This is a genomic window from Mucilaginibacter flavus, assembly GCF_030409315.1.
Classification (GTDB): domain Bacteria; phylum Bacteroidota; class Bacteroidia; order Sphingobacteriales; family Sphingobacteriaceae; genus Mucilaginibacter; species Mucilaginibacter flavus.
Genome location: NZ_JAUFPS010000023.1, coordinates 1 through 57,671, shown reverse-complemented (window position 1 = coordinate 57,671; position 57,671 = coordinate 1). Strand labels below are relative to the sequence as shown.

The 57,671-nt window shown below is 42.8% G+C and carries 46 protein-coding genes; 15 read left to right on the top strand and 31 right to left on the bottom strand.

Annotated features, from left to right (window positions below; all coding sequences use genetic code 11):
* Positions 1 to 120: 120 nt before the first annotated feature.
* Positions 121 to 1,005 carry a PhzF family phenazine biosynthesis protein gene (locus QWZ17_RS07975; RefSeq protein ID WP_290304587.1) on the top strand — a complete coding sequence of 295 codons (885 nt, stop codon included), beginning with the start codon at positions 121 to 123 and terminating at the stop codon, positions 1,003 to 1,005.
* A 500-nt stretch (positions 1,006 to 1,505) separates the two neighbouring features.
* Here QWZ17_RS07975 and QWZ17_RS07970 read toward each other — a convergent pair whose 3' ends face one another.
* Positions 1,506 to 3,140 carry an ABC-F family ATP-binding cassette domain-containing protein gene (locus QWZ17_RS07970; protein WP_290304586.1) on the bottom strand — a complete coding sequence of 545 codons (1,635 nt, stop codon included), beginning with the start codon at positions 3,138 to 3,140 and terminating at the stop codon, positions 1,506 to 1,508.
* Positions 3,141 to 3,649: 509 nt separating this feature from the next.
* Complete coding sequence (yiaA, locus tag QWZ17_RS07965) at positions 3,650 to 4,117, bottom strand: inner membrane protein YiaA (protein ID WP_290304585.1); 468 nt, start codon at positions 4,115 to 4,117, stop codon at positions 3,650 to 3,652.
* Between the two features lie 132 nt (positions 4,118 to 4,249).
* Between yiaA and QWZ17_RS07960 the strand changes: the two genes are divergently transcribed.
* Positions 4,250 to 5,737, top strand: a complete 1,488-nt coding sequence (locus QWZ17_RS07960; protein ID WP_290304584.1) for a hypothetical protein — start codon at positions 4,250 to 4,252, stop codon at positions 5,735 to 5,737.
* A 46-nt stretch (positions 5,738 to 5,783) separates the two neighbouring features.
* Here QWZ17_RS07960 and QWZ17_RS07955 read toward each other — a convergent pair whose 3' ends face one another.
* Positions 5,784 to 6,032, bottom strand: a complete 249-nt coding sequence (locus QWZ17_RS07955; protein ID WP_290304583.1) for a hypothetical protein — start codon at positions 6,030 to 6,032, stop codon at positions 5,784 to 5,786.
* A gap of 152 nt (positions 6,033 to 6,184) precedes the next feature.
* Positions 6,185 to 7,411 carry a hypothetical protein gene (locus QWZ17_RS07950; RefSeq protein ID WP_290304582.1) on the bottom strand — a complete coding sequence of 409 codons (1,227 nt, stop codon included), beginning with the start codon at positions 7,409 to 7,411 and terminating at the stop codon, positions 6,185 to 6,187.
* A 600-nt stretch (positions 7,412 to 8,011) separates the two neighbouring features.
* Between QWZ17_RS07950 and QWZ17_RS07945 the strand changes: the two genes are divergently transcribed.
* Genes QWZ17_RS07945 through QWZ17_RS07915 form a run of 7 tightly spaced genes read left to right on the top strand, consistent with a single transcriptional unit; the run spans position 8,012 to position 13,324 of the window.
* Positions 8,012 to 8,971: a fibronectin type III domain-containing protein gene (locus QWZ17_RS07945; protein ID WP_290304581.1), complete on the top strand. Its 960-nt coding sequence runs from the start codon at positions 8,012 to 8,014 to the stop codon at positions 8,969 to 8,971.
* Positions 8,972 to 8,981: 10 nt separating this feature from the next.
* Positions 8,982 to 9,485 (top strand): hypothetical protein, encoded by a 504-nt coding sequence (locus tag QWZ17_RS07940; protein ID WP_290304580.1) that lies wholly within the window; start codon positions 8,982 to 8,984, stop codon positions 9,483 to 9,485.
* Positions 9,486 to 10,082: a toxin-antitoxin system YwqK family antitoxin gene (locus QWZ17_RS07935; protein WP_290304579.1), complete on the top strand. Its 597-nt coding sequence runs from the start codon at positions 9,486 to 9,488 to the stop codon at positions 10,080 to 10,082.
* The gene (locus tag QWZ17_RS07930) at positions 10,075 to 11,340 is read left to right on the top strand and encodes a hypothetical protein (RefSeq protein ID WP_290304578.1); all 1,266 of its coding nucleotides are present in this window, start codon (positions 10,075 to 10,077) and stop codon (positions 11,338 to 11,340) included. The genes QWZ17_RS07935 and QWZ17_RS07930 overlap by 8 nt, the downstream gene beginning before the upstream one ends.
* On the top strand, positions 11,322 to 11,699 hold the full coding sequence (locus tag QWZ17_RS07925) for a hypothetical protein (protein ID WP_290304577.1): 378 nt from the start codon (positions 11,322 to 11,324) through the stop codon (positions 11,697 to 11,699). The genes QWZ17_RS07930 and QWZ17_RS07925 overlap by 19 nt, the downstream gene beginning before the upstream one ends.
* Positions 11,683 to 12,186 (top strand): PulJ/GspJ family protein, encoded by a 504-nt coding sequence (locus QWZ17_RS07920; RefSeq protein ID WP_290304576.1) that lies wholly within the window; start codon positions 11,683 to 11,685, stop codon positions 12,184 to 12,186. Before QWZ17_RS07925 ends, QWZ17_RS07920 begins: the two co-directional genes overlap by 17 nt.
* Complete coding sequence (locus QWZ17_RS07915) at positions 12,173 to 13,324, top strand: type II secretion system F family protein (protein ID WP_290304575.1); 1,152 nt, start codon at positions 12,173 to 12,175, stop codon at positions 13,322 to 13,324. The genes QWZ17_RS07920 and QWZ17_RS07915 overlap by 14 nt, the downstream gene beginning before the upstream one ends.
* Before the next feature lie 1,213 nt (positions 13,325 to 14,537).
* Here QWZ17_RS07915 and QWZ17_RS07910 read toward each other — a convergent pair.
* The 12 genes from QWZ17_RS07910 to QWZ17_RS07855 all read right to left on the bottom strand — a co-directional run bounded on the left by QWZ17_RS07910 (position 14,538) and on the right by QWZ17_RS07855 (position 32,256).
* The gene (locus QWZ17_RS07910; RefSeq protein ID WP_290304574.1) at positions 14,538 to 18,044 is read right to left on the bottom strand and encodes a DUF6443 domain-containing protein; all 3,507 of its coding nucleotides are present in this window, start codon (positions 18,042 to 18,044) and stop codon (positions 14,538 to 14,540) included.
* Between the two features lie 31 nt (positions 18,045 to 18,075).
* The gene (locus tag QWZ17_RS07905) at positions 18,076 to 21,516 is read right to left on the bottom strand and encodes an RHS repeat domain-containing protein (RefSeq protein ID WP_290304573.1); all 3,441 of its coding nucleotides are present in this window, start codon (positions 21,514 to 21,516) and stop codon (positions 18,076 to 18,078) included.
* Positions 21,517 to 21,537: 21 nt separating this feature from the next.
* A complete protein-coding gene (locus QWZ17_RS07900) occupies positions 21,538 to 22,452 on the bottom strand; it encodes a hypothetical protein (protein ID WP_290304572.1) in 915 nt (304 codons plus the stop codon).
* Entirely contained in the window at positions 22,453 to 23,499 is a 1,047-nt protein-coding gene (locus QWZ17_RS07895) for a hypothetical protein (RefSeq protein WP_290304570.1), read from the bottom strand.
* Between the two features lie 4 nt (positions 23,500 to 23,503).
* A complete protein-coding gene (locus QWZ17_RS07890; RefSeq protein ID WP_290304569.1) occupies positions 23,504 to 24,415 on the bottom strand; it encodes a hypothetical protein in 912 nt (303 codons plus the stop codon).
* A gap of 489 nt (positions 24,416 to 24,904) precedes the next feature.
* Positions 24,905 to 25,423: a hypothetical protein gene (locus tag QWZ17_RS07885; protein ID WP_290304568.1), complete on the bottom strand. Its 519-nt coding sequence runs from the start codon at positions 25,421 to 25,423 to the stop codon at positions 24,905 to 24,907.
* Between the two features lies 1 nt (position 25,424).
* Entirely contained in the window at positions 25,425 to 26,639 is a 1,215-nt protein-coding gene (locus QWZ17_RS07880; RefSeq protein WP_290304566.1) for a hypothetical protein, read from the bottom strand.
* Between the two features lie 2 nt (positions 26,640 to 26,641).
* A complete protein-coding gene (locus tag QWZ17_RS07875; protein WP_290304565.1) occupies positions 26,642 to 28,579 on the bottom strand; it encodes a type II secretion system protein GspD in 1,938 nt (645 codons plus the stop codon).
* An 8-nt stretch (positions 28,580 to 28,587) separates the two neighbouring features.
* Positions 28,588 to 30,021, bottom strand: coding sequence for a GspE/PulE family protein (locus QWZ17_RS07870; protein WP_290304564.1), 1,434 nt, complete (start codon positions 30,019 to 30,021; stop codon positions 28,588 to 28,590).
* On the bottom strand, positions 30,006 to 30,545 hold the full coding sequence (locus QWZ17_RS07865) for a hypothetical protein (protein WP_290304563.1): 540 nt from the start codon (positions 30,543 to 30,545) through the stop codon (positions 30,006 to 30,008). Before QWZ17_RS07865 ends, QWZ17_RS07870 begins: the two co-directional genes overlap by 16 nt.
* Before the next feature lies 1 nt (position 30,546).
* The gene (locus QWZ17_RS07860; protein WP_290304561.1) at positions 30,547 to 30,984 is read right to left on the bottom strand and encodes a type IV pilin protein; all 438 of its coding nucleotides are present in this window, start codon (positions 30,982 to 30,984) and stop codon (positions 30,547 to 30,549) included.
* Positions 30,985 to 31,737: 753 nt separating this feature from the next.
* Positions 31,738 to 32,256 carry a hypothetical protein gene (locus QWZ17_RS07855; RefSeq protein WP_290304560.1) on the bottom strand — a complete coding sequence of 173 codons (519 nt, stop codon included), beginning with the start codon at positions 32,254 to 32,256 and terminating at the stop codon, positions 31,738 to 31,740.
* Between the two features lie 356 nt (positions 32,257 to 32,612).
* Here QWZ17_RS07855 and QWZ17_RS07850 point away from each other — a divergent pair, with 356 nt between their 5' ends.
* From QWZ17_RS07850 to QWZ17_RS07830, 5 genes are read left to right on the top strand one after another with little or no spacing between them, the layout of a single operon-like run.
* Positions 32,613 to 32,954: a hypothetical protein gene (locus tag QWZ17_RS07850; protein ID WP_290304559.1), complete on the top strand. Its 342-nt coding sequence runs from the start codon at positions 32,613 to 32,615 to the stop codon at positions 32,952 to 32,954.
* Positions 32,955 to 32,976: 22 nt separating this feature from the next.
* Positions 32,977 to 33,249 carry a hypothetical protein gene (locus QWZ17_RS07845; RefSeq protein ID WP_290304557.1) on the top strand — a complete coding sequence of 91 codons (273 nt, stop codon included), beginning with the start codon at positions 32,977 to 32,979 and terminating at the stop codon, positions 33,247 to 33,249.
* Positions 33,246 to 34,019: a non-homologous end joining protein Ku gene (gene ku, locus QWZ17_RS07840; protein ID WP_290304555.1), complete on the top strand. Its 774-nt coding sequence runs from the start codon at positions 33,246 to 33,248 to the stop codon at positions 34,017 to 34,019. The genes QWZ17_RS07845 and ku overlap by 4 nt, the downstream gene beginning before the upstream one ends.
* Positions 34,019 to 34,504, top strand: a complete 486-nt coding sequence (locus tag QWZ17_RS07835; protein WP_290304554.1) for a hypothetical protein — start codon at positions 34,019 to 34,021, stop codon at positions 34,502 to 34,504. The genes ku and QWZ17_RS07835 overlap by 1 nt, the downstream gene beginning before the upstream one ends.
* A 10-nt stretch (positions 34,505 to 34,514) precedes the next feature.
* Positions 34,515 to 35,051, top strand: a complete 537-nt coding sequence (locus QWZ17_RS07830) for a lipocalin family protein (protein WP_290304553.1) — start codon at positions 34,515 to 34,517, stop codon at positions 35,049 to 35,051.
* Positions 35,052 to 35,103: 52 nt separating this feature from the next.
* Here the strand turns inward: QWZ17_RS07830 and ligD are convergent, their stop codons facing one another.
* The 9 genes from ligD to QWZ17_RS07785 all read right to left on the bottom strand — a co-directional run bounded on the left by ligD (position 35,104) and on the right by QWZ17_RS07785 (position 47,097).
* Positions 35,104 to 37,812, bottom strand: a complete 2,709-nt coding sequence (ligD, locus tag QWZ17_RS07825) for a DNA ligase D (RefSeq protein ID WP_290304552.1) — start codon at positions 37,810 to 37,812, stop codon at positions 35,104 to 35,106.
* A gap of 178 nt (positions 37,813 to 37,990) precedes the next feature.
* Positions 37,991 to 38,707 carry a sugar transferase gene (locus QWZ17_RS07820; RefSeq protein ID WP_290304551.1) on the bottom strand — a complete coding sequence of 239 codons (717 nt, stop codon included), beginning with the start codon at positions 38,705 to 38,707 and terminating at the stop codon, positions 37,991 to 37,993.
* A 331-nt stretch (positions 38,708 to 39,038) separates the two neighbouring features.
* A complete protein-coding gene (locus QWZ17_RS07815) occupies positions 39,039 to 40,100 on the bottom strand; it encodes a winged helix DNA-binding domain-containing protein (protein ID WP_290304550.1) in 1,062 nt (353 codons plus the stop codon).
* Positions 40,101 to 40,150: 50 nt separating this feature from the next.
* Positions 40,151 to 41,293, bottom strand: coding sequence for an epoxide hydrolase family protein (locus QWZ17_RS07810; protein WP_290304549.1), 1,143 nt, complete (start codon positions 41,291 to 41,293; stop codon positions 40,151 to 40,153).
* A 246-nt stretch (positions 41,294 to 41,539) separates the two neighbouring features.
* Positions 41,540 to 42,490 (bottom strand): helix-turn-helix transcriptional regulator, encoded by a 951-nt coding sequence (locus tag QWZ17_RS07805; protein ID WP_290304548.1) that lies wholly within the window; start codon positions 42,488 to 42,490, stop codon positions 41,540 to 41,542.
* Between the two features lie 490 nt (positions 42,491 to 42,980).
* Positions 42,981 to 43,700 (bottom strand): TMEM175 family protein, encoded by a 720-nt coding sequence (locus QWZ17_RS07800; RefSeq protein WP_290304547.1) that lies wholly within the window; start codon positions 43,698 to 43,700, stop codon positions 42,981 to 42,983.
* A gap of 87 nt (positions 43,701 to 43,787) precedes the next feature.
* Positions 43,788 to 44,795, bottom strand: coding sequence for a zinc-dependent alcohol dehydrogenase family protein (locus tag QWZ17_RS07795; RefSeq protein ID WP_290304546.1), 1,008 nt, complete (start codon positions 44,793 to 44,795; stop codon positions 43,788 to 43,790).
* A 75-nt stretch (positions 44,796 to 44,870) separates the two neighbouring features.
* On the bottom strand, positions 44,871 to 45,791 hold the full coding sequence (locus QWZ17_RS07790; protein ID WP_290304544.1) for an MFS transporter: 921 nt from the start codon (positions 45,789 to 45,791) through the stop codon (positions 44,871 to 44,873).
* 340 nt (positions 45,792 to 46,131) lie between these two features.
* Positions 46,132 to 47,097, bottom strand: coding sequence for a DUF2268 domain-containing putative Zn-dependent protease (locus tag QWZ17_RS07785; protein ID WP_290304543.1), 966 nt, complete (start codon positions 47,095 to 47,097; stop codon positions 46,132 to 46,134).
* 450 nt (positions 47,098 to 47,547) lie between these two features.
* Between QWZ17_RS07785 and QWZ17_RS07780 the strand changes: the two genes are divergently transcribed.
* Entirely contained in the window at positions 47,548 to 48,387 is an 840-nt protein-coding gene (locus QWZ17_RS07780) for an ester cyclase (protein WP_290304542.1), read from the top strand.
* Here the strand turns inward: QWZ17_RS07780 and QWZ17_RS07775 are convergent, their stop codons facing one another.
* The 6 genes from QWZ17_RS07775 to QWZ17_RS07750 form a co-directional block, all read right to left on the bottom strand.
* A complete protein-coding gene (locus QWZ17_RS07775; RefSeq protein WP_290304541.1) occupies positions 48,388 to 49,140 on the bottom strand; it encodes a helix-turn-helix domain-containing protein in 753 nt (250 codons plus the stop codon).
* Positions 49,141 to 49,757: 617 nt separating this feature from the next.
* Positions 49,758 to 51,086, bottom strand: a complete 1,329-nt coding sequence (locus QWZ17_RS07770) for a PAS domain-containing protein (RefSeq protein WP_290304540.1) — start codon at positions 51,084 to 51,086, stop codon at positions 49,758 to 49,760.
* Between the two features lie 207 nt (positions 51,087 to 51,293).
* Complete coding sequence (locus tag QWZ17_RS07765; RefSeq protein ID WP_290304539.1) at positions 51,294 to 53,351, bottom strand: hypothetical protein; 2,058 nt, start codon at positions 53,349 to 53,351, stop codon at positions 51,294 to 51,296.
* 20 nt (positions 53,352 to 53,371) lie between these two features.
* Positions 53,372 to 54,838: a glucosidase family protein gene (locus tag QWZ17_RS07760; protein ID WP_290304538.1), complete on the bottom strand. Its 1,467-nt coding sequence runs from the start codon at positions 54,836 to 54,838 to the stop codon at positions 53,372 to 53,374.
* A 104-nt stretch (positions 54,839 to 54,942) separates the two neighbouring features.
* A complete protein-coding gene (locus QWZ17_RS07755; protein WP_290304537.1) occupies positions 54,943 to 56,541 on the bottom strand; it encodes a solute:sodium symporter family transporter in 1,599 nt (532 codons plus the stop codon).
* Positions 56,542 to 56,552: 11 nt separating this feature from the next.
* Positions 56,553 to 57,563: a GntR family transcriptional regulator gene (locus tag QWZ17_RS07750; protein ID WP_290304536.1), complete on the bottom strand. Its 1,011-nt coding sequence runs from the start codon at positions 57,561 to 57,563 to the stop codon at positions 56,553 to 56,555.
* Between the last annotated feature and the right edge of the window lie 108 nt (positions 57,564 to 57,671).

Sequence of the window (57,671 nt, the reverse complement as noted above, 5' to 3'; positions counted from 1 at the left end):
TCCTTTACCACTACACGTAGCCAGGCATAGTTACACCATACTTTTGTAAAAATAAAAGCGTGTACAGTGCGGCGGAGCACCAGTCGCGCCAGCTATCAATGGCTATTGAAATTAAAAAAAATGAAAAAACTAAAATATTACATTCTTGATGTATTCACCAACCAGCGTTACAAGGGCAACCCATTGGCGGTTGTGTGGAGCGATGAAGAATTAGCCTTATCTCAATACTATGACATTGCCCGCGAGTTTGGCTATTCAGAAACATCCTTTGTATTTTATTCCGCTGCAGAAAAGGCATTCAAGGTACGATCATTCACACCTGGTTTTTACGAGGTGACCGGCGCAGGGCATAATTTGTTGGGCGCAGTATGCCTGGCTTTGATAAAAGGTTGGGATATTTTTAAAGAACAAGGCGATAATAAATGGGTAGTTATTCAGGATCATAAAATTCCGCTGGTAACATCCACAGAAAATGGGGTTCATTTTGTGGCCATGAAACAGCAATCATCCAAGATACTCGATGCCGTACCCGCCGCTTTAGTTGCCGAAGCCCTGGGCCTGGATACCGAAGATTTGAAACTTTGCAACTGGTTGCCAACCGTTGTGCAAACCGAAGTTGCCCACTTAATGGTGCCAATCAAAAATAACGACTCCCTTAAACAGGCCTTACCTAACAATGATCTTTTGAAGAAGATATCTGCCCAATATGGCTTTGAGGGCTTTTACCTGTTCACCACAGATAGCAGCGAAAAAGACTATGTTGCCGAAACACGGTTTTTCAACCCTGCTTTCGGCATCAATGAAGACCCCGCGACCGGAACCGCCGCCGGACCATTGGCCGGATACCTTAACGCCGTAAGCCATATTAGCCAAAGACAAGCCTACCAGATATTACAGGGCGTATTGGTAAACCATGCATCATCCATACAGGTTAAAGTAACACCCGAAGGTATATGGGTAAGCGGATCATCTGTAATAGTAATGGAGGGCGAGTTGGTTATTTAACGCGTTGGGCGCGCTAAAAAATATCAGGAGTTTTATTCAGATTCAAGTTCACATTTTTTGCGAACTTGAATCTTTTTGTTCCAATAAAGGCCGTTAAAAAGAGATAAAATTATCATTGCGCATTGTAAAATATGGAGACTGTGAAAGTGAAAATAGCGTATATAGCACGGCGTAGACGACTCACCCCGACGAGGCTCCGCCCGTCTTCCCCTCTCTCCGACTGCGTCGCATAGAGGGGTGGGGAAATAAAAAAATGGGGTTCACCCTCTATGCGGCTTTAGCCGGAGAGAGGGTCGGCCAGCGAAGCGTTGCCGGGGTGAGTCGTTGCCAGCGTTAAAACCCAACGCATTCATCTAAAACGAATACGTCGTAAATAGCCTGTCGAAACACGCGGGCGAAGGCCTCTGCGCGCGCCCTTCGACAGGCTCAGGATGACCGCCCCCTCTATTTAGATAACTTTTCATCGAAAGTACGAAGCAATGACCGCTCCTTCGCTCCGCTTAGCTTTGTTCAATCTCTTTTAAGCTATCCATTTTTTTGTAGGCCAAAAACCCTTTAATGTCCTCAAAGTGTTCGCGAACGCGTTTGTTGCCAAACTCAAATACTTTTTTCACCAGTCCGTCCAGGAAATCTCGGTCGTGCGATACTAAGATCAGGGTTCCATCAAAATCCCGCAGGGCATCTTTGATAATATCCTTGGTTTTCATATCCAAATGGTTGGTGGGCTCATCCAGTATCAATACGTTTACCGGCTCTAACAATAGTTTGATCATGGCCAGGCGGGTTTTCTCGCCACCAGAAAGTACTTTTACCTTTTTTGTGGTATCATCGCCACTAAACATAAACGCGCCTAAAAGGTCTTTGATCTTCACCGTGCCATCACTTAAAGGAATCTGATCGATGGTTTCAAATACCGTTAAATTCTCATCGAGCAAAGAAGCCTGGTTTTGAGCAAAATACCCAATCTTGGCATTGTGACCTACTTTTAAGCTTCCTTCAAAATCAATCTCACCCATAATGGCTTTAATCATGGTCGACTTACCTTCGCCGTTTTTGCCAACAAAAGCCACTTTTTCGCCCCGCTCAATTACCATAGCTGCATTTTTAAACACCACATGATCGCCATAGGTTTTGGTAAGTTCCTCTACCATTACCGGGTATTGACCGGAACGTGGGGATGGCGGAAACTTCAACCTTAAGGCCGAAGTATCAACTTCATCAATCTCGATAATCTCCAGTTTTTCGAGCATCTTCACGCGCGATTGCACCTGCAACGTTTTGGAGTACGTACCTCTAAAACGGTCTATAAATTCCTGATTATCGGCAATAAAACGCTGTTGCTCCTCGTAGGCCTTTAATTGATGTACACGGCGGTCGGCACGCAATTGCAAGTAGTGACTGTATTTGGCTTTATAATCATATATCCGGCCCATGGTTACCTCGATGGTACGGTTGGCAATATTATCAACAAAAGCACGATCATGGGAGATTACCATTACGGCCTTTGCCGAATTGATCAGAAAATCTTCCAGCCATTGTATACTTTCAATATCCATGTGGTTGGTAGGCTCATCCAGCAGAATCAAATCTGGCTTTTTTAACAGGATTTTAGCGAGCTCAATACGCATACGCCACCCGCCCGAAAATTCAGAAGTTTGGCGCGTGAAATCCTTACGTTCAAAACCCAAACCTTTCAGCACTTTCTCTACCTCAGCATCATAATTGACTTCCTCCTGCGAATAAAATTTTTCGCTCAGCTCAGATACCCGCTCAATCAGCTTCATGTAAGCATCACTTTCGTAGTCGGTACGGATATTGAGCTGCTCATTCACCTCATCGAGCTCTTTTTGCATTTGGTTAGCCTCGTCAAAAGCTTTCATCGTTTCTTCAAAAACGGTAACGTTATCGTGGGTAAGCAAATGCTGTGGCAAATATGCTATTACAGCGTCCTTAGGGCCAGTTACGTTACCCGTGGTAGGTTTGCTGACATTGGCAATAATTTTGAGGATGGTTGACTTGCCCGCACCATTCTTACCCATCAGGGCTATTTTATCGTTCTCGTTTATAGAGAATGTTATGTCGCTAAACAAGGTGGTTCCGCCAAATGAAACGGAAATGTTATTAACATTAATCACTGTATGTAAGTATTGAGTTTGCGCAAAGATAAAGAAACACACAGGATTATGGCAGGATAAATAAAAGGGCCAGGGAAATAGCTTTTAGAGATTTGTGTATCAAAAGACAACTCCTTGGAGCAAAAAAGTAAATTTCCCTACAAACGGGTATAAGCAATGTCATTAAGTTAATAGATAGGGTGCTCCATCGGAGCAAAAGCTTTGTAGCGCACGAAAATTAAGACTTTTTGCGTGCCGTAGGTACGCTACACAGGTTCCGTACCTACGGCACGGAGCGTTATCTCTTGTTTTGCCTACAAAGCTTTACCCCCTATGGGGGAGAAAAACTTTAACTTAATGACAGTGTGCTATAAGGCATCAAATATTCAATACCGTATAGCGGCTACTCATTGGGCTCGTTGAATATGTTACCTTATGCTGAAATACAAAACGCACACCTTAATAGCGCATTATCTAAATAAACCCCACAGGCCTGCCATGCAAAGCGCTGCGGGGTGGTAACCGCTACGTTACAGTTCTTTGTCCTCAAACATCTTAGCGTCGCGGGTATTTTTTTGTACGGCAATCGCCGAAAACATGCTGAGGCAAAATGCCATACCGTAAAAGCCTTTCTCGCTCAACGTCATATCCGCGTTCCACAGGCCAATTGTTAATAAAATCATGGCGGCAATAGTGGCAAACCAGCTAATGCCGTAGTAAAGATCTGTAACGGCAAGTCCCTCGGCCCTGTCCCTAACACTTTTTTGTACGGAGATTACGGCGAATAAACCGAATAATAGAATGGTGAAATAGTAGCCTTTTTCGTTCAGCTTCATGCCTGCATTCCATAAGCCCACGCAATAGCCCACCGCGCCTACCAACAAGGCAAACCAGGAGGCACCTATAAACGCGCCGGTAGGCTTAAACGGGTTTCTAACCTTTTCGCCATATTTTACGGCCGATGAATTTTCTTCTGTTCTTTGTTGTAGCGGTTCCATGTTTGTTTTGTTTTAATGATTAATATGGAAGCAAACGTATCACGTAAAACAGCGTTATAAAAATCATATTTTGAAAATTACTGACGATATAATTTTCAATTTCTATACCTTTATATAGAATAACACATCTATATGGACTCATTATCGGAGTTGGTTAAGCTACTCAACAGTAGCGAAAAAAAGCTTTTCAGGCAGTTTTTACAGCGGAAAAATAAAAGAAGCGATGTAAAAAACCTTGCTTTACTTGATTCGATAGAAACTGACGATATCAGTAATTTAAACAAACTCTACAATCCGGAGAAAAACAACGATGCATACCATGCTTTGCGGAAAAGGTTGCAGGATAATTTGCTGCTATTTTTATCGCAGAGAGCTTTTGAGAGTAGTCATTCCGACACTTATGACGCATTGCGTTTGGTTGTGGTTGCGCGTTTTTTGTTAGAAAACGACGTGATCAAAATAGCCTTCAAATGTTTGGATAAAGCCGAACGACTGGCCGAACATTTGGAACAGTTTAATTTATTGAACGAGCTTTTGCTGTTGAAACTACAATACGCCCACCTGCCGGGAGCAGAAAACCTTGAAGCGTTAACAGCGCGTTTCCTACGGAACCAGGCTGATATGCAACGCGAAGCCAAGCTCAATATGGCTTATGCCTTTTTGAGGCAGCAACTACAGCAAATACACCTGGAAGGTAAGGTAGTTAACCTAACAGCCTTGATACTGGCAACAATAAGGAAATATAAAATCTCCACCCAGGATTTGATGACCTATAAGGCTATTTACCAAATCCTTTTCATCGCTAATGAATATGCAGCCATACAGCAAAATTACGAATTGATAGAGCGCTACATCGCCCGAACTAATCAATTCATGCAAGGCCAGCAGCTTATTAAACAATCGTATCTTTTTTACCATATATCCATCTTGTATTTTCTGGCTAACTTCCACCTGCGGCGAATGGATTTTGCCGGGAGTGTGGGCTACCTTAAGCAAATGATGGATTTAATGCTGAGGGATAGCCGTTACCACACGGTGTTTTACCTGCGCCATCAGCTGCTATCTGCACTCAACCTGTTTTTCACAGGCTTTGCTGATGATGCGATTGCTTTATTGCATAAATCGCTCTCTAATTCAAAACAGGCACACAAACCAGAGGATATAGAGGATTTACGGATATGCCTTACCATGTTTTTAGCCCTTTGTAACGACAGGGGGAGTTTGAAACAGCTTGGTTTACTAACACGCACTGATGCCTGGTACGAGAAAAAAATGGGCATGTTATGGACCATCCGAAAAAACCTGATGGAGATTTTGGTGCAAGCACAGTTCTCAAACATTGAGCTTGCCACATCCCGGTTAAACAGCTTCCGGCGGCGATATAAAAAGTACCTGCTAAAAACTTCGGAAGAACGCGTACTATCCTACCTGAGTTTGGTTGAAAAATACCTGCTAAAACCGGATGTAGCTTCGGAACCGGCATACAGAAAGGCGGTTTTAAACCAGCTGGACAGGATAGAAAATAAAGACATATTCACTTTGAGCTTTATAGCATGGCTGATAGCGAGATGGGACAAAAAAACAGCTTATAAAGTGGTGCTATCGCTTGTACAAGAATGATAGCTGTAAGCAATAAGTTTTTGGGACAATGTGCTTAGAGGGCCTTTTACTTTCCTCCGGATAGGTGCTCATTTTTAACTGCTTTATTTGCTTTACGAACATTGATGAACAAATACACAGCTACAAACAAACTTAAGCAGGCGTTTATAAAAGTACCTACCCCCTCAGCTTTATATGCTTTATCAACAGAAATGGCACCTTCAATCCCCTTGTAAATCTCATAAAAAGCGTATAAGAACATGTAAATACTTGCTGCAAAGAGAATCTTCCGATACTTGATAAAAAACAACGGCATGATAAATGGTTTGGTGCTAAATATAAAAAGCAAGTTATAAATAACTTGCTTTTTATATTTTATTGTGATCCCATTTGGATTCTGATTTTTTTTTGCTAAATATCTAATAAACAATAATAATAAAACAACTAAAATCGAGTTTTTTTTTAATTTTAATTTGCTTTTAAATTTTTCAGGGTTTGCTCAAGTGTTGATAAACGGGCGTTTAATTCAATAATGGCTTGTTGCTGCTTTATATCTTTTTTTAACATATCTTCCTTTTCGTTGTGCTCTGCAATTAAATACAAGGTTAACTCTTCCACCTTCTTCAGCAGCAACTTATTCATATCACCTAAATTAACCCCTTCTTTAGCAACCTCCTGTTGCGATGGAATTTCAGGCAAGTGATGGTTTTGATCTATATAAGCCTTGACATCGGTTAGTGATGGTAGAGTATAATCTCTTTTGAAAACATAATCGGGCCAATTGGCAGCAAGTTTTACAGTTACCGCGGTTGCAATCACACTACCTCCTATTGCTAATTTATAAGTTGAGCCAGCAAGATTCCAATTTGAATTGTCTGTTACACCTACACCCACATTTCCAGTACCACTAACCCGGAAGGCAACTTTGCTTTTAATATCTGCATCAGCAAGCGTCTGTGTACTTGTTCCGTTTGAAGCAATAGGAACTATGGATACCGTACCAGAAATATCGCTATAAATCACACCTCCACCATTATGATAGCCATCACCTTCAACCGTCCAAGTTGCGGTCGACCAGGCTCCAACACTTCTTGCCGCATTAAAGCCCATATATGTTGTTCCATAATTTAAGTTTGGACCGTCAGCCTTTCCAACAGAAAACTTATATTGGACGCTGCCAAGCTGGAAAGCGGAAATGAGGTTAGAAGTACCAATGCCAACACTGCCGTTCGAGCTAATCCGCATACGCTCTGCGACAACCCCATCGGAACCAGCGGTACTAAATACGAATGCCCCGGGTACAATACCGCTTGACGGAGCGCCATCAACCTTAAAGACCAACTGCCCGGACCGCTGCACCGCGGTCCCATCATGGCCATAAAAGTCAAGCCAGCCAATGAAATCCCCGTTCTGTACTGCAAGTGGAGTAGTCACATTACCGCGGGCGCGCCCGAAATACAGGCGTGAGCCCTGCCATGAGGTATTATTATAGGAGTCTAATCCGAAATCAGCATAAGCGCCATTATTCGTGCTACGCCCTGTAGCATTGTACAACTGAAACTGGTATGAGGGAGTAGTTGTACCTATACCGATATTGTTGGAGGTATAGGTAGCATTACCGTTCGTAGTCCACTGGGCGTGTAAAAATTGTGAAACCGATAAAAGGATAAACAAAGTCAAAGCTATTTTTTTCATGATGAATATAAATTGTAATTAAGGATTTAAAAAAGTATACATAACCAGTAGACATCGCTATATTTTGCCAACATCGAGCGGGTATCAGCTGCTAAAATATTCTGGAACAAAACTTTAAGAACTAAAGAAGAAGACATTTTTCATGATATGTGATATGGATTAAGTAGCTGATACCTTATATTTACTAAAATAAAGATTTTGCTATATCTGCTTAGGAGTAAAAATACAGTTTTTAAGGTATCCTCAATATAAAATATTAGCTAAATATTGCCAGAAAACAAAACTGCATCCAAGAATATTACACTCCTAACTGATTCGCCTTTTTGTAACAATGCAACGTTACCAGCAACATAATCCAACGTCAATAATAAATGATACTATTAAAAGGAATCATCGGTAAAACGAATGACCGGAAGGAACTTTATTCATAGATTTGATACGCTTTTCAAGCGTTGTTCTTTCTATTTGTAAAAAATGGCACAATTTTATATTAGCATTATGCCAGTATTAAGGTCGAATAAAAGCAGTGTTTAAAGCAATTTTAAAATACATAAAAATTCACAATATTTTCTATCGACTTATTCTTAAATTAGGCCGATAATGAAACTTAAACACTTATTATATATTTTAACTTTTTTTTTAACGGCCAATACGCTTTTGTCTTCCTGCAAGGAGTTCATTGAGCCCTCCATTGCCAAGAGACAGGTTAATATTGAAGCGCCTGCAGATAACTATCAAAGCACGAAATATACCGTCAACTTTTGGTGGGATGAAGTAGAAGATGCGCTCAGCTACCGTTTACAGGTGGTCGCTCCAGGCTTCGACTCCATCGGTGGACTTATTCTGGACACGCTCGTTAAAGGAAACAAATTTTCAGCAACACTTGAGCCGGGGAACTATCAATGGAGAGTAAGGGCGGAAAACGGAAGTTCACAAACCGCCTATTCAACCGCCCGCAGTTTTGTTGTTGAAGAATCTTCATTAACTAATCAAACCATGACGCTGTCATCTCCCGCCAATAATTTCGTTACCACTCAGAATACTGTGCTTTTTAAATGGAATAGTTTATTTGGCGCTACTAAATACCAGCTGGAGATAGATACCAATAATTTTGCCAACGAAAATGCTTTGACATATAATAATGTTGTGCCAGGGCAGCAAATAAACTTTACATTTCCTAAAGATCAGACCTACGCATGGCGGGTGAGAGCTGAAAACGAAACAGAGCAATCCAAATGGTCTGCGGTAAATTACGTGACTTACCAGTTGCCTCCCCCCGGACAGGTTACTCTTGCATCACCAGCGAATGGAAGTGCGGTAACCTTGCCGCTACAGCTTAGCTGGAATGCGGTGGACGGCGCTGCCAGTTACAAGTTATACGTCTTTAAGAGCGACTCTACTACGCTTTACAGTAATGCTTTCCCATTGAAGGTGACTACAACATCCTACAACTTCAATCTGGGAAATCCCGGCAACCAGCTTTACTGGAAAGTAAGCGCGGTTAACGCTTCGGGCAAGGAAGGAAAACCAAGCGGTTTGCGAAATTTTGTATTACTTTAAATAAGCCGCAATGCTCAAAAAAAATAAAATATTGACATATGTGCTGATAGTTGTGATGCTAATGGTGTGGGGAATGATTATATACCGAATCGTAATTGCTTACAGCAGTGGTGGAGACGAGGCATACATTGCGCCGCCTCCCATTAAGGAAGTATTCAATGACTACGCCATACCGCGGGATACTTCGCGGCTTTTATTAAATTATCGGGACCCCTTTGGCCTGGCAGCCAAAAAGGACACGATAAAGCCTTCACTAAGGGTTCAGCCAAGGGCGGTGACCAAGATGGCAAACCCGGTGATCTCCTTCAATTGGGGTGTTGTCCGCTATTCAGGTTATATTAAAAATCCCGGATCAAAAAAATTAGTCGCTTTTATGCATATCAATGGCAAGGCTGCAGAAATGGATGAAGGAGAGACGGTGGACCAAATCAAACTGCTGAAAAACCTGAAGGACTCTGTCCTGGTAAAACATGAGGGCAAAACCAAGTATATCCACATTCAACCGGCTATTTAAATGAAATTCATTTATACTATAATTCTGATTTGTGTATACCATTGCTCATTCGGTCAAAAAATACCAGATTACGGGCTGCATAAAATACGGATAACGGATACCGACCGTACTATACTTGCAGAGATCATTCCTGTCAGTTCAATACCAGAGGCAAATTATACCCTTACCTATTACTGGTACGCAGCCAACAAAATACATAACTTGCAGGGTGGCTTTAGCGGCCAGCTGCTAAACGGTAATTACTCGGAATCATACCTGGACAATAACCTGAGAACGCAGGGAGCCTTTACAGCCGGATTGAAGGAGGGCACCTGGAAAGACTGGAATAAGCGTGGCACACTGGTGCAGGTTGTTAACTGGCACAAAGGAAAACGTTCCGGTCCTTTCAGATTTTATAATATAGACGGCAGTCTCAAACAAACGGGGACATATCATGACGATCGGTTAGATGGACCGGTCATTCTTTACATCGGTCCTGATTCTACCCAAACGCTGTATTACGATCACGGAAAAGCGTTGGAAGGAAAACCTCGTTCTATTTTGAACAAGATTAATATTTTTAAAAAGAAAACCAAGGCCGCAAAAGCACATGCTTAAAGGATCGGCATTATATATTGTCATCATCATCGCGCTGGTTATCGCATTGGTTTGCTCATCCCTGATTCTGGCTGCATATTTCTTCCGCGGTCAGTATCTTCTAAAAGCCAGGTTCGATCGTTTGCAAAACAACCTGTCTTCAGGATTGCATATCCTGTTACAGACCCGGGATACCAGCTATCTTCAAGGTAAAACGGTCTGCTTATTCCATAACGATCAAGATTCAGTTAGCCTTAAAACGACGCACTGGGGCATTTATGATATCGGCGTTGCTGAAGCATTTCAAACAAAGGATACTGTATATAAAGTATTTTCCATTGCTCATGGTATCGATTCATCCAAATGGGCTGCTATTTACCTGATCGATGAAGATCGCTCCCTTTCCCTCAGCGGCAAAACCTCGATACGGGGAGACGCATTTCTTCCCAAAGCCGGTGCCAAAGCGGCTTATGTAGATAACAAGGCCTATGAAGGGGACAAAAGACTTATTGTAGGAAAGATTCGTGATAGTCAACGCAAGTTGCCCGCGCTTAACCAGGAACGGCTGAGCATTTTGGAACGGCTATTTAATGGGCATCGGTCTTCGGTCAATATCAACCGAAAAATAGATTCATTAACGCGCTCATTCCGGGCTCCTGTTTATATTTTAAATCTTGGTAAAAACACCGATGCATTCAAAGGCGGTCATTTTTCGGGTAATATTATTATTTACGCGGATACACTGCTAACTATCGACAGCACAGCAAAACTCAATAATATACTGGTGTTTGCCAAAGCTATCCTGGTTAAGACCGGCTTCCGGGGCACCTGCCAATTATTCGCGGCAGATTCAATTAGCCTGGAAAAAAACTGCCGGCTGGACTATCCCTCGTGTTTAGGAATCCTGAGATATAAATCCCCTTTGGTGGGCTTCCCTCCACAGATCAACATCGGCCAGAATGCAAACGTAAGCGGCACCGTTTTTACATATGAAAAAGAGGCGTCTGCGTTACCCGCTACCATAAACCTGGCTAAAGGCGCAAAAATAAACGGGCAACTGTATGCACAACACTATATAGCTACCAAAGATAGCGTTACCATTTCGGGCAGCGTTTTTACGTCGCGGTTCATGTACCAGACCGAATATACGAGGTATGAAAATTATTTGATCAATCTTAAAATTGATGCCGGGGCCCTTTCCCATTATTACCTGGCCACCGACCTGGTGCCAGTCGCCTCCGGCGAAAAAAAGATATTACAATGGCTGGAAGTAAAATGAAGCACCCTGGGATGCTAAAAGGTGCCACTATTATGGAGGTTGTAGTTGCCATGGTCATTATCGTTGTTGTGTTCGGTATGGCTATGATGATATTTGCTAACGTCACCAACCAGGGGCTATCCGATAAAAAGATCCGCGCGCAGGCTACACTACAAGGCATCCTGCTTCAGGCAGAGCAATCTCGCCAGTTACCGGAAGAGGCTTTTAACCAGGACGGCTTTAGAATTATCCCGACAACTACAGAAGTGGAAAACGAGCCGGGGCTAACAGAATTACATTTGACCGCCTTTGACGATAACCAGCAGGAGATTGCTACAGTTGCTGAAATAATGATCAATAAAAATGAAACCAAACCATAAGCTTCCTGCCTTTACCATTATGGAAGTTACCATTGCTATGCTGGTTTCGGCCATACTGATTGCTATTGTTTATACGGCATTTACTATTGTGAGCCGTTCCTATAACGGATTTGTTTATAAAAACGAAGAGGCGGCAAGGCTTGCGCAACTGGACTTGCTATTGAAACGGGATTTTCGCCGCGCCGACCTGGTTACCAGGACTGATTCGGGTATCGTTATAAAAAATGATAAGGATATCACGCGTTACCTGCTTGAAAAGAATGAAATTGTGCGAATTAACGGGATTACCGATACCTTTAAAGTTAAAACGGAACATACATTAGTGTTATTTGAACAGCAAGCGGTGGATTTCACGAGTGATCAACCGGCCAGAGTGGATGAACTGGATCTTGATCTGTTTTTTCAAAACGAGAAAATAACGCTCCGTTATTATAAACCCTATAGTGCTGTTAACCTTTTTGAACAAGATACCGATGCCAACGATTGACCTGAGCCAGTACAAAAAAAAGAAAGCGCCTAAAAGCAGCGAACCTAAAAAGGAGGGCGGCCTGCTGGCATTTTTAAACCAGGACATCAGCTTTGGTAACGGTCAATTGAACGATAAGAAAAAAGAGTACCTGTATCTTGAGCTCAGTTCGCTCCTACTGGCCGGCATTAACCTGAAAACCAGCCTGGAACTGGTAACCGCGGAGCAGGAAAACGAAAATGACCGCAAATTATTCACGGTAATTCAAAAAAACGTATTAACCAACGGGATCGCCCTATCTAAAGCATTAGAAAAATCGGGCAAATTTTCGCTGTACGAAGTATACAGTATACAAATTGGTGAAGAAACCGGGCAGCTGGCTGTAGTTTTACAAGATCTGGCAAAATACTACCAGGGCAGGATTAAACAACGGCGAAAAATCATTTCAACCTTATCCTATCCCTGCATGGTACTGCTATCATCTTTTGGGGCAGTATACTTCATGCTCAAAGTGGTGGTGCCCATGTTCGCAGATGTTTTAAAACGTTTCGGCGGCGAACTTCCATGGATCACCGAATTAGTGATCAGCATCTCCAAGGGGATGGAAAAATATTTTTTCCCGATTTTTATCTTGATCACCGCCATTGTTGTGGTCTTATTTCGTGTTCGCAAAACGGAGACCTACCGCAAGGTATCATCTGGGTTGGTATTAAAACTACCTGTGGCAGGCAACCTGGTGAAGAAAATTTACCTGGGCCGTTTTTGTAACTCCATGCGGCTCCTTACCGGCGCGCATGTACCCTTATTGAGGGCAATTTCGCTTAGTAAGCAGATGGTGGGCTGGTATCCAATTGAATCGTCTCTGCAAAAAGTGGAAGATGATATCCTCAATGGTAAATCGCTTAACCAGAGCCTGCAACAATTCAAAATCTATCCATCCAAAATGATTCAACTGGTACGAATTGGGGAGGAATCCAATAAACTGGATTATTTTTTTGCTAAAATCGCCGAACAGTACGGCGAAGAGGTAGAATACCAGACGGCTTCCTTGAGCAGCATTATGGAACCGCTTTTTATTATCGTAGTGGGCTTTTTGGTTGGGGTTATTATGATTGCCATGTACCTGCCTATGTTTCAGATGGGTAATACTTTTCAATAGAAACCAGGGGGAACACCCAGCATGCTAACACAGAAAGCGGCTTTACGCTAAGGCAGGAGTTATAACCTCGCGGCAGCGGGAGTATTCTGAATGCCGGCTTAGAAGCATGCCTGCAACTCGAAATTGGGTTAACATAACTTAACATAATTCAAAAAACACATTTTACAGTCATCTTATTATCAATAAATTACAAAAAACATGGTTTGCATTTTAGCTAAATTGCGATCTCACCAGTTACAAACTATTGGCAACGATGGTAGAAGCTGCAGTCAGGCTATTCACTCATACCACACAAGGCCTTGGTCACAGGCCGGTAGCCGTTTCTCTTCTTTAAGCTAATCTGTAGGTAAGCAAAACACCCGGATTCATTTAAACATCCTGGTGTTTTTGCCTATTCATTGAACGAAACACACGTGCGTGCCAGCCGAGGTCATATAATATTCCAACAACCTTTATCGCTGTAGTTATAAACTACAGGCATAGGCGTTCGAAGTTGGAGACTTTCGAATAGCCGAACTCTACGGACAGCGGGAAAGTTATAAACTCGCGGCAGCTGGGTCTTTCCCGTGCTGCCGCATCCTGCATCACGAAGCCGGCGTATTGGATATGCGGGGAACACTCGAAAGTTTTATTTTGACAATGGCATTTCCCCGCCGGTAGAAGTGGGGTCGCGCTTTCCGCTCATACGCCCACAGTCCTTTGGCTCAGGGCGGGTATCCGCTGCAATCGCTAATGCGAAATTCCGTTACACAAAAAACCCGATGTTAAGGTTGCCCCGGGTAACTCTTACCCTTGCTACAGCATCTTACATCACGAACCTGCTGTTGGTGAAAACACACAACAGCGTGCGGTGAGGGAACACCAACAAGGTGCGAGCCAGGCTTCGTTTATTTTACAACTTTACGTTTATCTAATCCAACAGTAGTTATAAACTACAAGCATAGCCGTTCGAAGTCAGAGACATTCGAACAGCGGAAGACTACAAACAACTGCGTTTTATTCCCTATAAGATAACTTTTAAACATGTTGCATAATGATAATTATTCCACATATTATCATTATTATGCCTACACCGAGTAATTTTATGTCTGAGCCTAACAAACTTTCTCTTCCGCCTATTATATTTATTATCTTTTTTATTGAAAACCAGATTCCGTATATTGATAATGCGATTCCGGATAATATATATATTATATTCATATTTAGAAATAAGTTATTTTTTATTTTTCTTAAAATATTGCTGTGTGTATTGTTCAACTTTTTTGTTATGTTCTGAATTTGCAAGTTTAGGGGGAGGATTAACTTTTTGTTTTTGATCTATATCAGTCTTAATTGCATCCACAAATAAATCTGTGACCTTCCCGGTTGCAAAAAGTGTTCCGCCTAGTATCAGTTTCCCGGTCTTCGATATGTTTTTACCGTTCTCAACCAGCTTACCAAGCGTTCCAAAGCCTTTATCTAACGCGATTGTTGTTACGGCACTGATATATTTGTGATCTTTAACATCATTTACTACCGAAATTCCGGTGCTGATTGTGCTTATCCCCTCTCCAATTGGTATAAGTTCCGCTCCACCAATCGGTGCAGTAATATAACCAGCAGTTGTAAGGCCGGTGCCTAATGTTCCCAACCCATTACTTACCTCGTCGGCACTAGGTATGGGTATTTCTGCATGTTTTTGAACATTAAAATTTGTCTCGTAGCCTCCGCCAGGCTTTAGCACAACGGTATTTGACCGGGGATTACCTCCATCCTGTGGCTCCATTCCATCTGGATCAATGAACCTAATAGGGTTATTCAAACCATAGTTATACAGACTCCATCTTCTCATTTTTTCCGCCAGTGGATCAACGCTCGTCCACCTTGCAATCACCGGATCATAGAACCTTGCACCATAATCATACTGGTTCAGTTCATCCTGCAACTCCTTCTTATTGTAAAGGTAATGATTTCCCGAGTTTATTTGACGGTGAACATTCAGCCCGAAAGGATAATAATCATCCTCCCCTACCTTGCCCGTTACCTGGTCAAACGCCAAACGGTTATTGCCCAGGTGATCCGTCAGCGTATACTCGTAGTTCGGTGAACTTGTCGGGTTCAGTACCCTACCCTCTTCCGTCTGTACAAAGTCGATACCCGTGCCCGTGTACTGGATTCCCCCGATATATTCCGTTACTGTACCGTTAACGATCTTACGCAGTTTTTCCCCCGATGCCGTATAAACATAACTCAGGTTTTTTGCGGTAATCGTTGCCGGCAGGTTCAGCAGGTTGTACGTGATCGTATTGCCCTGCCCGTCGCTCGTCGCGTTACCATTCCCATCATAACCGTAGCTCCGTGCCACGCTCCCGTTATTGCTGCTTACGCTTGCCAAACGATTCGTCCCGCCATAGTTATAAGTCAATGTTCCCGCATTCGGCCCGAAACGCGTCAGGCCCTGGATATTGCCGTTCGCATCATAACTGATCCCGTTCTCGCTGAATGCCTCCTGAGAGTTACCCGCCGTCAACCTATTCAGCTGGTCGTAATTGTACGTTACAAACTTTTGTCCCAGCGTACCTTTATTGTATAACTGCTCGGCTATGTTACCGTTATACTGCGGGCTGCCATTGTTGGCTGCTACCGGCGTATTGTAGTTCAGCGACATGCTGAACAGTTTATCCGGCGCCGGTGCCTTGCTTACATCGTTGAGCATGCTTAGCCAGCCCCGCTCATTGTACGCGTAGTCCGTATTCTGCAAAAAGGTGCTGCCGCCGTTCGTGCTGTGCAGGTGCTTGGTTTTCAGCTGACCGATATCGTTATAGTCCGTTTGGCTCAGCAACACGTTTGTCCCCCCGTTAATCTGCTCGAAGGTTTGCGTTTTACGGCCCATATGGTCATAAACATATGTATTGGCTATCGTTAATACCGGGGCCGTGGTATTCGTACTGTTATAATGTTTACGGGTGGTAGCGGTTACCGCGTTGGTGAAGTCATAGGTATTATTGATGACATCGTAGTTATTTACGTTAACCGTTCCCCCAAGGTAGTGCTGCTTATAGGTTTGCATGTTCCGGCCAAGCCCATCGTAGTAACTTACATCCCACAGCATATTGGTACTGCCCAGCACATTGGTTTTACTCCCGGTAAGCAGCCCTTTAGGCTGCGCGTTAGCTCCTGTGGGCACCCCGCTAAATGCCGGTGGCAGCCCGGTGATATTGCTGAAGCTGTAATCGTCATAGTAACTGATGTTCAAATAGCTGCTGATAGCCGGGTAACTGCTGACGGTATAGCCCGTTGTTACATCTGCCGTATTGCGTACATCCCATTGGACTGCGGCATAGATATTGGCTTGCAATGTGGCCTGCGACGATGCCGAGGCATCCGTCCATAAGCCCGTCATGATCACCCGGCCCAGGGCATCGTACTTGGTCACCGTCCACTGGTTATTTACGCGTTGGTTGGCATCCTGGCTCAGTACCGGCTGGTCAAGCTGGTTATATACCAGATACTCCCAATCCTTACCCGGAATTCGCTTGCGGCTTAACCGGTTGCGCTCGTCATAACGGTACTGGTAACAGATATTGTCAATTACCGTTTGGTTGGAGGCCGTGGTGATCCCGTTATCGGCAGCGCTCAGCGGCGGCAGTACATAGGCCAGGTTACCCAGGTCGTCGTATACATAATACGTGCTCAGCATTTGCAGCAACGCGGGCGTGTTGCCCACTGCCGGGATGTAGTTAAACGTCCGTTTCAGCACCACATGCCCTTCCTTATCTTTATACTCTTCTATTGTTCCGCCGCGGCCGCTTTTCCAGTTCTCGTCTTTACTCACGGTTACGGTTAACTGCCCGGCCAGGTAATAGTTTCCGGAACTGTTCCCTATCGTTAGGCTATGGCTCTGGTCGCTGTTGATGGGGGCGTTGTACAACGTCACCCGCATGTTGGAAGCCGTATCGGTGGCCAGGTTATTGGTGGTATAAACCATTTTCATGGTATGCCCGGTCGTATTCCCGGCTACCGGCTGCCAGGGGGTACCTGGCGCGCCCTGCTCTGTTACACGGTTCAGGGGAGAGGGCTCAAAGTTGGTAACACTATACGGATAGGGGTTAACCACTATGCCGCTGTTGTTACTCTGCTGCGCGCCGCTTGTGCCGCTGCCATAAAAACTGCCAAGCTCGCTGCTGATGGCATTGGACTTATAGCTGCCATCTACCGATGGCGAGGCATAAGACAGGTATTTGGTAGCCTCGCGGCCAAACGCGTCATAGGCTACCGGCTGCACCACGTCTTTCAACCCTGTGGAGCCTTTTACCTGAACCGTTTGCAACGGCCGGCCCAGGCCGTCAAAGTACTGTACCGTCTGCATCAGGTCGCAGGTAGTACGGTTGGCAAAATCGCCCGTATTCACAGCAGGTCCCGAGTTCTGAAACCCGCCGACACGGGGTACCGACGTGACAATATAGTTCTGCGCCGCGCCTGGCAGACTGGCCAGCGGTACGCAGTCTTGGTTTACAATATACAACATCAGGCTGCTCCCGCTTGCTGCCGTAAAGCTGAACGGGGCCGTTATAGTGATCCTGCTGTTATTGTAATAGGAGCCGGCCGTCGGCGTTCCCGTAAGCGAGGCCGGGGACGGCAGGTAGGTTTGGGCCTGTAAGCTGAATGCACAAAACATCAGGCTTAAAGCCAAACTTAACTGCCGTAGCCTGTTATTTATGGTGATATGGTGAATGGCCATATAAATGTTTGTTTTAAGGTTGATAGGTTGATTATTGCCCCTGGTAATGGTAATCCGTATGCTTTACTATGTTTCCGTCCTTGTCTCTGATGTTGATCAATCGCTGGAAACCGTCATACTCATAATACGTCGTCTGGCCCTTCGCATCGGTCATACTTGTCATACCAACTAAGGGGGCGTAGGTGTAGGTACTCATCTGCGCATCTGCCGGGTATATCCTGATATCATCATAGGCATTACCACCAGACAGGGCAAGAGTAGGGCCGTTGTAAGTGGCTTCAGGCATGTAGGTCCATACGCCGCTACTTGTTTTATACCAGTAGGATATCATATATACCCTGGTGTCGGGCTTCGTCCAGCTCACCGTATACGTGCCGTTGTAGAATCGTGTTCCAGTATGTGCGGTCCCCGTCAAAACATTTGGCCCTATGTTTTCTTCAAACCCTTCATAATAAAATTGACTACTCGTGGCGTTAGAGACTTCGGCTACAGGATACTGGCTGTAGTAACCCCACATATAACCCATTACGGGGCCGTTTGCCTTCTGTTGTTCCAGGATATTACCATAAGTGTCATATTTGTTAAATTTTGTCCGGGTTTCTATGGTGTTAGCCAGTACCTGTTCGTCAACCGTTTGTGGCAGTAGTACACTACTATTACTAAACCAATCATTGTAATTGATATTGGCAAGCTCCAATTGCGTTCCGTTTTTCAGTTGCCGAAAACTTACAGTTGGTGAAACGATGTTTCGGCCCAGCATTTTCTGGTACACATTGGTACCTGATGCAAAATCATGCGGGTACTTGATCGTGTTAGTCAGCATCTCGTTCTTGCTATTGAATACCTCCGTCTTAGTTGGAAAAATATGGGTAACGTCATCATAATAATTATTTTTTTGAGTAACTACTTTGTTGCCGGCGTTATCAAATGTGGTATCCGATTCTGATTGTAGCAGCATTGAACCTGTGTAGGTTGGAACGCGGCCCATGAAAAAGTGTGTATGGTTGCCGTCATTGGGCGTATTTACCGGGCCATACCTTGTATTGACGCTGTTGATTACCTCGCAACCTGACATTTTAATATATAAAGGCTTGATCTTAAGCCCCAATAAAGTATCTCGGCGGTAAACCTGGTAATTATATTGCTTAATGTTTACCGGACTGTAACCCGATTCCGTAGATTTGTAAACATACTCATGGTTCATAAAACCATTCTTCCAAAGATTGGAAATCAACCAGATACCTATCGAACCGTAATCAGTCGAAGCAAGCCCGGCCTGATCATCGTAAATATCATAACTGAAAACACTTTTACCGTTCGGGTTTCCAGCGGCATCTACGTCGTATTTAGTCACCGCTCCATAAACCACCGGGCTACCACTAAATTGTGTTGCTGGATACACGCTTTTAGCATGGTATACTATGTCGACATCGCCGGTAGCTTCAGCACAAGCAACTGAGTTGCCATACGCATAGCCAAATGAATAGAACAGGTAGTCATAGTTAACAGCAAGGTAAGATGCGCTCTGCAACAGCTTCCCTATTCCGTCATTATTGTATTGGTATAATTCTTTGTTAATAAAACTGCCATTGTTGTCGTAATTAGTTATCGAACTTACCCGCAACCCGCCGCCAGTTTTAATAACCGTACCGCTTACCGGGATTACCCAGGATACTGTGCAAGTTGCCTGAACTCTGGAATCTGTTGTATAAATAGTCGTAGTTATAACATAATTGTGGCCAACCGTCAAGTTAAGGGCTATATTACTTACACTATAGCTCTGGCTGGGATTGCTGACATTGTTAACCAGAAAGACTGTTTGGCCTGTCGTCTGGTCAATCATCTTAATTTGTGGTCGGTCAGTAACGCCGGGATAGTTATAGGGAGAAAGCGTAGCACTATAACGGAAAGCAGACTGGTTTGCTGTAGGTGTAAAGGATGTGCTATTCGTGGTTTGAACACTGCCATATGCATCGCAATAAACAGACTGTAACTTTGTTGTTTGGTAATCCAAAGGGTAACGGTGTGGTTCAAAAGTAAACACACTTGTTCCCTTGGTAGGATACTTGATCGATTGAAGCATGCAGGCCTGGACGAATGCGCCAGTGGAATCGGGGTCCATATTTGCCTCGCCAATAGTCGGATAGGAGTTCTTCCATGATACGCTTTGCTGAGGCATTAGTGTGGTATTGTTATAGGCGCCGTTATTAAACCCCCAAATGTCCTGCCCGAAAGATTCGTTCGGCGCGATGGGGGTATTATTGTAGGTCATACTGTACTGCTGGGGCGATAGTGTTGAACTAACCGAAAAAAAAGTCACCGAATCAAGCCTGAGCCGGTAATTGCGGTAATCGGGCATCTTTCCAGAAACAGGGTTGCTATAAAAGTAGGATTGGTTGAGCTTAATATTTTTGATTAGTTGGTAGGCCCCATTGAGTTTGGAATATACCCTCACACTGTCAAGTCGTAATTCGGTACTGCGATCTGTACGATCTGACATATTTTTGAAGGTCACCTTTCCCCCTCGCCAATCTATCTCGTTTGGAAACTGGGAGGAATGGGATATTTGCGACACTGACGAATTTTCGCCACTGGCATCCGAAAGCGTTGTTGCCGCATCCGGATTTCCGCTCGGCCTGTTACCCAGGGTATATGTGTAGCTCCAACTGCGCTCGATTGTGCCGCTATTCGGCGTATATTTAAAGTAAACAGTATCCGCGAGTGTTGGATCAATTATTTTGGAAACTTTCCACGTGCTGGGATAGGCGCTTGTGGCAGATGCCGTAACCATTTGCGTCGTTTCCTGCTGATCGAAAATGTAGATAAATCCATTGGCATCCGTTATCTTGTAATTGTTTCCCGGAATCCTTTCGATCTTGTTGTTGGTAACTGGAATCTGCATGATCGTGCCATTCGGCCTAAATATAAATTTCCCGTTGCTGCCATTCAATGAATAAGAAAATACATCAGGCTCGGTATCCGCAAAATTATCCCGAACATTATACATGTATTGCGCGAAACGCGTGTCGGTGTTTGTGCCATAAGATATCCCGTTGTAATAGCTGTAAAGTGAATCAAATGGCATAGCAGATAAATAGCCCCCGTTTCCCTCGTCCGGCAGCCCCACCATATTCCTGGTCATTTCTGGAATTCCGCTCATTGCCCAGCTTGTCCCTACGCTCGAGGACAGTTCGTCAACTCTAACGCCACTCCCGTGATAGTCCAAAGACAGCGGAAGCCTGATCTTACCTGCATTAATCTCGTAAAGCGGTATGGTTACAGATGGGACGCCAGTTATATAACTTACCGGGATATTGCCAAATTTTCCAAGGCTGGCAGAATTAGGCGACACTGTGCTTACCGCTATCTGGCTGCGAAACTCGGCTGCGGACTGTGCGTTTGCGGAGTGCCCGCAGGACAAACAAAACAAAATGATGCAGATAACAAAAACCTGCTTATATTTAATAGTCATCGTAATTTGAAAAAAAGTGAATTATTGTTTCTTTGCTGATCGACTAAGGCTGCCTTCTATCGCTTTCAACCGGGCCTCGTTGCTTTCATTTATAACCTGCTGCGCCTTGTTTTTTTTTGCCTGGCTGTCAATTAGATCCCTTTGCTTTTTCATTTCCTTATCCTTCTCAATCAGGTACAAAGTCAACTCCTCCACCTTCTTAAGCAGCAGCCTGTTCATCTCGCCCAGGTTAAGGCCGTTTTTAGCTACTTCCGCTTCAGACGGAATTTCGGGCAGGTGATGGTTTTGAGCGATGTAAGCTTTCACATTAACAAGGTCAGGCAATTCATAGCTTTTATCAAAAACATAATCGGCCCAACCAGTTTCTACCCTGATTTCTTTGGCCCTGATCTTCCCATTTACTGATAAGCGGTAAGCGGGATCGGGAGATAATGTATTTAAGCCCAAGTTGCCATTGAGATCGGTATACATTACCGGTATAACAGTCAATGCAATTTCATTAGCAGGTGCTGTTGTTGTAGTTGATAAAGTCACCAACTGATTAGCTGCATTATTGGGTGAAAGCAGGAACGATTTGATGGAAAAAGATTTATACCTGGCACCCGTAGTGACAACATAAAAGTTAGTTGACGTTCCGCTTTGGTACGCTTTCAAGGTAAAGCTGTTTCCGCTTGAGCTACCTAAAGTAACCTGATTTACACTTAAACCATTACGATTTGCTATATAATAGGTGGTCTCGCCATTGGTATCAGATTCCCAGGCTCCGCCAAATATGTCTACCTTTAATTTATTAAAATTTCCTAAATCCGAAGAGGTAACATTAATTGTGCCTACGTACACATATATGGTGGAGTTATCGCCTACTATATTAGTGCTATACTGCGCTTTTGCAAATACCGGTATCAGTACGACAAATAAGAATATTAACTTTTTCATTTAAGTTGTTTTTTTGTTAAGGTGAATAACTTGCTTTTTTAGATCGGCAATTTCTTGTGACATAATCTTAAGTTGATCTGTATTTTCTATATCTTGCTTATCCTTTTCAATCAAATACAGCGTCAGCTCTTCCACCTTCTTAAGCAGCAGCCTGTTCATCTCGCCCAGGTTAAGTCCGTCTTTGGCAACTTCTACCTCTGACGGAATTTCTGGAAGATGATGATTTTGATCGATGTAGGCTTTTGTATCGGTAAGAGATGGTAGTTGGTAATCGGGTGTAAAAACGTAATCGGGCCAGTTAACAACTTCCACTTTTACCTGTTTTGAGCGGATATTGCCATTCACAGATAAGGCTTCTTTAGGTGTTAATGTGCCAATACCTATATTCCCTGCGCCGTCAATAACCAAATCGTTACCATAGTACCATTGGCCCCCGGTTCCAAGTTTGTTAAACATTCTCCGGGTACCTAAAATCATTTTACCGGTCGCATCTGAAGTATTTGCGTTTCCCGCAACTGTAATGATGCGGGCTTGGCCCCATGTATTTGAGCCATCGGTATTTGCAGGCAGGGCAAACTCCAGCTGCGCTCCAGTTGCGGTTGTACGTCCGCCGGTATTAGCCTGGATCAATAATCCGCCTGCACTTGCAAAGTTTATGTTCCCGGCATCTAAACCAGCGCCGGAACTTACAGTGTGCAGCGCCGTTTGTGGGTTTGATGTACCCACACCTACATTGCCGGCAAAATATCCTTGCCCATCTGCCCGAACACTGAAATTGATTGCACCATTGGTTAAACCGTCGTAATAATAATTTCCTGCCCCAGCCGGATTATCCGTAATAGCGCGAAAAATTCCTGAAGCAGGAAAATAATATCCCGAACCAATTTGGTGACCGGTAAAAAACGTTTGCCCCGACGAAGTTTGGGCAACTATTTTGGTATTATTATTCAGGATATCGTTAGCATCTACCGTAACGGTTTTGGTTTGGGCGTTTGCTAAATGTAAACTGGTTAAACTAAACACCAGCGGTACTAAAACTCTTTTCATATATCTATTTTACTTTTTTCTTTAAATCTTTTACTTGCTTTTTTAATTGATCGATATCTTCTTTCGCTTCTATCATATATAGCGTCATTTCTTCCATTTTTTTAAGCAGCAGGCGGTTCATCTCGCCCAGGTTCAACCCTTTTTTGGCAACTTCCTGTTCTGACGGAACTTCGGGCAGGTGATGATTTTGGTCGATGTATGTTTTTACATCCGTTAGGGCAGGCAATACATAATCGGGTTTAAAAACGTAATCGGGCCAGTTAGCATAAAGCTTTACTGTCATGGATGTGGCAATCGCGTTTCCGTTTACAGCAAAATTATAACCTTTGGTATCTGTAGTATTGATGCCAACTTTACCCATATTAACTACCAATGGATAAAGGCCGCCAGCGTTGGGCGATGCTGGCAATATGCCGCCCCATTGGGGGGGATAAACACCAGTGCCGTTAAAGATGGCAGTAACCAACGCTCCGCCATTCCTGTTTGAGATGTCAAAAACAAGATAAACTACCGAGTTATCTGAACTAAATACGAAACGAAAATTCGACATTACTACAGAACTATTATAGTAAGTATTACTTAGTACAGACAAGGAGCAGCTGTTGTAATCATACTGGGTGGCGTTTGCAAGCAAAACTACAGTCTGTAGGCGGTACCCCGCTTCAAAGGTTAACGTATAGGTCCCTCTTATCCGTGCTCCGCTTGCAACTACAACAGTGCCGTCAGAGGCCGTTGCAAAGGCTTTTGACTCATATGCAGTTACCCCCCTGAGTGCTATAGCACCGTTAACATCCAATGCAGATGCGGGCGATGTTGTTCCGATACCGACATTTCCGGTTGACGGAAATGTATTTTGCGCCTGTGATGAAAACGCAGTAAACAGTAAGACTAGTGTGATAAGATGGAGATGTTTCATTATTAAAATTTGAGGGGTGTTGTTGATTAGGAATACGGGATTATCTGTTCCATACTGACCATCATTTCTGATCAGCATTATAGGGTATTGAATTTGTTTGGTCCAACCACTATCGGACACCATACATCCAGCTGGGCCAAGTTTTAGTTAAAATTGTGGGAGATCCGATTGATCATACCCCTACCGCCAGAAAAAAAACCTTGCAGCTATTGATTTAAAAGACTTACAAATAAACGAGGATTTATTTTAACCATATATGATATATGGCGACGGTAGTGAAAGATTTTCATTGTAGATAAGGTTATTAATTTTTGCTAAAAATATAGCTTACAAGCCATATCGCCAAGCGAAACATAGAATATATTATTTTACATTTTCATGTTATAATTTTAACACATGAAACATTTTTTGCTAAAAAAATCTATGCCGGGACTCTTTTTAGCATGGGTCAAACTAAACGTTGTAATATGCCGGTTTTACAAAGCAAGGTTATTTAATAGTGGCAATAAATAACCGCATGTTGAGCTTTTTTATCGCCGAACTATTATCAGTCGTTTTAACGGATGTAATATCCACAGCGCGTACCAGACCGATGCCTTCTGAATACTGCAATTGCCCGAGCAGCCTACATAATGAGAAATAATCCCCTTCAAAATCCAACCCTTGAACAATATATTTGTCGCCTGAATTAGAAACTGACTGAACAGGTACCCGCGACAGCCTTACCCGCTGTTTTTCTGCCTTTAGCGCAATCGTCGTGATCATATTACTTCGCAGCGTGGCGGTATCAATTTTAAACCTATTGATAATATGATTCAGATTGTTGTCTTTACGTTCCAGGTAACCGGGCTGGTAGGAAAGATCAGCAGAGGCTTTGATTTTTTGCTCAAGTTCCCGCCGAAGTTTCCAGGCCTCTACAGTATGGCTAAATGAAAAACGATAACACACCAGGAAAAACAATATTGATCCCGCTATAAGTAAATAATCTTTCCTGATGTTTTTCAGCATTTTAGTATCTTATAATAATGTTGAACTTACCTGTCTGCTGGTCGCTATCATAATCAAAACTTTCCAGTTCGGCGCTTTTTACCCACTTCAATGTTTTAATCCTTGCCACCCACTCGTTAACGGCAACTACCTGTTGCGAACTGCCGGATAACCGTATCCGATGATCAGAAAAATGCAGTTGCCGGGTGTCCTTGTTATTGGCGTTGTCCAGCGGATTTATAGCCATATCACCCAACGTGATCTCTTCGGGTAGCAGCGCAGCCAGCTGGTCGATAAAGCGCGCTTTATTAATAGCCCCGTCCCAGCCAATATCGTCGAGGAGCATTTCTTTAGCTTTGATCTGCGCGGTAAGGGCTTCCATATCGCTATTACTGTTTGCCGAAACGCTCACCTTACTATCAAGAAGTGAATTTTCTGCGTTTAGCCACGAAAGAACAATCACATTGAGCAGCAAAAAAATAAAGAAGAAACCAAGAATAAGCGCTCCGGTCATCTTCAGCTTTTTAATGTCAATAACCTTATTGTATTGCAAATCAAGCCGTTCTACAATGGCTTGTACAGGACTTAAGTTGCTAAACAGCACCAGTTGAAAGGCGGTGGCATAGGGTAATATCAATTGTTGCCCTACGGGCTCAGATCCCATCTTTAAAGCAAAAGGCGAAATATATTGTGGGGAGTATTCTAAGGCCGTCCAGTTCATCTGTTCATCTCTCTTTATCCGAAAACCGTTCAAGTTTATGTCGCCTTCGTAAATATTAAGCTGATCCATTACATTCGAAAGCGGAAAGGGACCGAGGCTTAGCGATAGAACACTGTAGCCCAACTGCTCCAATATCCCGATCCAGTGATCGGCCACATTCTTCCTGATCACGGATACAAATAACTGATCGCCCGAGAGGAATTGCTGCAGGTAAAAGTCCGCGGTGTTAAGATCAGGAAATATCTTATCGGGATCTTGTTGTACTTCGTTTACACCGCCTATTTGCTTGATAAGCACCCCTTTGCCCGAAAGGTTCAATGTGACTGGAATTTTGGGGTTAAGCTGTCCGCCAAGTGCGTCTGCGTTGTCGAGATCGGTGATCTTTTTTTCAATCGTTAACTGTTTCCGGTCGGTTATCACCTGGCAGCAGTTAATCAGGTACGATCCATCCTGCCTGATATCAACCGCGATACCCGCCGCCTGGCTGATACTGTAAAAAGGTGATAGGATACTCATAATTACCGGATGATAGTGGATTTGATAAATAGTACAGTAACTACCTTGGATTTAGTCCTGCTACGGCTGCTAAAAATCCATTTCAAAATAGGAATCCTTGATAAAATGGGAATGCCGGAACCGCTGTCATCGGTTTCGGTTCGCTCCAGGCCACCCAAAACGATGGTATCTTCGTTATGAACCCTAAGACTGGTTTCAAATTTACTGATGGCTTGCGGCGGAGGTGATCCGTCTGTGGGGATAGCAGTAAAATCGGATATATTTACTTTGATCCCAAGTGTAACCTGGTCATTACCCGACACTACCGGTTTGATGGCTATTGAAAGATCTGCGTTCACCTCCTGATATACGTTGGTAAAAATAGATTGAGCGCTTTGAATGGACGGAATAACATTCTGCGTGGTATTTTTATAATAACGCTTACTGCCTATGCTCAACGTAGCGGAATGCCCGTTTAATGCTGTTAATTTGGGTACAGAGCGAACATCAATGTTATCATTTTTCTCCAATGCCTGAAGCCGAACATAAAAATTGGGCACCACATGGCCAAGATTGATCGATGTCGCTTTACCTACACTGTTTAAAAAATCATTGATTCCCTTGGTGCCAAAAGTATAATCTAAACCGGGCAGCACCGACCCTCCTGTTTTAACACTGTCTGAAACACCTGCAGAGATCCCCGTTGAAACCGTCCTCGTCTTGTGAACGTCGATCATGGTTACTTCAATCAGCACCACGGGTACCAAAACATCCAACTGTTTGATAAAACCTTCCACCTCATCGAGCTGCGCACCCGACCCGGAAAGGAGTAGCGTATTTTGCTCCCGGAATTCCTTGATTTCAATACTACGTTTCCAATCTGCCGGAATCATCGTTAAAACCGTATCAATGGCACGGTTTTGCAGGCGGATTGCCCTGTAGGTACGTAATCCTTCCAGCTTGCGATCGCCAATAACGTAAATGCCTTTTTCCGCGTGAAACGTATATTCCGTGCTCTTAAACAGTAATCCAAGGAGATCATCATAGCTAACGTCATTAACGTGCAGGGTGATCATACCTTTAATGTCAGAGTAAAGAGCATAGTTTTTACCTGCCTCCTGCGAGGCGTGTTTGACCAGGTCAATGATGGGGGAATTCAGGGCATCTACAGAGATCAGCTTCTGCCCGTTCACCATTCGTGAAAACAAGCCGGAAGAAGCAGCGCCACTCTGCTGTCCCGAGTTCCGGAAGGTTTTTCTAACTGCTGTATTTTTATCGCCGTTGATATAAACCTCCTCGTTTTCCTCCAGTGGCTGAAACAAATAAAAATCGTCAGCGCTGTGTACCATTTTGATTTCGTTGGCGAACGCCAGTTTACTCAACGCGGTTTCGATTGGTGCCGCAGCAATATAGGCACTTACCAGCTTTCCTTGTAAGGCACCCGGAACCACTATATTTTTACCCGATAGCTGGGTTATTTTTCGTGTCACAGCGGGAAGACTATCGTTGGATAACGACAGTGAAAGCGTGTTCGCCGTTGCGTTATAGGTAACTCCAAGATCTTTAGGTGGTGGTTTGACAAATTGATTAGGATTTTTATAAGGGCCGATATTGATAATAGAACCGATAACGGAAATATCCAGGCTATATTTTTGGGCCAGTAGAAGCAGGATATTACTGGCTGTAACCCCGGTAAACGTATCGGATACGTTAATATTCATTCCAGGGTCCAAACTAATACTGAGGCTGTTGGAACGGGCGATGGCGTTCAGGTAATCATAAATGGATACCCCCGTAACGAGCAGCTGAACTTTCTGGTTCAGACCGGGTACTGTTTCCGACAAATCGTCCAGTTTTTGCTTAATAGCCGAGATCCTGTCCTGCTGTTGAGCATTGGCAACCAAGGTTCCTGAAAGAAGAAAAAATATACAAAAGACAAGACAGGTAATTTTTTTTAGCATACCAAATATTAATAGTTAAATAACAGGGGATAGATTTCATCTATCGAAGTAAGTCCGGCGGCAAAAAGGCCGAAGGCATTTTCTGCCAGAGTTTTAATTCCACGATCCGCAAGGAGTTTCTGTACCTGCATGTTGCCGTTTTTGATTTCCCCTGCCAGTTCCATATCTACCGGAATAACCTCATATACCGCTTTTCTTCCCTTATATCCCGTATAGTAGCATTGCTCGCATCCTATTGCGATATGGTGCGCTGTAACTTCGTAAAAAGGTTTGAACTGCTTTGGATAAACGGAAGCACCAATAGCAACTGCTTTTTTACAATGCGGGCAGAGGAGGCGAATCAACCGCTGGGCCACGGTGGTATTCAGGGTATTAGCCACCATATACGACGGAATGCCCATATCTATTAGCCTGGAAACGGTGCCCCATGCAGAATTTGTATGAATGGTAGATAGTACAAGGTGGCCGGTCAGCGCTGCCCGGATCGCCATGTTGGCGGTTTCCGTGTCACGAATCTCCCCTACCATGATCACATCAGGGTCCTGCCTAAGAAAGGTTCGCAACGCGGCGGCAAAGGTTAAACCTATGGACTCCTTCAGTTGCACCTGGTTAACGCCTTCCAGTGTATATTCCACCGGGTCTTCAATGGTCAAAATATTTCGGGTTTCCTTGTTGAGCAATTTTAAAGTGGCATACAACGTGGTTGTTTTCCCAGACCCAGTTGGCCCGCTGATCAGTAGAATGCCATTAGGTTGTTTAGCCCCCTGCAGGTAATTATCAAGGTCGAATTCGGATAGGCCAAGACTATTTAAATCGATGTCTGTGGCGTCATTATTCAACAAACGCAGCACCACTTTTTCTCCATAAAGCGTTGGCAAAATAGAAGCACGAATATCAAACTGGTGCCCCTGATGGCTGAAGCTAATACGCCCGTCCTGGGGAAGCCGTTTTTCGGCAATATCCAGGTTGCCCATGATCTTAACCTTATTGATCAACGCAGGATAATCTTCTTCTTTGAGCAAATACCGCTCAACCATATTACCGTCAATACGGATTCGTACCCGGCAGCGGTTTTCATACCGCTCTATATGAATATCACTACTCTTCAGGTTTTTGGCTTCACCAATCAGGTTCATCAAAAAATTATCCTCGTCATGACGAACACTGGCCTGTTTCGCCCCTGTATTGACATTGTCTTTGATGTAGTAAGTGGATAACAGGCGGGAAATCTCTACCCCTGGCAGGGGTTCCAATAAAATATCTTTGCCCGTTAAAACCTCCATTTCGGCGGTTAAGTTATTTTGATTTACTCCCTCTTCACAATAGAGCAGGAGTCGGTTTGCCGCGCTTCCTTTGGGCAGTACGCGGTAATGCCAGGCCATCTCCTTAGAAAGGAGATGAAGGTGTTCGGTCTGTAAGATAATTTTTAGTGCTGTATCCATGGCATAAGGTTTCGGAGCAACCAGTAATCATCTGTAATATGGATATGAAAACACCACCAGTCACCTGCTAAAAATACAATAAATAATAAGGATTGGAAACCCGCCAATGGTATCTGCCGGCTTTTATTCCCAGTAATACCTTTATATAATAGCCATAATAAGAGTGTTGACAGGATGCTGGCGATATAGAAAAATAAAAAATTAATGACCGACAAATAAAATGCTATGGCAACCAAGAATAGAATGTCTGCCCATCCCAACATACCTTTTGATATATTGATGAGTTTTTTTTTCCTGACCGAGAGGTATAATGTCAACAGCGCAAAAATCAACAACAGAAAGGCCAGGTTAATTATCGATTGCTGCAACGCTATGTGATAATCATGGGTCTCCGCCAACTGTAGGCTGAACAGCCCGATTGTTAATAAAGGAAAGAATATCCAATGCACCGCTCTGAACCAAAAATCCTGCAACAAAATGGCGATCAGGAAAAATAAAAGCATCAATCGAATTGTCAGCAGCACTTTAATCCGGTGTTACTTCTTTTAATACTTTATCCTGGTTCATCTCCCACACATTGAAGTTACCGTCCTGGTTAAAATCTACCACGGATGTGGCCCTTGCGGTAAATCCGCTATTAGAAGCATTAGTGATCTCAATCTTATAATTGGCTCGTGCATCCTTGCTTTCGGTACTCAATTTTTCCTGGATAAAACCAAGCTCGTTCAAGTCGTTTGTATATTTCGAATGTTCGTAGAAATAGGATTTTTCAAGCATGGCCACATGTTCCAGCTGTAGTTTAGCTTCTGTGGTTTTGGCGCGGGTGATCACAGGTAACAGGTTGGGCAAGGCCAACAGCACCAAAATACCGATAATAATCAGCACTACCAATATTTCCATGAGCGAAAGCGCTTTTAATGCACTTTTGGAATGAGGTTTAAGGTATTTTTTGATGAAAAACATAAATTGATAATTAGCGGCTCAGGCTTTAAGGTAATAATTTAATTTGGAGTTAAAGTTAATAAAATCTGATGAATTGTTGCTGCAATATTTTTGAATATTTCCCGGGCCTAATAAAGGATATGAAAGACGATGTCTCCATTCCTCCCGGATAAGGTTGATTCCACTTGAATGCTTGTTTGGAGAACGTCGCCTTGCCTTAGCCACCTGTCCACAAATCTGAAACTAATAAACACCAACCTGCAAATCCGTTTTTTATGTGCTTGTTATATTATTACTATGCCGAATTGCTATTACTTCTGCGGCATGTATAAATGAAAGCGCTTTCCTATCGCTTTATAATTTGTTTATTAAACATTAATAATCATATTTGGGGTTGTAACCTTTAATCACAATCATGATGAAAACCACCCTTTATTTTTCATCATGATTGTTGCTGTTGCGTTCGCAACAGGTGAAATAGCTAATTTTTTACTATTCTACTACTTGTCAACACATTACGAATTGTCATATTTTACAAACCACAACAAAATCGCAACAGCTGTTAACCTAGCAACAATTGGATCCGGCTGTAAGTTAAGGGTACTTGAAAAAAAGAGTCGTCTAACTATCCTTTAAAACCTGCAGGGAAAGCAACGAAGCCCGGCGCTCTTGGCCAGGCTTTGTTTATTCTACAACATTTAGTTTATCGATTTTGGCACACGCGACACGCGTGCGCCAGCTGAGGTAGTAACATATAATTTATAACATAAAAAATTAAGGCGATTGCATATAATAAACATCTAGTGTGCGAGTGTAATTACCGTCATTTAAAATATCTTCAAACGATCTATATTCCTTATAAAAAATGGAAATTGGTGTTGACTCGCTAAAGTAGTCAATTAGAATAGGTACTCGATAAAATTCGGCTAATGAAATATCATTGGGGCTTGAGTCTTTAAAGAAAATAATTTCAGGAATAGAATAAGTATCTATCAGTCCTTCAACTTCTACTAGCGATTCTGGTTTGCCAACAAATAGATTGCTTTCACTACTTAAATCCACACTTAGAAATATACTTATATCCAACGTGTTAGTTTCACTCACTTTCAAATAGTTAACTATGTATTTAAATAGCAAACAAGATTGCATAAATACGTCTTTCCTGCGGTAAATGTCAAACTCTTTAAGAAGCTCGTCAACGTGAATATCTTGCGTAATCCCAGTTTTGTTTAGCTCTATAATGCTTTTTAAGACCCAAGACTTTATTTTTTTTGTTTTAAAGTTTCCATCCATGACTTTTCAACCAGTTTTTTACTGCATCGGTTATTGATCCGGTTCCGTGTTTCAACGACCCGTCTTGATTAATTACACTTTTTTTCTTACCATTAGTTACATGTGCGTGCGACTGTTGACCATGTAACGGTTTACCTTTTGAGTCTGTTTTAGGAATGTCTATCCTGTCTACTCCATTAGGTGCTTGTCGGAAGCTTTACCGAAATCCCTAAAAACGGAATAGCCACGCTCCGCTTATAATACATACGCGCCGTAAACTTCGACAGCAGGCTATTCTTGAAAATTAAAACTTTGGAATATTCGAAAAAAAATCAGCATGCTTTTTATTAACAACATACTATTGATAAAAAAGTATCATGGATATTGATATAGAGATTCATATCGTTTTAAAGCTATTGCTGAAATTCTTTTTAGGCCGGGTTATCGAATTTGACCGCGAACGGCTCCTACATCATATGTATGTTGTCCACGTATTGTTCAATGCCTGCAATGGATTCCTCCAGATCGTTATCCCCTGGCATAAAACTTTCCAATATGAGGATACTGGCGTTAGGTATGAACCGTTAAGCTATTTCCCTGCAAATCGGCATGAATTCCGGCAAACGGTATTTACCCTGGGCGCAATTGATCTCCACGAGGAGCGGGTTATACATCATGATAACAGCAATTTTGAAGTAAACAAAATCAAAATAAAATAGTTGTTAAGCTATACAATTTGATATGGAGAATTTCCCGGTAACCATCAGCGTCAATAAATCGGTACAGCATTTCGAGGTAGGCGAGTATTTACACCATAACGGCGAAACCTGCAAATTCAAGGTCTTCAAAAACGGTGTTTGGGTAGCCAGTTTCGAACCGGACCCGCATGAGTACCTGCGCGTTTGCAATAATCCCGGGAAACTGGAAGAGCAGGTGTTGCACCTACTGGCCGACCAGATCGAAACTCACCACCCTATTCAAATGAATGAAAACATTATCAACGTAAAACCATGAGAGCTATCTGGAAAGGCTCCATAGGCTTCGGCCTGGTCAGCATCCCCGTCAAATTATATTCCGCTGTTCAAACGTCTAATCTTGACCTGGATATGCTGGACGGCCGCGACCACGCGCATATCAAATTTATGCGGGTGAATGAAAACACTAAAAAGGAAGTGCCCTATGAAAAGATTGTAAAGGGCTACAAAATGGACAACGATGAATATGTGATCGTCGAGGACGCCGATTTTGAAGCGGCCGCGCCCGAAAAAAGCAAGGTGATAGAGATTGAAAGTTTTGTTGACCTGGAGGAGATTAACCCAATGTATTACGAAACCTCGTATTACACCGAGCCGGATACCAAAAACAACAAAGCCTATGCCCTGCTGCTTAAAACTCTGCAGCAAACCAAAAAGGGTGGGCTGGCCCGCTTTGTACTGCGGAGCACCGAAAGCCTTTGTATTGTGCATGCGGTGAAAAACGCTATGGTGGTTACCCGAATCCGCTTTGAACAGCAGATCCGAGATCAGGAAGACCTTAATATCGGCGATGACGTGAAAGTAAGCAAAAAAGAATTGGACGTGGGCCTGGCGCTGGTTAATCAGTACGCCGAAAAATTCGACATATCTAAATACAAAGATGAATACCATACCGAATTGCTGGAACTGATTAAGGCAAAAGCAAAAGGCAAACACCCCACCATTAAAAAACTTAAACCGGTTAAAGCGAAGAGCGACGACCTGTATGAACAGTTGAGGAACAGCTTAACCGCAAAAAAAGGCGCATAATGAACCAGGCAGAAAAAACAGTGCTGGCAGGGATGGCAGGCACCAGCGTCATGACCATTTCAAGCGAGTTGATGTCAAGGCTTTTTGAAGAAAATTTCAGGGAACCCGAGTACCTGTCAACAATTATTGCCCGGCTTGCACCGAAACTTTCCAAACAAGCGAATGTCATTGCCGGATGGAGCGCGCATTATGCCATGGGTATCCTTTTTGCCGCGATATATGTGGAACTGTGGGAAAGTAAAAAAATTAAACATTCGATCAAAAATGGCCTCATCCTGGGCGCGGTAAGCGGTGTTCTCGGCTTCCTGATCTGGAAAGGAACTTTCAAATTACATCCTTTACCTCCGTGGTTAAATTATGATCATTATTACTTGCAGCGCATCCCTGCGCATGTAGTTTTCGCGGTATTTGCAACCATTTCCTACCGGCTCATCAAATCCAATGAAGATGATACGATGAACGCGCCTTACGGTAAATCCTTATAATTTAAATAGCATGAAAAGAGAAAAAACACTGGTGGCCATAGCGGCGGGTGCAGCCCTGGCCGGGATCGCCTACGCCATCTGGCCAAAAAGTAAAATCCCTGCCAGCGCTATCGTTGATCCGTTTGATAGCACCAGGTACCTGGGTAAATGGAATGAAGTTGCCCGTTTGCCCAACCTGATCGAAAAAGATTTGCGGGATTTGACAGAGGAATATAGCCTGAATGGGGATGGAACGATAAAGGTGATCACCCGCGCTTTCAACCCGGTGAAGAACAAACCTGTTGAAGCGACCGGAACCATCAGATTCAAAGGCTCAAAAAAACGCGGGCAACTTAAAGTCGCTTATTTCCTGCCGGTTTACCTGGATTATAATGTGCTTGATGTAGATGATCATTATCAATATGCCCTGGTATCCGGAAGCGGGTTAAATTACCTTTGGTTACTTTCACGGGAGCCAAGTATGCCGGAAGAAATGAAGCAACGTTTTCTTAAAAAAGCCATGTCGCTCGGTTTTGAGATCAGCCGGCTGGAATGGTTGGATTACTAATTATAAGAACGAAAGTACCTACTGAGGACGAATCCCCTCCCGACACGGCTCTTTATTTGAATATACTTTGCGCTTTTTTTATCGTTTTCGTCAAATCTATACCCTTTCCTAATACGCCCCTGAAAAGGTCTCCCGTTTCTTTCAGCCGGTCCAGCGCGTTATGGATATTGAAATGCTGTATCGTTAGCCCGGGTTTTACTTCGTCCCAGCTCAGCGGCATGGAAACCGTTGCGCCGGGTTTGGGTCTTAAGGAATACGGACCGGCGATTGTAGCGCCGGGGCGGTTCTGTAAAAAATCAAGGTACATTTTTCCTTTACGCGCGGCGATACTGCGTTCCAGGCTGGTAAATTGCGGGATTTGCTGGTGCACCAGTTTTACTATAATGTTGGCGAACATCTGCGACTGGTCATAGGTATATTTCCCTGCTAAAGGGATATAAATATGCATACCGGTGGAACCGGAAGTCTTTGGGAAAGCCGGCACATCAATAGCATCCAGCACTTTTTTTACTTCTAACGCGGCCTGTACTACCTGATCATAGGTGTGCTTGTCGGGGTCGAGGTCGATCACGCAGTAATCCGGGTTATCGGGCGTTTCTTCACGGCTGAACCACGGGTTAATTTCAATGCAACCCAGGGAGTTCATCCAAAGCAAACTGGCTTCGTCCGTGCCCACTAAATATTTGGTTGCTTTTCCTTCATCGGTGATATGATCAAAAGTTTTGGCCCAATCGGGCGCCTTATCCGTCACATTTTTCTGGTAAAAACTCTTTCCATGGATGCCGCCAGGAAACCGGTTTAATGACATGGGCCGATCCTTCAGGTATGGCATCATGTATTCGCCTACGCTGTAATAATAGTTGAGCATATCGCCCTTGGTTACCTTATCTTCCGGCCAGTATAACTTAGTCACATGGTTAAACTTCAGTTCATGACCGCAAACTTTTTTGGTTTGGGTATCTTCGGTGGGATTAAGCAACGTTTTGCGACCTGTACTTTTTACCGGCCGGAGTTGAAGATCATTATGCTTCGCATTTTTTTCCGGAGTAGCAGTTTCGGGCGCCCTTTCTGTCGCAGCAACCGTTTCTTCCGTGCCGGCAGGTGTTTCCAGCACAACATCTGTAGCTTTTTTGTCGCTGCGCATCCCCTTAAAGGAAGCCTGGCGGAAAACGCCGTCACTGGTCACCTCGCCAAAACCAACTTCGCAAACCAATTCCGGTTTCAGCCAGGTAGGTTTGGCCCCCAGACTTTTAGGCCGGAAACGACTCGGTTTGTCTACATCCACCTCATAATCAAAAGGACTTTTATCGGAAATGAGGGGCTTAAACTGCGTCATAATTTCTTTCTGTAGTTTATCTGAAAAGCCGGTGCCAACCTTACCCACAAACCGGAGTTCCCCTTCCTTATCGTAAACGCCCAGCACCAGCGCGCTGAAAGCTTTACCCGTCCCTTTGTTTTTGGTAAATCCGGTAATCACTACCTCCTGCCGGTGTTGCACCTTTACTTTCAGCCATTCTTTTGACCGCAGATCGGAGGTATAAACGCTGTCGGCTTTTTTGGCGATGATGCCTTCCAGCCCCATTCTTTCCGCGGCTGCAAAAAAGTCTATACCGTTGGCATCAAACACCTTACTTTGGCGGATATGGTCATTATCGGTGGGCAACACCGCTTTCAAAATAGCTTGCCGTTCCCTAAGCGGTAAGCCCATCAGGTTTTTGCCCTCGTACCACAGGATATCAAAAATATAAAATACCAGGTTGCCGTCCGCTTCGCTGCGCCAGTTCTGCATCGCCCCGAAATCAGAAATGCCTCTTTCATCCAGCACCAGCAGTTCACCATCTAATACCGCGTTCATGCCCCATTTCTTCAAAGCATCGTTAATGGGATAGTATTTGTCAAAGGGCAGGTTATTGCGGGAAATCAATGTCACCTCGTCCTTTTTAAGATTTGCAATGGCGCGGTATCCGTCCCATTTAACTTCAAAAAGCCATCCCGGCTCATCGAAAGGCTGGTCTACCAGGGTAGCTTTCATGGGTTTAACCGTAACCGGTGCCTTTGATTTTGGCGCGGTGTTGAGGATGGCTTTTACATCCAATTCTTCCGGTTCCCGCGTATCCACTTCTTCAGCGATTTCTTCATCCGGTACTATATTCTCTTCATGTCCGTGCTGCCATACTTTTTCACTGGTTTTAGCCATCTGGTTGATGGTTTTGCCAGACAATACAGATTTATCGTTTTTAGTGACATCCTTATCCGTGGCGAACTCGTCCTTATGTTTAATCATCAGCCAGCCGTTCTCACCCATACCATGAGTTTTAACCAGCGCAAACTCGCCATTTAGCTTTTCACCGTGCAATTTGATCTTTAACTGGCCGGAAGCCAGTTGTTTCAACAGGTGCTTTTCCTGCGCTCTTTTACCTTTGATCGGTTCGATGGGTTCATAGGTCCCCTCGTCCCAAACAATTACTGTACCGCCACCGTATTCGCCTTTAGGTATTATACCTTCAAAGTTCAGGTAGTCAAAGGGGTGGTCTTCCACCATCATCGCCAGATGTTTTACTTTAGGATCAAGCGTAGGGCCTTTAGGCACGGCCCAGCTTTTCAACACGCCGTCCATTTCCAGCCGGAAATCGTAATGCAGGCGCGAGGCATCGTGTTTTTGCACCACGAAGATCAAATGATCCTTATCCTTGCTTTTCCCGGCTTTAGGTTCCGCGGTCTTTTTAAAGTCCCGCTTTTGGGCGTATTGTTCTAAACTCATGGCTTATTTCATTAATTTCCACTTGAACGTTAGCAATAAAGGCTTCGTCACCATTGGTATTGACAGCGTTCCGCATCGCGGCGGGTTCGCTGAATTGTTCTATCTATCGCCGAGCCGGCGAAAAATTCGAATAGGTATTTTTTCTTCTTCACACAGCATATGGATTTTGCAAGCGCGATTATTTGCCCTTGCCCTGCACCATCACCCCTACTGTTTTAACAATCAGCCGCAAGTCAGTCGCCATGCTGGCCTCCTCCAGGTATTTCAGGTCGTAGTCCATCCGTTCGCACATTTGTTGCACATTTTCGGCATAACCATAATGAACCTGTCCCATAGAAGTGATACCCGGACGAAACCGGTTCAACCGGCTATACTGAGGTTTGACGCTGATAATCTGATCGATAAAGAATTGACGCTCCGGACGTGGCCCAACGATGGACATGTCCCCTATCAGTACATTCCAAAACTGGGGCAGCTCATCCAGCCGCGACCGGCGCATGATTTTGCCCCACCTGGTGATCCTGGGATCATTGGCGCTGGACAGCATCGGTCCATATTGTTCAGCATCAACATGCATGCTTCGGAATTTATAAATATGAAATGGCTTGCCGTTTCTTCCGTTTCTTTCTTGTTTATAAAAGGCGGGACCGCGGGACGACAACCTGGTGATCAGGTAAAGAAGAGTGAATGCCGGGAACCCCAGCAGCATCAGTATTAACGAAAATACAACATCGAAAACCCTTTTCATTAAGGAGTCAGGTATCCCGGGCGTGGAAAGATTCTCCCGTCTTACTAACTGTAAGGACCGTTGCGCCTCCGGTAGCACCTCAGCATACGCATTGTATTCATCATTAACTACCGCCTGCATCAGCGGCTTAGTGTATAAAATTTCCATTTCAGGGGGCTTATGCCAAGGCAGAATACAACATCTGCACCAAACATGAATCCTATGACCGAAAATGAATTGATACGGCATTTTGAGCCCGCAGTGCTTTATAAGTCAGCTTTATAAACAAGTGTATCTCCACAACTTACCAGGTCGGTGTCCGTTTAAGTAAACAATTGTAAGTAATAGTATACTTTTTATCGAAATAAAAGATACACAGTTACCATAACTCAGTTTCCGTAAATGCCGCCCTTTTTAAAGGCGGGGCTCTACTGCTTTTCAATTAACAACGTTGTTAATATTGAAGTTTAAAGCGGGTCGAATTTTTTCATTAGAGAATTTAAAGGTTAACTTCTGTAGCTAAAAATCTACTGTAGCTTTCGGAGGCTGAAATTAACTGCTGTTTTAACAATCTAATTGATGAATCCAAAGCTAATATCTCCAGTTGTACGTGGCGTTTTAGATAGCTCCGCGTCCATGTACCTTGTATTTTGCCATCAATCACAATGATAGGTTTAAAAATTCCATTTCCGGCATTTTTGTTAGACGGTTGCGAAAGGATATCAGACCTGTCTTTATAAGAAATAGCATATTCATCAAATGCAGGTAAAAGTTTAATCAGGCCTTTTGAGTTGGCGGGTTTAAGTGAGGGTGAAAACCAGTACGCCTGGCCATTAATAACTTCGTTGATCAAAATAGATTTATTCAACTCAAGCGCCAATTTGCTTTGAGTTAGATTTAAGCCGCTCCACCATGAAAAGTCCTGAAGCGTAGCAGGTCCACGGCTTAAAAAATATCTTTTGGCGAGTTCAGCTAAGGCAGCTTCTTTATTTATTTGAATACGATTTAGCACTCTTTCTTCCAGTAAAGCATAAGTAAACTGCTTTCCCAGTCTCGCTCCACTGCAAATAAGTCCATCCAATTCAGCATCCATCAACAAAAAACCAAGCCTGATATCATCGGTATTGATCCGGTTCTCTTTAAAGAATGGCAGCAGTTGATCGCGGGTCAACTGCTTGCCACCCGATAAAGCTTCGGCAATAATGCGTTTACTGCGCTTTAGGATAATATCATTAATGCCAAGCTTACGATGTATGCCTTTGCTCATGGCCTTTATTCTAGGCGCGGTAAGCTTTAGCATCCAGCAAATATCTTCAGGCGAAACAAAATGCCAGGTCGGCCGCAAAATATGTGTCCTCAGAATTTTTCCTGCATTGAAATCATTTTCAATGTCAGCATCGGTTATGCCGTTTAACCGGTTCCCGATGGCCCACTTAGCCCCTGCAAATTCCTGCGATTGTATACACCCCATCCAGCTTACCAGTTCCGCAGATGTTGTAAAGGCTGAGCCTGTCAGCTGCTGGTTAACCAGGCGTAAATTGGTGATATCCCTGCTTGTCATTAGCTGAATGAATGAAGGCGTTATTAGTGCTTGACTTATCTAAATGTGGGCTATTTTCCCAGTGGGTTCCAGAAATATGCCCGAACATCATCTGCCCACATTTGAGGGGCTTCCAAAGCAGCGAAACGGCCTCCCTTAGGCATTTTCGTATACTTGGTAACATTAACCTTTCGTTGTGCCCATTCTACAGGCGTATCTGTATCGGCAGGATAAATAGTTAATCCGGCAGGCACCTCCACCCGCCGTTCCGGCTGCGGGCCGTTGGCATAAGCGGCATGGACATCAACCAGGTAAGTTCTGATAGAAGAATTGGCGGTTTGCGTTACCCAATAGATCATAATATTGGTGATCAGTTCGTCTTTGCTAAAACTGTTATCCATATTTCCTTTGGTATCGCTCCAGCTATAAAATTTCTCCAATAACCAGGCAGCCAGGCCAACTGGTGAATCATTAAGTGAATAGGCCAGAGTTTGCGGTTTGGTCGACTGCAGCATATTGAAAGCGCCCTCGGCGTAAAACCAACGCTGTATCTTTTGGCCGAATTCCTGTTCGGCAGGCGACATTTTTGACCAATCTTCACTGCCGTTGGGATAGCCAACGTCTGTGAGATGTATGGCGCTAACACGGTCGGGATAGTTTAAGGCTAGTGTTTTTGTGATACCGGATGCGCCTGCCGCGTCAAACGTTTTATAGCCCAATACATCGGTCATTAATCTGGCCCATAAATCTGCTGTTTTCGTAGAAGGAAGCGTTACCGGGTCTGAAAAGCCAAAACCTGGTATCGATGGTATGATAACGTCAAAAGATTGATTGGGGTCTCCGCCGTAACTGGCTGGGTCGGCCAGCATCGGGATCACCTTATAAAACCGGAAAAAACTATCGGGCCACTCGTGTGTAAGAATCAATGGCTTAGGATGAGGCCCTTTTCCTTTAACATAAACAAAATGAATACTGACGCCGTTGATCTCGGCTTTATATTGGGGAAAACTATTCAGTAACGATTCTTGCTTACGCCAGTCGTATTTACTTTGCCAGTAGGTAACCAGTTCTTTTAAATAAGCCGGGTTGGTGCCATAATTCCAGCCTGCATTTTCAGGTTCGTCCGGCCAGCGGGTGGCTTTTAGTCTTGTATTAAGATCGTCCAAAACTGTTTGCGGTACTTCAATTTTAAATGGTGTGATTTGCGTTTTCATAGCATTGGTTTTTGTGTTGTTAATCTGCGAATAGGAAGTAAAAAAGTTGCCCAGCAATAATATACCGAGAAGTATTAGTTTCTGATTTTTCATTGTCAATTGCTTTATAATACAAGGTTACAGCAGGCAACTGACAACAGTGTGTCAATTGGAAATTGAACTAATGAAAAAAAACGGAAAACTTTTTCAGGCAATTGAAAAACAGGTAATTGACGACTAAAGACGACCGGGACCGGAAGCGTTCTTTTAAATATTTTGGCTTATTTCAGCCAGGTAGTCTTTAACCACCGTACGCAACAAATCAGGCTCTACTATTTTGGCATGGTCTGCAAATGTGATGAACCAACGGGTAAAGGCATCTGTACAATAGGCCAAAAACGTCCACTGGAGCTGGTTATTACCTAATTCTTCTTCTCCTACAAACCCATAATTCAGTTTCTGTTCCTGGATATAGTGCGCAAAATCGGAATCAACGTTTAAAACGATCTTGATCATCATTTTCGCCCCGTTTACCTGGTCAAAAAAGTGATTTAAAGTCATGTGTTTTTTATGAAAAGGTTCATCTGTCGGGGTAATCTGGTGGATACGTTCCGTCCGGTAATGGCGGTAATCCTTGATATGATAACAATATGCAATAATGCTCCACTGGCCTTCGTCGAAAAAAATCCCTATAGGTTCAATTTTACGGGAAACGATTTGATCTTTTTTTTCTTCGTCCCATACCGCATAACGGATGTAAATTATCTTTTTTTCGGAAATGCTTGCTAAAAGCGAAGATACTACCTGGATGTTCGCGGGATTCTTAGGTTTTTTGTCCACTACTTTAATCCGTTCTGCCATATCTTCAACTAACTCTTTTTCCACATGCTTCAATACCGCTTTGATCTTATACATGCCCGATTTATAATGTTCGCTATTGGCAGTATCTGCATATTTTTCAACGATCTTTTCCGCAAACTGGAAAGCAATCGCCTCCTCACGGTTAAACATTACCGGGGGTAATTTATAGCCTTCCACCAATGAGTAGCCTACACCCAACTCACCGATCAAAGGAACACCGGCCTGCTCCAGTGATTTGAGATCCCGGTAAACGGTCCTTAAACTAATTTCAAAACGGTCGGCAATTTCCTGCGCTTTGACAATCCGTTTAGATTGAAGTTGTATTAATATAGCGGTTAAGCGGTCAAATCTGTTCATAGCAGGAAATAGAAATATTGGTTAAGATAGTTAACATTCGATAAAAAAATTAACCTAAATAAAATTCAAAGCAATTAGGTGAATGCAGAACTTTATCGTTATCGTGCCGGCCCCACAAAGACTGAAAATTTGCTTTAAAATTTACTAAAAGCATTATTCTTTGTAGAATGTTTGCTTATGGCGAAGTAATTAAGGTGAAAGACCTCCAGAATGAACTAAGAACATCACAGGAATTGCCTACGTCGCAGATACCTGAGTTAACGCGTTTCTCAATATAAAAAGTTTTGCCACCTACTTTACCAACAGGAAGGAATCCGCAGCCAAAAGTCTGCAGCTTCTATCCTTAAGGGTTATTATTGTGGTTAGGGATACAAACTTGCCGGCTTCAACTTGAATTAACCACCTTTATCTATTTTTGCCTTTCAAATAACTTAAATGCAAATACTTTTGATGATCACTCAACTTTGAAATTGACCTTTCTGGTCTTTTTTTAAGGTGTTTTGTGCTTTCGTAATGGACCGAATAACATTGATATGAGTGGTTTATTAACGTTATCTGGGTAGTAGTGCTTTTTTACCCTGCTGATAATAAGACCATATAACGCAAAGCCGAATACTATGTAAATCATATTTAATGAATAATACATAAGTATAATTAGCGCTGTGCATAATAAGGGGAATGCTACGTAATTCATACGTTGAACCTTCCACTCCAAAATGGCATCAAAATCGGACGAGTCGATACAGAGTTTACTTTTACGGGTTATTAGATAATGAACCATTATAGTTTGTATCAACATAAGTGATGCTACAATACCAAAATAGAAGCTAAAGCCCCATGAAAATTGTATGGTTTGCGAATTTATGGCGACCAAGGAAACAGAGAAAGGGAAAAGCGATATAAAGAACAGGAACAACAGGTTAATGATGATCAGGCCTCTGTTGTAATTTTTTAAAATACTGAATATTCGTAGATGCCCGTACCAGAAATTACCAATGAGCGAAAAGCTTAACAAATAGGCTGTAAACCGGGGTAGGAGATCAATAATTGCTTGCTTAATGTGCTTCGCATCGGCGTGAACAATGCTTTCGGGCAATTTGATATCTATCACCATTATGGTTATGATAATCGCAAACACGGCGTCGCTGAAAAGAATTACCCGTTCCAGCTGAAACTCATGTTTTATTTCCTCTTCTTCTTTGCTATTCATGTTGGCTCAAATGAATTACAGTGAATAATTTTGCCACAATTTACCCGATGAGTACTCAGCCTGGGTTTGATAAAATCTAATTGGTTGTTACATTTTTACGATGACTTTCCCAAACGCCAGTCCTGCTTCTAAATAAGTAAAGGCTTGTTGAATCTGATCTACTGGATATACTTTGTCAATAACCGGTTTAAGCTTGTTAATCCTTACAGCGTCAGCGAGCAAATGCAGATCCTGGCTGCTTCCTACAGAATTCCCCTGTAGCCTGATATAGTTCATGATGACTACAGACAGTTTTATGGAAATTTCGCCTCCGGTCAAAAAACCCACCAGCCCAACATAGGCGTTTTCTTTACAGGAAAGTATGCTTTGCTCTATAGTTGCCTGACCTGCTATATCCAGTGTAATATCTACGCCTTGGCCATTATTGAGCCGCTTAACCTCCTGGCTAAATTCAGGGTGTTTGTTATAATTGATCACCTCGTGGGCACCAAGATCTTTTAGCCCTTTTATTTTTTCATCTGAACTTGTGGTAGCAATGATTTTAACGCCAAAAAGCTTTGCAATTTGTAAAGCGAATAAAGAAACACCACCGCTTCCCTGTATCAATATGGTTTGACCAGCCTTTATCTTTGCCTGTGTTACCAGGTTTGTCCAGGCAGTAAGACCGGAAACCGGGAGTGTGGCGGCTTCTTCATCTGACAAAGTATCAGGCGTTCTCACTACAGTATTTGCCGGAGCAATCAGATATTCTGATAGCAATCCTGGAGTTTGTATTCCTGTCCTAATGGAATTTGTTTCTGTAGTTATTTTGCCTGCTTCCCATTTTTGAATAAATGGAATCAGTACCCGATCCCCTTTTGTCCACGAAGTTACACCATCGCCAACTTTTTCGATAATTCCCACGCCCTCCGACACGGGAATATGAGGCAGCGGCAAATTGGGATCGAGCGACCCATTTACCACGATTAAATCCAGATGTTGTAATGAAGCCGCTGTGACTTTAATTAAAACCTCATTGTGTTTTGGCTTCGGCTTTAAAATATCAACAAGTTTTAAATGTTCAATTCCGAATTGGCTAAATTGTATGACTTTCATTTACTTTTTATTTAAATAAGGATTTGGTGTTTCCCAGTAATTTATAACCAAATGCGCATCCGGCTAAAAGAAATATCAAGACCAGCCATAGAGTGTTATAGCCAAACCGTTGAACAAAATAAAACCCTCCTGCCGGACCAATGAGCTGCGCAACAGAAACGGCCCACATGATTTCAGTGGAATCAGCAGCAATATAAATGAGAACGCGGTTACTTGCGCTCCCATTTTAATATAAAATAAGCTGGACTTTTTTTTCACGAAAGCGTTGACCATAAGCATTTCGAAAACGGCAATATAAAGTCCATTTAATCCGATAATTAAGCCAATGACAGATTCTTTCAACTGCCACTGTTGCTTAAAAAACAAAGGCATTATCCGGAAAAACAGATAGAAACAGGTATAGAAAACAGAAGTAAGTAAGATAAATTTAACGTAATGTGTGTCTTTCCAGGGTTTAAGCCCTCCGGCTAAGGATAAGGGCATCGTCTGGCTTTCTTTTGCTTTTTTAGACTTGATGGGCTTAAGGAAAATAACAATCAGTAAACCTGCGAAAATACTGGTGCCACCATCTATACGAAACAACCATGGGTAACTGAAAGCAGCAACGATACCACCCAAGGCCGAACCAAAGGCCCATCCAATATTACTGGCCATCCGATTTAGAGAATACGCTCTGGTAGCGGTATTTTCTTTTGCATAAGCTGACACTGCTGTAAAATTAGCTGGCCGGAACGCTTCCGCAAATAAGGCGATTGTAAATATCAAAACGTTTAATGCGGTAAAGTTGGTTACCAGAGGATAAACAATAAAAAGCAAACCGCCGATAGCGATACTCAATATCTGCACGGTATGGAACCCGATCAAATCAGAAAGTTTACCACCAATAAAACTACCTAAAACCGATCCAATGCCAAATAAGGTAAATATTATCCCTGTGTCAGTAGCAGGCCTGTGAAGATATAGGGTAATATACAGGCTCATAAATGGTATAGCCATATAGGTACTTCTGTTGATCAAAATAACCATGCTCAACAGCCATGTGTCCCGGCTTAAACCGCTAAAGGAGTCCTTATAAAATCCGAAGCCTCTCTGTAGCTTTAAAATGAAATTATCGAGCATATATTAGTATATAATTTACAATTGTCAGGTGTCGATTTACCAAAATCCTAAATGTTCCACCAGCGCTCTACCGGTTCTTTTTATTCTATTAAAGTAATAATAATAACTAGGTAGGCCATCACGTTTTGCTTGCAAGCTTTACGCCTGTAGTCAGACAAATTTTACCAGCGACCATTTTTTTGCTTTTGTTACCCTTTCTAAGGGGATTGTCATTCGTTTAATCTTCATGCTGCGCTGCTGCATATCCGCTTCTTTCAAAGAAATGCCGAACCGCATTTTTGTCGTCATAATCCAAGTGAAAAATCTCAGCTATAACTCCAGCCTTATCCTCAGCATGAGTATAATAATATTTGCAGATCGCATAGCCCATAAAATAGCCAAGGTCAGCGTGCCCGTTTTTTATTGTTGAGCCATTATACAGCCAATCGCCGATCTGCGAACCGTACATTTGCGTTTTAAATCTGTTCCATAACTCTCTTTCATGGGTTTTTCCGTAAAAAATATACGGCGTCTTCCGCTCTCTCGTAGTGAGTAGTTCAGCGATAAAATCGCATGCTCCTTCGCGGATACAGAAACCTAATAACTCCATTTTGCCTTCCTGATCCCCATCGCTGATATGCTGTTGCGTATGCCCGAGCTCATGTGCCAATAAACCATAAATTCCAGGGCTGTCATGGAACACGTCTTTTAAAAACTGACTTAAACCTTCTGTATTAACCGTGCTGTCGGCCGTAGCAATTTCAGCGCCCATTAACACTCTTCCCGGTGAAGTCACACCACCGGTCCTCAGGTTACCGATGACAAAATACACCGATGGTTTTTTGAATTCAGGATATAGCTTTTTAAACCGCACCATTAGCTTATTAATTTTTGAGGTATCAGCTATAGCGGCCATCGTATGCGGGCGAATACTTACCCAAAAGCGGGGATGTTCATTTATGGCTTTTACCCAACTGCCTGCGTTTAATTTCCGCGCAGACATCATATCTTTCAGCCCCGCACTTGCACGATCTAAATAAACCCTCCGGATGATATCTTTTTGAGCTGTGGTATCTTTGGTTAGAGTTAATTTGTCGTATGCGTTCCAAAAATTGCTGATATCAGAAACAGAAATGCAGGAGTCTTGCTGCGCCGGGACGTTTAAGGATAAAAATAGAAGAATTAAGAGGCTGTAAATTTTCATTATGTTTTATAAAATACGACTATCCGTCTTATGTGTGTGAACCTATACAACCTATTATTCATTTTTCATTCATACCTCAGCTAAAAAGCGAATCCCGAAATGCGGATTAAAACCGGCTTTCCCTGTCCTCGTATTTCATCGTGGACGGATAAGAGTAATTGCTTATGCAGCTATAGATACGAGTTTTTAAAAAATGCCATATGCCCTATAATTCGCCTTTAACATTTAATGCCTTTTAGGGAACCCATCCTACTTAATCCGGTTTTCCATTGGACAGTGGCACAAAATTATCACCGGCAACTGACAACAGTATGTCAATTGAACTCCGTGATATTGATTATTTTTTTTAACCCCAAGCTGCAACACTGAATTAGCAAACCGTCTATAAAATCAATGATTTTTTACAATGACCGGCAAATTCAGCCATGCATTTTTGTAAAGAAAAAACTTATGAAAACTATGATCAAAATTGGGACGATTGTCCTGGCTATTCTAACGGCGAACAGTACGCTGGCACAAAACAAATCAAATACACAAAAATCAATGGACATGAAAAACAAAGAAATTCTTAAAACGCTGTACACAGAAGTGTTGAATAATCGCCGGTTTGACATACTCAGCGGCATTATTGCCGCTGAGTATAAAAATAAGGATCAAGAGAGCGGACCGACCGCATTTTTATCCGATATTCAGGTATTATTAAAGGCTTTCCCTGACGGAAAATGGAAAGTGATCGATATGGTTGCAGAGGATAACAAGGTGGTAGTTATACAGGAATTCTCAGGTACACAAAAGGAAAAGTTTCAATTTATTGATTCTACCGGCCTTAATACCATTACGCCGGGAATTGTAATCTATGAGTTAAAAAACGGTCAGGTAATCAGTGCCAAACCGGAGACAAACCAGCTGAAATTTTTTCAGGACCTCGGACTGCTACCTGCAGACATTACCAGGCTAGCAAAACAAAAAAGCAACCAACAGGTAGCGCTAATTGACAAGATTACTATCCCCAAAGCCGCATATATCAAAGTGATGCAGGAAACCGATCAAATCAATAGGTTCATTTCCGGATTGCCAGGTCTTATACGTCAGGAAGCCTTTGAACTTAAAGACGCCGAGGGTAATATAACGCTGGTAACAACAGCGATCTGGGAAAGCCAAAAGGTTTTAACGCAAGCCCGCGAAGAGGTACAGGCCGAATTTCAGCGGATCAATTTGAATCCACAGGAACTATTCGGTCGCCTGCATGTCAAGATGGAAAGATCAGTTTATCAGGTATTAAATAAATAACTACCATAACGGGGGAACCGAAAAAAATTCGGTAGGCGTCTGACCGGTAAAAAGCTTAAAGTCTTTATTAAAATGTGCCTGGTCAAAAAAACCGGCTGCAAGTGCCAATTCCGTAAGTGAATTGCCTTTGCGGCCGGTTTCAACAATGGTCTTCATTCTGAGGATAGAAGTATATTGTTTTGGAGTGCTGCCAACTACCCTACGAAACCTTTTTTCTAAAGCATCCTGGCTGATGCACAAATCTGCCGCAAGGGATTTAATCCTTACTAGGCCATTAGTACTATTAATTTTTTTTAGCGAAAAATCGACCAGCGGATCTCTTTGCGCTTTAAGCCTTTCCAGTAAAAAGCATTCAATCAAAGCAATTTTGCCGGATATGGTCATGATTTCCGACAATTGTTCTTCTAATTGGCTAACCCATGAATCTCCTGCCAGGTCGCCCAGCGCCACCTGAGATCCATATAACTCATGCAACGGCAACCTAAAAAATGCAGCGGCACCGGTTGTCTCAAACTGCACAATAACATTTCCCGAATCCGGAACATAATTTATAAGTCGCGCAGTTTTTTGTAATCCAGCTACGGAAAGAGCGGGTAATTCCCGGCCAAACTGGTAAAGCCCCCCTCTGAAACGAAGAGCCATGAAAATGGTGGTGTCCGGCAACAAACGGTTTATTTGTTCCTGCCCGTTTTCAATAACCAGGTAAGACCTTATATAGGGTCGTAAACTTTGACTTGGTTCCCAGCGTTGCATAGAATCTAAATTAATCCAATTTTGTTTATTTTAATCTAGCGGTTAATTATTTTACTTCTAAATGGAAGAGCGGTTAGAAAATAAAATATCCTCAACCCGCATTCCCCAGCGAGTAAAATCGAAAATCGCATCACGGACGGCAAGGGCATCCTTAGGCAGAAGATACAGCGTCCAATCAGGCCGCAGTAAGTTACTACATCAAAAGTATAATAAGTTATCACCTTGTTTCATCCCAGGGTTAATTTTCTTAATTTATTTTCCAGATGTGACGCCTGCACCTAAAACAGTGATAGCGTTTAACCGGCAGCCAGAATAAAAACACCTTCATGAAACCATTCCGTCGCACTCGCTCGACATCATTTTTAGTTCCACCACACTTACAAAATTTATTCGGTTCAATAGATTTAGGGGTATTAACGTTCATATAAAATTAGTGGTCGTAATATATTGGGGTTACTTAGCAGTGTTATGTGTTATATAAAATCTCTAAATGAATTACTTAAATAGTATGCCAATAATTTTTTTGTTTTAATGCATGTTGCAACCCTGTTTCCTATTATCAACAGAAAGAAAATCCATGCAATTTCATATGGATGATTTAAAAATCAGCCAGATACTCATTCCGCCCATCCTTTATTATTAAAACGATCTGTTACTAACCCGACACTTTCGGTCAGTGATGATATTTTTTGAATCATATCGTCTAACTCCTGGCAAGAGCTATGCAGAAAACTAATAAGTTGCTGCTCATTTTTATCAAGCTTGATATCAGAATTAATAATTTGTGTGAGCGACATAATCCTTGCAAGAGGTGCCCGAGCCAGATGCGACTGCATCCAGGCAATATCGAATAGAATCCTATTTTGTTCTTCAATTTTAAACTGGTAATTTTTATTTTCTGTAATGTCCCTGCCTGTTATACATACGCCGGTGATAGCCTCGTTTTCATACAGTGGAATAATATTAAAATTTACCCAGATAGTCGTTCCGTTTGAACCGGTCAACTTCTTTTCATATTTTTCAACCTTACCGCCTCTGGCCTTAAAAAAAAGATTTAAAAACAATTGTTCTTCCTCTTTTTCCCAAAGAGAAATCAAACTTTTTCGAACCTGACATTTCCAGTCGGTATTAAATTCAAACAATTCCCTGGCCCGGTTATTATAGTGACAAATAAGCCCTTCACAATCAAGAATTATTATCCCTACAATGTCGCTTTCGAAAATAGCTTTAAGATTGGCCTGTAAATCCTGCCCCGTACTGATGTTTATCTTTGATTCTGTAATATTCTGAATCATCCCTTCTACTTCGATAAGGCGGCCTTTAATGTCTTTTTTATTTACTGCTGCCTGAAAAAAGTGCTGGGTGCTGTTACCTTGTTTTTGTACCAGGTAGTTTATAGCCTGGCAGTTATTGCCCGTACTGCCTTCAAAGAACAAATCAATGACCTTTACCCGGGAAGCGGGGTCGGTTGAGTTTAGAAAATCTGTGATATTGGGATTTTTATAGCATGTTTTAAGATCAAGCAAATTAAAAAACTCATGAGAGCAATATAGATTTCCGTTTATTGCGTCGAAACGCCAATAGCCTATTTTACCTAACCCTTGTATATTCTTCCAACTTTGTTGAATATCTATAATTTCCAGCCCCCTCTTAACCGACTTTCGGTTATTTGATTCAAAATTTAAATTAGAAGTACATACACTTAATTCCGCAGGGTTCAAAACCGCCAATTCATCCAACAAGCGGATTTTTCCATAAATGGAGTAACAGAAGCCCGCACTAATTTTCAATATGCTTGCCGAAATTACAATCATTATTGTATACCTGAGATTAGATACCCCCAATGATGAAATGGAGCCAACAAATTGGCCGGGAATAGTCGCAATCAATATCAACAGAACTGCGGTAAGAAAAAAAATAATCATCAGATAATGTTTGATTTTCATAAAAAGTTCCTTTACCGTTTGTATTTGTTTTGTTTCTACACCCGCCCTGCGGGCTGTTTTAGCAGAGCAATTACATGTTGATCAGTCGATTTTACTTCAGCATAGCAGTCTGACAATTCAGGCCTTTCCCGTCAAGTAAGCCTTCTCACTCTCGCCCCGGAGATTTGCATATTTTAGCGTTTTTATTACATCCACAGATCAGAAATCCTACAACGAAATTTTAGCAGTGCCGCCATTCTTCACCGCATATTGATATGCTCTACCGTTCCTCCTGACAATGATTTTCAGTTTACCACCAGTGCTTTTTTGAACCTGTAAGTCGAATACAGTACCAAAGGCATGAATATTATTAAGGCTCATGTCATTCCAGTTTTCGGGCAGGCGGGGTGTGCAATCAAAGACATTTAGCCCCCTGGGCCTGATACCAAACATCCCTTCTATAAAAATCCGGCAGTAAAGTCCGCTTTCGGCAGAAAGGTGCCTTTGATTTCCTTCAGGGTAGGCCTCCACCGGGTAAGGTACATGATCGCCTAAGAGTCTTCTTTGCGAATAATAATGAAGAAAAGATAATGCGCGGGATGTCGCCCCTGCTTGAAAAACTCCACGAAGGGCATACAAAGTCGAGCGGTCCCAGAAAGTGTTTTTTCCTGACTCTGTTGCAAGGCCATCATTTGTCCAGAGCGTCGGTGAAAACAGTGCATCAATCGTACCGTCCGATCGGTCATAAATACCCATTGTCAATGGGATACATATCCATGCCCGCAGCGTTTCATTGTTTTTGTAATATCGGTAAGTTTGAAATCCCTGGACCTGCGCGCCGAAATATTTTTCGATATTGACTTTGAGATTAGATGCGGCCGAGGAATAAGATTCCGTTTCTGACTTTGATATCCCAAGGTTTCTGCCCAGGTAGCCCGCTGAGATGAGCGCATCGTAATAAAGGCAGCTGGTTGATAAGTTTGCATTTCCGGCAGGAAACCTGCCCTCCAGTTCATCCGTGTTGGAAAGAACAACTCCATCTGCATTTAGATGACGCCGGTTGTATTCCAGGCACCACTTGATTAATGGCCACAATAGCCGGGCACTATCTGCGCTACCAACAGTAAGCGCGTACCTTGAAGCACCATAGGCGATCATGGCCTGGTCACCGCGGTCTCCCGCACCATGCCATGTTGTATCGCCTTCGGCAACTATGGAACTTGGGATAGGGCGATAATCCGGATTCATGTACCTGGCAAAAAGCCTGTAGCTATTCATCGCCGATGCATTGGCAATGCTGTCTCCGGTGAAGGCAAAAAACGGGTTTACATATTCGGCCTGATCATTCGCCCAGATAGCCGCGTAATACGATAATCCTCCCGGACTATGCAGGTAACCGGTCTTGGTTTTAAAAATACTTTCTGTGGCCCTGATTTTGGCAAAGGCAAATGCTGTATTTAAAACGCTATCCGGTGTAACCAGCTGCAAGGGCTTCAAAATTTGCTTTATCCTTGCTTTCCGGTCAGCCAGTTCCCGCATAAGATCTGCATGAAATGGGATATCAGGCAGGTCTGTCATCCGGTAAGTTATACCGAAAATAGCCGATTCGCCCTTCTTTAATTTATAACTCCCCGCATTGACTGATTCAACCATTAAAGTATGAGGTCTTCCTTTACTTCGCAAAGAATCAGTTTTTTCCCTGCGGGTCATTTCATCCATTTCGATGGTTGCAACATTTGCTGCAGCGTTAGTAACCCTGATTATTTCCACCGCCATAGGCAATGTTGCTGATGGAAAAAGGTATCGCTCTATTTTTAAGGATTCCGGGCTGTTAACCATTCCATCCATCATCATGATACCATTCTGATAAATATTTCCAACTTTTAGCGTACGGTCGTCTGTGGCTGGATTTCGCACGAGGTTGATCTGGTTACCATTACAGAAAATTTTCGGGAGCTCATCATCACTGAATGTGAAAGAGACATGACTCCTGGTATCATCCGGCAACATGCGAAAGGTTGGAAAAACAACCGTTCGGGTCAAACGGGAAACTCCGGCCGTGTCTATTTCATATTTAACCCATAGCGAAGTTTTTTGTCCTGACATTTCGATATGATCATTATGAGGCAAGCGATCACCCGGTTGCCAGCGAATAGCGCCATCAGGCATCATTTGCCAGCGATCTTTTTGTGCAGAAAGTGCGCGTTGTTGCGCCTGTAAGTAACATGGCAGGAGGATCAAAAAGAGTATTGACTGAATTGTGCTCCTGGTTTTAGTAAATGACATCAGAGATTTTTATATTTTAATTAAGGCAGCGCGTTAACAGTTATGGATTGCCCGGGAAAGGCGGTAACTTCTGCGTATGATATGACAGCGCCCTGATCGTCCCTGCTTTGCTGCAGTTTATGCTTTTGATGGTTAACGTAAGCGGTTGTCAGTTTTCCATAGAATGCCGCTCTCCACTTGAAGGTCTTTTTACCTGTGTTATGAATTAGTGATGCTGTTGGACTAAAATGGGTCAGGTTAATCGTAGTTCCCAGAACAGGCAAATGCCTGATCTTGCTGATGTCGGCAGCGTGAGAACGGTAAATAGTAAAAAGTGACTTATTTCTCGCATCAGGAGAAACCCCCATCAAACCCTGGATTATTCCCTCTACGACCCCAAAAGAAACCTCGGGATACTCGCGCCGCTCGGTTCCGGGATCAGACAGATAAAGTATATTCTGCCTGCCATCCTCCCAGTGCCCATATTTATAGAATAAGAGCGGGTAATAAGACCTGTTTTCCATGTTCCGGTTTAAGGGTTTGATGTAGGCAATCGTGCTTTCCCTTCTTTCCCGGTTGTTTAATGCCCCGAACCAAAGCATAAAAGTTTCACCTTCATCATTCCCAAATGTCCCCTCATTACTCAGGTAAGTATAATACTGCGATTTGCCGGCGTTCCACCATTTAGTTTCCAGATGTTCCTGGTATTTGCCGGCCAGCTCCCTGTAGTGAGCAGCCTTTTTTACCTCACCTTTAAAATCCAGCATTTCTGAGTATGTAAGCAAGCCGCGATATAATGCTGCGACGAGGTCAGCGCCGACTTTTAAATTGGTTATTCCTTCTGAATAGGATGGTAAACCGCGGCAGCGGTTAAAGGAATCATTGTCTTTATAAGGCACAGGAGCGTTTGGATGTGATGGCCTTGTTAGCAAGGAATCTGATTGCAGTACCCATGCCTTAACATATTCATCAACAGTTTTTTCGCTGAAATTGACAAATTTCGGATCATCGATATAATACCGGTTGCCCGTCCATTGGTATAAACGCCAACTGGCATAAAGCAAATCAAAATTAGCAGGGAGATTATACCAAAATTCCCTGTCGCTTCGATAATCCTCTGGTGCCGGCTTGTTCCACTTATTGATTTCCCAATACGAACACCAGTTTTTAGCAGAAGATATATGATCTGCAAAAAGGGTTAGCATGTTCAGATTTTCCTTTTCCATACCCAATATCTCCCCACCGACACATTGGTGAGATACGTCACGCATACAAAAGGCATATCTTGGTGGTAAGGCAGATTCATACCATGGACCAACTGAATCTTTTAAACTTCCCCTGTAATGCAAAGCCATACTTCTCGCCCAGGTAAAAGCTTCGGTTAACTTTAGGTCTGTTGAAGAAAATTGTACCGATGGTGTCTGGGCCATGGTACTGCCTGCAAAGAGGATTGCCATCGAAATTCCGGCGGCCCGGCGATAGGTAAAATTAAAATAATTGAAAGCCATGCATTTGTTAAAATAGAGTGTTACAAGTACAAAAAAAAAACAAAATATTGTTCTATTCTGGTCTGTTCTTATAAAAATATAAAAAAAACAAAAACCTGCAAAACTTATTTTGCTAAACCGAATCTGGAAAAAACCAGGAACACTCCTATCATCATCATTATCAGCAGCATACTATAAAAATGCCTGTACTTCCATGGTTTGGCGTCAATCTGCTGCAACTGCTTTAAATGAAATGCATTTGGGGCCGGAAAAAACTTACCTATTATTAGCATCAATGCACTGGTGAGGAGAAAAAGAATGGCAAGAATATGCAGGAAATGGATATGCGTATTGAATATTAGCTGGGTAAAGGCGTAAATTGTAATAAAAAAAACCAGGCCGATCTTCGCAGCAATGGCGGGAACTCTTTTGGTAAGGAGCCCAATGATCAGAATGGTAAAAATCGGCACATTAAAAAAACCATTTACAATTTGCACGTAAGCGTAAAATCCATTTTTTACCAGTAAAATAAAAGGTGCGATAAACATTGCGGCAAGGCAGATGGCGATTTCAAACAATTTAGCTTTTCTGAGCAAATCAGATTCGGGCAGTACCCGCCCTTTTTTTTTCATAGCCGGTTTATAGATATTTAATATAAACAGTGTACTGGAACTATTTAACCCCGCATTAAAAGTACTTAACGCGGTTCCAAACACGATTGCTGCTATGTAACCCGCAAGAGCGGGCGGTGCTGTCAAACTATTTAACCGGGGAAAAACCTCCGCCGGGTTTTTTAGCTTGCTGAAAATATGCACGGCAATCACACCCGGGATATTCAACAGCAAGGGCGAGATCAGCTTTCCAAAGCATGCCAGTGTTATACCCTTTTGCGAGTTCTTTAAATCCCTCGAACTTAAAACCTGTTGAATAATATATTGCTCGGTGCCCCAGTAATATAAGTTCACCAGTAACATTCCGGTAAATAAGGTGGAAAATGGTATCGGATCTGTAGCCGATCCTATGCTGTTCAGGTGATCGGTATGTTTTGATAATACCACACTTAGGCCACTTAACACATTTCCCCTACCTACATATTTCAGTGCAAAAACCGGAAGGATGATCCCGCCTGCAAAAAAACCTAACCCGAGAAAGGTATCTGAAACGGTAATTGCTCTCAGGCCACCAATTACTGCATATAAGCCACCGGCCGCACCTATTACCCAAACAAGAATCCATATGGTAGCTGTATAATTTATCCTAAGCAATTCAGATATGTGAAACAAACCGTCAAATGCTATCGCCCCGCCATAAAGTACTGACGGCAGAAGATTAACAACATAACTCAAAAGAAATATTACAGAGACAGCCTTGCCAATTTCGGGGCTATAGCGCATGCTTAGAAAATCAGGTGTTGTGGCGATGCCAAGCTTTAAGTAGTTTGGCACAAGGAATTCCGAAACAATGAGCATGGCCAGTACAGAGGTAATTCCCCAGGCCATAATACTCATATTACCTGTAAAGGCCAGTTCGTTTTCACCAACTATCGTAGCTGTATTTATATTGGAAAACAGTAAACCGCTTCCTATAAATACAAAGCTTAGGTTTTTGTTCGCCATAAAAAAATCGCTTACCGTGCGGGCACGATTTTTTCGGGATTTATACCACGATAATACCGCCAGAGAAAGAGTAAACCCTAAGAAACTCAAAATGGCCGTGATATTCATATAAGTGACTTTTAAAGCGTATTGCGGCGGAACAATAGCATTGGTACGGTTTCCTGTAATTTTTCCTTCGACATCACAGCCTGACCAGCTTTTTTGCCCATATCAGCGAAATCCGCAGAAAATGTCGTGATCCCGATAATTTCCTTTGCAGGTTCATCATTAGAGGATAATACGCCGACATCAGTGCCTGGAATAAGATTTTTATGCTTACAATCCCGCATGATTTGCCATAACGCGAAGTTATCCAGCGTGAAATACACCTTACCATTCTGAACAGAACCTTCTTTATATTCTTCCTCTATGCGGCCCCTTAGCTTAAAATCCTTCAGGAAGCGTTTAAACGAGGAAACGATCTCTTTGGGGTCGAGCGAGTTTGGCGAATGATAAAAGATGACTTCTTTAAAACCGGCTATGCGGTCCGCCAGCTGCGAGAAAATATTGTAGGATGATTGTTCGAATTCTTGGGTAATATGGTTTACTTCTGTATTTACATTTTCAAACCGATCAAACAGCAGCAGTTTGTTCGCCGGGATTCCGGCCAGTAAATCCTTCGTTTTTTTATGGGGAATGGGCGCGATGACATACATTCCGAATTTACCTTTTACCTGCGCAAGTATAGTTTCAAAAATCTCTATGTTTCCATGATGAAAGTAGGTATTCAACTGAACCTGGCGTCCCAGTTCATGCCTGAAATTCCTGTAAAATTGTTCTTCAAAGGTATCAAGGTTATACATCAGCAGCGCAACAGTCAGCGTTTGCTCCGTGTTACCATTGGCTATATAATAACCCTGGCGGAATTGTGATTCGACAATACCTCTCGTTACCAGTTCCTTGTAAGCCTTTACAACAGTCTCGCGTGAATAGCTAAGTTCCTTAATCAGTGTATTTACCGAGGGCATCGGATCGCCTGGAGCAACTACCTTCTCATTGATCGCATTAATAACACCCTGTACAAATCGTTCATGCTTTGAAAAAGTAGGTACATCTGCAAGCTTCTTAATTTCCTCAATAATTCCGTTCATTATGAATTTTTTATGCCAAATTAAAAAAAGAGGCTGTATCATAAAACAAATGGTACAGTCTTTTTTTATAATCTGCTAATCGAAGATTAGACAATTTAATGAATTGAG

Bases quoted from the DNA above. Each gene is read 5' to 3' on its own strand.
- QWZ17_RS07975 (WP_290304587.1), top strand. From the start codon at position 121: ATGAAAAAACTAAAATATTACATTCTTGATGTATTCACCAACCAGCGT.
- yiaA (WP_290304585.1), bottom strand. From the start codon at position 4,117: ATGGAACCGCTACAACAAAGAACAGAAGAAAATTCATCGGCCGTAAAA.
- QWZ17_RS07960 (WP_290304584.1), top strand. From the start codon at position 4,250: ATGGACTCATTATCGGAGTTGGTTAAGCTACTCAACAGTAGCGAAAAA.
- QWZ17_RS07955 (WP_290304583.1), bottom strand. From the start codon at position 6,032: ATGCCGTTGTTTTTTATCAAGTATCGGAAGATTCTCTTTGCAGCAAGT.
- QWZ17_RS07950 (WP_290304582.1), bottom strand. From the start codon at position 7,411: ATGAAAAAAATAGCTTTGACTTTGTTTATCCTTTTATCGGTTTCACAA.
- QWZ17_RS07945 (WP_290304581.1), top strand. From the start codon at position 8,012: ATGAAACTTAAACACTTATTATATATTTTAACTTTTTTTTTAACGGCC.
- QWZ17_RS07940 (WP_290304580.1), top strand. From the start codon at position 8,982: ATGCTCAAAAAAAATAAAATATTGACATATGTGCTGATAGTTGTGATG.
- QWZ17_RS07935 (WP_290304579.1), top strand. From the start codon at position 9,486: ATGAAATTCATTTATACTATAATTCTGATTTGTGTATACCATTGCTCA.
- QWZ17_RS07930 (WP_290304578.1), top strand. From the start codon at position 10,075: ATGCTTAAAGGATCGGCATTATATATTGTCATCATCATCGCGCTGGTT.
- QWZ17_RS07925 (WP_290304577.1), top strand. From the start codon at position 11,322: ATGGCTGGAAGTAAAATGAAGCACCCTGGGATGCTAAAAGGTGCCACT.
- QWZ17_RS07920 (WP_290304576.1), top strand. From the start codon at position 11,683: ATGAAACCAAACCATAAGCTTCCTGCCTTTACCATTATGGAAGTTACC.
- QWZ17_RS07915 (WP_290304575.1), top strand. From the start codon at position 12,173: ATGCCAACGATTGACCTGAGCCAGTACAAAAAAAAGAAAGCGCCTAAA.
- QWZ17_RS07910 (WP_290304574.1), bottom strand. From the start codon at position 18,044: ATGGCCATTCACCATATCACCATAAATAACAGGCTACGGCAGTTAAGT.
- QWZ17_RS07905 (WP_290304573.1), bottom strand. From the start codon at position 21,516: ATGACTATTAAATATAAGCAGGTTTTTGTTATCTGCATCATTTTGTTT.
- QWZ17_RS07900 (WP_290304572.1), bottom strand. From the start codon at position 22,452: ATGAAAAAGTTAATATTCTTATTTGTCGTACTGATACCGGTATTTGCA.
- QWZ17_RS07895 (WP_290304570.1), bottom strand. From the start codon at position 23,499: ATGAAAAGAGTTTTAGTACCGCTGGTGTTTAGTTTAACCAGTTTACAT.
- QWZ17_RS07890 (WP_290304569.1), bottom strand. From the start codon at position 24,415: ATGAAACATCTCCATCTTATCACACTAGTCTTACTGTTTACTGCGTTT.
- QWZ17_RS07885 (WP_290304568.1), bottom strand. From the start codon at position 25,423: ATGCTGAAAAACATCAGGAAAGATTATTTACTTATAGCGGGATCAATA.
- QWZ17_RS07880 (WP_290304566.1), bottom strand. From the start codon at position 26,639: ATGAGTATCCTATCACCTTTTTACAGTATCAGCCAGGCGGCGGGTATC.
- QWZ17_RS07875 (WP_290304565.1), bottom strand. From the start codon at position 28,579: ATGCTAAAAAAAATTACCTGTCTTGTCTTTTGTATATTTTTTCTTCTT.
- QWZ17_RS07870 (WP_290304564.1), bottom strand. From the start codon at position 30,021: ATGGATACAGCACTAAAAATTATCTTACAGACCGAACACCTTCATCTC.
- QWZ17_RS07860 (WP_290304561.1), bottom strand. From the start codon at position 30,984: ATGTTTTTCATCAAAAAATACCTTAAACCTCATTCCAAAAGTGCATTA.
- QWZ17_RS07855 (WP_290304560.1), bottom strand. From the start codon at position 32,256: ATGGATGGAAACTTTAAAACAAAAAAAATAAAGTCTTGGGTCTTAAAA.
- QWZ17_RS07850 (WP_290304559.1), top strand. From the start codon at position 32,613: ATGGATATTGATATAGAGATTCATATCGTTTTAAAGCTATTGCTGAAA.
- QWZ17_RS07845 (WP_290304557.1), top strand. From the start codon at position 32,977: ATGGAGAATTTCCCGGTAACCATCAGCGTCAATAAATCGGTACAGCAT.
- ku (WP_290304555.1), top strand. From the start codon at position 33,246: ATGAGAGCTATCTGGAAAGGCTCCATAGGCTTCGGCCTGGTCAGCATC.
- QWZ17_RS07835 (WP_290304554.1), top strand. From the start codon at position 34,019: ATGAACCAGGCAGAAAAAACAGTGCTGGCAGGGATGGCAGGCACCAGC.
- QWZ17_RS07830 (WP_290304553.1), top strand. From the start codon at position 34,515: ATGAAAAGAGAAAAAACACTGGTGGCCATAGCGGCGGGTGCAGCCCTG.
- ligD (WP_290304552.1), bottom strand. From the start codon at position 37,812: ATGAGTTTAGAACAATACGCCCAAAAGCGGGACTTTAAAAAGACCGCG.
- QWZ17_RS07820 (WP_290304551.1), bottom strand. From the start codon at position 38,707: ATGGAAATTTTATACACTAAGCCGCTGATGCAGGCGGTAGTTAATGAT.
- QWZ17_RS07815 (WP_290304550.1), bottom strand. From the start codon at position 40,100: ATGACAAGCAGGGATATCACCAATTTACGCCTGGTTAACCAGCAGCTG.
- QWZ17_RS07810 (WP_290304549.1), bottom strand. From the start codon at position 41,293: ATGAAAACGCAAATCACACCATTTAAAATTGAAGTACCGCAAACAGTT.
- QWZ17_RS07805 (WP_290304548.1), bottom strand. From the start codon at position 42,490: ATGAACAGATTTGACCGCTTAACCGCTATATTAATACAACTTCAATCT.
- QWZ17_RS07800 (WP_290304547.1), bottom strand. From the start codon at position 43,700: ATGAATAGCAAAGAAGAAGAGGAAATAAAACATGAGTTTCAGCTGGAA.
- QWZ17_RS07795 (WP_290304546.1), bottom strand. From the start codon at position 44,795: ATGAAAGTCATACAATTTAGCCAATTCGGAATTGAACATTTAAAACTT.
- QWZ17_RS07790 (WP_290304544.1), bottom strand. From the start codon at position 45,791: ATGGCTATACCATTTATGAGCCTGTATATTACCCTATATCTTCACAGG.
- QWZ17_RS07785 (WP_290304543.1), bottom strand. From the start codon at position 47,097: ATGAAAATTTACAGCCTCTTAATTCTTCTATTTTTATCCTTAAACGTC.
- QWZ17_RS07780 (WP_290304542.1), top strand. From the start codon at position 47,548: ATGAAAACTATGATCAAAATTGGGACGATTGTCCTGGCTATTCTAACG.
- QWZ17_RS07775 (WP_290304541.1), bottom strand. From the start codon at position 49,140: ATGCAACGCTGGGAACCAAGTCAAAGTTTACGACCCTATATAAGGTCT.
- QWZ17_RS07770 (WP_290304540.1), bottom strand. From the start codon at position 51,086: ATGAAAATCAAACATTATCTGATGATTATTTTTTTTCTTACCGCAGTT.
- QWZ17_RS07765 (WP_290304539.1), bottom strand. From the start codon at position 53,351: ATGTCATTTACTAAAACCAGGAGCACAATTCAGTCAATACTCTTTTTG.
- QWZ17_RS07760 (WP_290304538.1), bottom strand. From the start codon at position 54,838: ATGGCTTTCAATTATTTTAATTTTACCTATCGCCGGGCCGCCGGAATT.
- QWZ17_RS07755 (WP_290304537.1), bottom strand. From the start codon at position 56,541: ATGAATATCACGGCCATTTTGAGTTTCTTAGGGTTTACTCTTTCTCTG.
- QWZ17_RS07750 (WP_290304536.1), bottom strand. From the start codon at position 57,563: ATGAACGGAATTATTGAGGAAATTAAGAAGCTTGCAGATGTACCTACT.